The sequence below is a fragment of the Paenibacillus wynnii genome (assembly GCF_000757885.1).
In the GTDB taxonomy this organism is placed as follows: domain Bacteria; phylum Bacillota; class Bacilli; order Paenibacillales; family Paenibacillaceae; genus Paenibacillus_AQ; species Paenibacillus_AQ wynnii.
On record NZ_JQCR01000002.1, the window covers coordinates 517,474 to 575,144 of the forward strand.

41 protein-coding genes and 1 pseudogene (2 of these 42 only partly in view) are annotated in these 57,671 nt (G+C 41.7%); 10 read left to right on the forward strand and 32 right to left on the reverse strand.

Annotated features, from left to right (window positions below):
• The 9 genes and pseudogenes from PWYN_RS27835 to PWYN_RS05090 form a co-directional block, all read right to left on the reverse strand.
• Positions 1-6,042, reverse strand: the 5' portion of a protein-coding gene (locus PWYN_RS27835; RefSeq protein ID WP_052087763.1) for an endo-alpha-N-acetylgalactosaminidase family protein. Its footprint begins 402 nt before the window's first position; 6,042 of the gene's 6,444 nt are visible here — the first part of the coding sequence; it begins with the start codon at positions 6,040-6,042; its stop codon lies beyond the left edge, outside the window.
• A 123-nt stretch (positions 6,043-6,165) separates the two neighbouring features.
• Positions 6,166-6,498: pseudogene (locus tag PWYN_RS29105) on the reverse strand (hypothetical protein); the annotation flags it as partial.
• Positions 6,482-6,673: a hypothetical protein gene (locus PWYN_RS30265; RefSeq protein ID WP_338049191.1), complete on the reverse strand. Its 192-nt coding sequence runs from the start codon at positions 6,671-6,673 to the stop codon at positions 6,482-6,484. The gene PWYN_RS30265 and the pseudogene PWYN_RS29105, both read right to left, overlap by 17 nt.
• Positions 6,674-7,294: 621 nt before the next feature.
• Entirely contained in the window at positions 7,295-12,328 is a 5,034-nt protein-coding gene (locus PWYN_RS27840; RefSeq protein ID WP_052087764.1) for a glycoside hydrolase family 2, read from the reverse strand.
• Between the two features lie 539 nt (positions 12,329-12,867).
• The gene (locus PWYN_RS05070) at positions 12,868-14,484 is read right to left on the reverse strand and encodes a response regulator (RefSeq protein WP_036649130.1); all 1,617 of its coding nucleotides are present in this window, start codon (positions 14,482-14,484) and stop codon (positions 12,868-12,870) included.
• 30 nt (positions 14,485-14,514) lie between these two features.
• On the reverse strand, positions 14,515-16,275 hold the full coding sequence (locus PWYN_RS05075; protein ID WP_036649133.1) for a cache domain-containing sensor histidine kinase: 1,761 nt from the start codon (positions 16,273-16,275) through the stop codon (positions 14,515-14,517).
• Between the two features lie 896 nt (positions 16,276-17,171).
• Positions 17,172-17,810: an RNA polymerase sporulation sigma factor SigK gene (gene sigK, locus PWYN_RS05080; RefSeq protein ID WP_338049176.1), complete on the reverse strand. Its 639-nt coding sequence runs from the start codon at positions 17,808-17,810 to the stop codon at positions 17,172-17,174.
• A 54-nt stretch (positions 17,811-17,864) separates the two neighbouring features.
• Positions 17,865-19,571, reverse strand: coding sequence for a right-handed parallel beta-helix repeat-containing protein (locus PWYN_RS05085; RefSeq protein WP_052087765.1), 1,707 nt, complete (start codon positions 19,569-19,571; stop codon positions 17,865-17,867).
• 414 nt (positions 19,572-19,985) lie between these two features.
• The gene (locus PWYN_RS05090; protein WP_036649135.1) at positions 19,986-20,567 is read right to left on the reverse strand and encodes a TetR/AcrR family transcriptional regulator; all 582 of its coding nucleotides are present in this window, start codon (positions 20,565-20,567) and stop codon (positions 19,986-19,988) included.
• A 186-nt stretch (positions 20,568-20,753) separates the two neighbouring features.
• Here PWYN_RS05090 and PWYN_RS05095 point away from each other — a divergent pair, with 186 nt between their 5' ends.
• From PWYN_RS05095 to PWYN_RS30605, 3 genes are read left to right on the forward strand one after another with little or no spacing between them, the layout of a single operon-like run.
• Positions 20,754-21,596 (forward strand): NmrA/HSCARG family protein, encoded by an 843-nt coding sequence (locus tag PWYN_RS05095; protein WP_036649137.1) that lies wholly within the window; start codon positions 20,754-20,756, stop codon positions 21,594-21,596.
• 46 nt (positions 21,597-21,642) lie between these two features.
• Entirely contained in the window at positions 21,643-21,861 is a 219-nt protein-coding gene (locus PWYN_RS05100; RefSeq protein WP_036649139.1) for a hypothetical protein, read from the forward strand.
• A gap of 25 nt (positions 21,862-21,886) precedes the next feature.
• Entirely contained in the window at positions 21,887-21,970 is an 84-nt protein-coding gene (locus tag PWYN_RS30605) for a hypothetical protein (RefSeq protein ID WP_420805757.1), read from the forward strand.
• A 156-nt stretch (positions 21,971-22,126) separates the two neighbouring features.
• Here the strand turns inward: PWYN_RS30605 and PWYN_RS05105 are convergent, their stop codons facing one another.
• The 11 genes from PWYN_RS05105 to PWYN_RS05155 form a co-directional block, all read right to left on the reverse strand.
• The gene (locus PWYN_RS05105; protein ID WP_036649141.1) at positions 22,127-22,480 is read right to left on the reverse strand and encodes an ArsR/SmtB family transcription factor; all 354 of its coding nucleotides are present in this window, start codon (positions 22,478-22,480) and stop codon (positions 22,127-22,129) included.
• 49 nt (positions 22,481-22,529) lie between these two features.
• Positions 22,530-22,988, reverse strand: coding sequence for a YciI family protein (locus PWYN_RS05110; protein WP_036649143.1), 459 nt, complete (start codon positions 22,986-22,988; stop codon positions 22,530-22,532).
• A gap of 162 nt (positions 22,989-23,150) precedes the next feature.
• Positions 23,151-24,716 (reverse strand): methyl-accepting chemotaxis protein, encoded by a 1,566-nt coding sequence (locus PWYN_RS05115; RefSeq protein ID WP_036649145.1) that lies wholly within the window; start codon positions 24,714-24,716, stop codon positions 23,151-23,153.
• Between the two features lie 103 nt (positions 24,717-24,819).
• Entirely contained in the window at positions 24,820-27,237 is a 2,418-nt protein-coding gene (locus tag PWYN_RS05120; protein WP_052087766.1) for a glycoside hydrolase family 31 protein, read from the reverse strand.
• A 96-nt stretch (positions 27,238-27,333) separates the two neighbouring features.
• Positions 27,334-28,920 (reverse strand): extracellular solute-binding protein, encoded by a 1,587-nt coding sequence (locus PWYN_RS05125; RefSeq protein ID WP_420805758.1) that lies wholly within the window; start codon positions 28,918-28,920, stop codon positions 27,334-27,336.
• Between the two features lie 60 nt (positions 28,921-28,980).
• Positions 28,981-29,904 carry a carbohydrate ABC transporter permease gene (locus PWYN_RS05130; RefSeq protein WP_084146604.1) on the reverse strand — a complete coding sequence of 308 codons (924 nt, stop codon included), beginning with the start codon at positions 29,902-29,904 and terminating at the stop codon, positions 28,981-28,983.
• 21 nt (positions 29,905-29,925) lie between these two features.
• Positions 29,926-30,849 carry an ABC transporter permease gene (locus PWYN_RS05135; protein ID WP_036649151.1) on the reverse strand — a complete coding sequence of 308 codons (924 nt, stop codon included), beginning with the start codon at positions 30,847-30,849 and terminating at the stop codon, positions 29,926-29,928.
• A 284-nt stretch (positions 30,850-31,133) separates the two neighbouring features.
• Positions 31,134-32,417, reverse strand: coding sequence for an alpha-amylase family glycosyl hydrolase (locus tag PWYN_RS05140; RefSeq protein ID WP_036649152.1), 1,284 nt, complete (start codon positions 32,415-32,417; stop codon positions 31,134-31,136).
• A gap of 2 nt (positions 32,418-32,419) precedes the next feature.
• Positions 32,420-33,457, reverse strand: a complete 1,038-nt coding sequence (locus tag PWYN_RS05145) for a LacI family DNA-binding transcriptional regulator (protein ID WP_036649155.1) — start codon at positions 33,455-33,457, stop codon at positions 32,420-32,422.
• A gap of 10 nt (positions 33,458-33,467) precedes the next feature.
• Complete coding sequence (locus PWYN_RS30270) at positions 33,468-36,770, reverse strand: pullulanase-associated domain-containing protein (protein ID WP_052087767.1); 3,303 nt, start codon at positions 36,768-36,770, stop codon at positions 33,468-33,470.
• A 115-nt stretch (positions 36,771-36,885) separates the two neighbouring features.
• On the reverse strand, positions 36,886-38,490 hold the full coding sequence (locus PWYN_RS05155) for an extracellular solute-binding protein (protein ID WP_036649158.1): 1,605 nt from the start codon (positions 38,488-38,490) through the stop codon (positions 36,886-36,888).
• Positions 38,491-38,850: 360 nt separating this feature from the next.
• Here PWYN_RS05155 and PWYN_RS05160 point away from each other — a divergent pair, with 360 nt between their 5' ends.
• Positions 38,851-40,590, forward strand: a complete 1,740-nt coding sequence (locus PWYN_RS05160) for a sensor histidine kinase (RefSeq protein WP_036649161.1) — start codon at positions 38,851-38,853, stop codon at positions 40,588-40,590.
• A 14-nt stretch (positions 40,591-40,604) separates the two neighbouring features.
• Entirely contained in the window at positions 40,605-42,215 is a 1,611-nt protein-coding gene (locus PWYN_RS05165) for a response regulator transcription factor (RefSeq protein WP_036649164.1), read from the forward strand.
• A 316-nt stretch (positions 42,216-42,531) separates the two neighbouring features.
• Here the strand turns inward: PWYN_RS05165 and PWYN_RS05170 are convergent, their stop codons facing one another.
• From PWYN_RS05170 to PWYN_RS05180, 3 genes are all read right to left on the reverse strand, one after another.
• Positions 42,532-42,774, reverse strand: a complete 243-nt coding sequence (locus PWYN_RS05170; RefSeq protein WP_036649167.1) for a hypothetical protein — start codon at positions 42,772-42,774, stop codon at positions 42,532-42,534.
• Positions 42,767-43,003, reverse strand: coding sequence for a hypothetical protein (locus PWYN_RS05175; RefSeq protein WP_036649170.1), 237 nt, complete (start codon positions 43,001-43,003; stop codon positions 42,767-42,769). Before PWYN_RS05175 ends, PWYN_RS05170 begins: the two co-directional genes overlap by 8 nt.
• A gap of 219 nt (positions 43,004-43,222) precedes the next feature.
• On the reverse strand, positions 43,223-43,915 hold the full coding sequence (locus tag PWYN_RS05180) for an SDR family oxidoreductase (protein WP_036649173.1): 693 nt from the start codon (positions 43,913-43,915) through the stop codon (positions 43,223-43,225).
• Between the two features lie 120 nt (positions 43,916-44,035).
• Here PWYN_RS05180 and PWYN_RS05185 point away from each other — a divergent pair, with 120 nt between their 5' ends.
• Positions 44,036-44,638, forward strand: coding sequence for a TetR/AcrR family transcriptional regulator (locus PWYN_RS05185; RefSeq protein WP_036649175.1), 603 nt, complete (start codon positions 44,036-44,038; stop codon positions 44,636-44,638).
• A gap of 207 nt (positions 44,639-44,845) precedes the next feature.
• Here the strand turns inward: PWYN_RS05185 and PWYN_RS28570 are convergent, their stop codons facing one another.
• From PWYN_RS28570 to PWYN_RS05215, 7 genes are all read right to left on the reverse strand, one after another.
• On the reverse strand, positions 44,846-45,298 hold the full coding sequence (locus PWYN_RS28570; protein ID WP_084146606.1) for a methyl-accepting chemotaxis protein: 453 nt from the start codon (positions 45,296-45,298) through the stop codon (positions 44,846-44,848).
• A complete protein-coding gene (locus PWYN_RS27855; RefSeq protein WP_052087769.1) occupies positions 45,250-45,699 on the reverse strand; it encodes a hypothetical protein in 450 nt (149 codons plus the stop codon). Before PWYN_RS27855 ends, PWYN_RS28570 begins: the two co-directional genes overlap by 49 nt.
• Positions 45,700-45,746: 47 nt before the next feature.
• Positions 45,747-46,718 (reverse strand): acetyl-CoA carboxylase carboxyltransferase subunit alpha, encoded by a 972-nt coding sequence (locus PWYN_RS05195; RefSeq protein WP_036649176.1) that lies wholly within the window; start codon positions 46,716-46,718, stop codon positions 45,747-45,749.
• A gap of 44 nt (positions 46,719-46,762) precedes the next feature.
• Positions 46,763-47,608: an acetyl-CoA carboxylase, carboxyltransferase subunit beta gene (accD, locus tag PWYN_RS05200; RefSeq protein ID WP_240479752.1), complete on the reverse strand. Its 846-nt coding sequence runs from the start codon at positions 47,606-47,608 to the stop codon at positions 46,763-46,765.
• A 290-nt stretch (positions 47,609-47,898) separates the two neighbouring features.
• A complete protein-coding gene (locus PWYN_RS05205) occupies positions 47,899-48,837 on the reverse strand; it encodes a magnesium transporter CorA family protein (RefSeq protein ID WP_036649180.1) in 939 nt (312 codons plus the stop codon).
• Positions 48,838-48,877: 40 nt separating this feature from the next.
• Entirely contained in the window at positions 48,878-49,693 is an 816-nt protein-coding gene (locus PWYN_RS05210) for a ZIP family metal transporter (protein WP_036649182.1), read from the reverse strand.
• 173 nt (positions 49,694-49,866) lie between these two features.
• The gene (locus PWYN_RS05215) at positions 49,867-51,558 is read right to left on the reverse strand and encodes a CocE/NonD family hydrolase (RefSeq protein ID WP_036649184.1); all 1,692 of its coding nucleotides are present in this window, start codon (positions 51,556-51,558) and stop codon (positions 49,867-49,869) included.
• A gap of 292 nt (positions 51,559-51,850) precedes the next feature.
• Here PWYN_RS05215 and PWYN_RS05220 point away from each other — a divergent pair, with 292 nt between their 5' ends.
• The 3 genes from PWYN_RS05220 to PWYN_RS05230 all read left to right on the forward strand — a co-directional run bounded on the left by PWYN_RS05220 (position 51,851) and on the right by PWYN_RS05230 (position 54,381).
• Positions 51,851-52,468 (forward strand): TetR/AcrR family transcriptional regulator, encoded by a 618-nt coding sequence (locus tag PWYN_RS05220; RefSeq protein ID WP_036649186.1) that lies wholly within the window; start codon positions 51,851-51,853, stop codon positions 52,466-52,468.
• 186 nt (positions 52,469-52,654) lie between these two features.
• Entirely contained in the window at positions 52,655-53,932 is a 1,278-nt protein-coding gene (locus tag PWYN_RS05225) for a thiolase family protein (protein ID WP_205622735.1), read from the forward strand.
• A 17-nt stretch (positions 53,933-53,949) separates the two neighbouring features.
• Positions 53,950-54,381 (forward strand): Zn-ribbon domain-containing OB-fold protein, encoded by a 432-nt coding sequence (locus PWYN_RS05230; RefSeq protein ID WP_036649188.1) that lies wholly within the window; start codon positions 53,950-53,952, stop codon positions 54,379-54,381.
• Between the two features lie 163 nt (positions 54,382-54,544).
• On the opposite strand, the gene PWYN_RS05235 is transcribed toward PWYN_RS05230, so the two are convergent.
• Positions 54,545-55,459 (reverse strand): LysR family transcriptional regulator, encoded by a 915-nt coding sequence (locus PWYN_RS05235; protein ID WP_036649190.1) that lies wholly within the window; start codon positions 55,457-55,459, stop codon positions 54,545-54,547.
• A 119-nt stretch (positions 55,460-55,578) separates the two neighbouring features.
• Between PWYN_RS05235 and PWYN_RS05240 the strand changes: the two genes are divergently transcribed.
• Positions 55,579-56,865, forward strand: coding sequence for an MFS transporter (locus tag PWYN_RS05240; RefSeq protein ID WP_036649192.1), 1,287 nt, complete (start codon positions 55,579-55,581; stop codon positions 56,863-56,865).
• A 230-nt stretch (positions 56,866-57,095) separates the two neighbouring features.
• On the opposite strand, the gene PWYN_RS05245 is transcribed toward PWYN_RS05240, so the two are convergent.
• Positions 57,096-57,671, reverse strand: partial view of an ATP-binding cassette domain-containing protein gene (locus PWYN_RS05245; RefSeq protein WP_036649195.1) — the end only. It continues 1,008 nt past the right edge of the window; only the last 576 of its 1,584 coding nucleotides appear in the window; its start codon lies beyond the right edge, outside the window — the gene reads right to left on this strand; the stop codon is at positions 57,096-57,098.

Here is a 57,671-nt window from a genome sequence, read left to right on the forward strand (position 1 = left end):
TGAAAACTCACCACGTGTTACCGTACCATTCGGGCGGAAAGTTCCATCTTCATAGCCCGTTACAAAACCAAGTTCAACGGATTTTTCAATGGAAACCTTAGCCCAATGATCCGCAAGATCAGTAAGCTCTACTTTTGGAGGTTCAGGCTTCGTTGGTTTTACTGGATCTGCTGGTTTCGTTGGCTTAATATCATCTTCTGGTTTTGGTGTAGGCTTTGGATCTGGCGTCGGTGTCCAGCCACCACCCGAAGAGCTAGCTTCAGTCGTTACCGCTGCACTTGGACCATTCACGCTCCAGTTGTCTGCCGCATCGCCTGCTTCAACATTGAAAGTATACTTCGTGTCAGATGACAGGCCGCTGACGGCATAGCTCGTGATATTACCTGCTAATGTAACGAGTTCGCTTCCGTTCTTGTAGACTTTATAGCTTGTTACACCCGTATCATCCGCTGCTATTGTCCAAGAAAGTGTAAGGCTGGTTCTGCCAACATTTGAAGTCGTTAATGTTTTATCTTCTGACCATGTTGGTGCAGCTTTGTCTACTGGTGGTTCTTCCCCAGAAATTTTTGCAATATCGAATGTTTTTACTGCTGCTTGAAGCGCTTCGATCCCTGTTGTCACTTCTGCTTGTGTTGTTGCTGTTGCAACAATACCTTGCGCCGCTTTAATCGCTGCTTGTAATGCATCGACTGCCGCTTGCGGATATTGTCCTGGCTGATGACCAACTACTGCATTTTTAACTTTGACCTGAGCTGCTGTGATCGCTGCTTTCAGCTCTGTTGTAACCACTTCTGCTGGTTCTTCCCCAGGAATTTTTGCAACATTGAATGTTTTTACTGCTGCTTGAAGCGCTTCGATCCCTGTTGTCACTTCTGCTCGTGTTGTTGCTGTTGCAACAATACCTTGCGCCGCTTTAATCGCTGCTTGTAATGCATCGACTGCCGCTTGCGGATATTGTCCTGGCTGATCACCAACTACTGCTTTTTCAACTTTGACCTGAGCTGCTGCAATCGCTGCTTCTAGCTCTGTTGTATCCACTACTGGTGGTTCTTCCCCAGTAATCTTTGCATCATCGAATGCTTTTACCGCTGCTTGCAGTACTTCGATTGCTGCTGTCACTTCTGCTTGTGTTGTTGCTGTCCCAACAACATCCTGTGCTGCTTGAATAGCTGTTTTTAATGCATCTACTGCTGCTTGTGGATATTGTCCTGGCTGATTACCAACTACTGCTTTGTCAACTTTTACTTGAGCTGCTGCAATCGCTTCTTCTAGCGCTGTTGTATCCACTACAGTTGATTTAGCACCGTAAGCTTCAAACTCACGGAACCCTGCCCATGCTGGATTAATACCCAGAGCTGTCACTTTTATATATTTCACTTTTTTCGCTGTCCAAGTATCTTCTGTAACACTTTCTGTTACTGGAGTACCCCACTTATCCACTGTTTTGTTCCAGGTCTCTCCATCCGAAGAGACTTCTATTCTGTACTTCATCGTACCTGAAGCGGATTCCCAAGTCATCTTTGAACCCGTAACATCGTACTGTGCTCCCAGGTCAACCTTCCACCATTGTTCAGTGCTTGGATCGCTTATGCACCAACGCGTTGATGTTTGGCCGTCATTACCCATCGCTGCCGTATTGCTTGACTGCTGACTGCTTGCGGTTGCAGGTTTACCCAGTGCAATGTTCGGATCTTCATTGACTGTCATTTCTGCAACAGCTTTTTTATCCGTACCTTCAATCGTACCATTTACAGTAAATTGACCTTCTTTGTTAATCTGCTCATCCGTAATAAGATCCCACGTCACAGCTACAAAACGCTTTGAATTATCGCTCATCGTTACTTCGATCATGCTTGGTAAAAGCGGTTTTATGCCAATAAACGTACTCATTTTAATTGCAGGAATTTCAATGATTGCAGCCCCATGATTTGTAACGATAACAATCATCTGAGCTTTGATATTCGTACCTTCTACGGTACCCGTTACATTGAATGACCCAACACTTTTGTAGCGATCTTCAATAATTTCATCCCAAGTGACAGGTACATTGATAGCTGTACCCGTTGAGGTTACCATCTTAGCCGTTGCTGGCATCATAGGTGCAGTTCCTACTGTCGTGTAAACCGTCATCACTTTTGCATCTACGATATCTACTGCCCCACTAGCTGTTACTGTAACAGTAGCTGTAATAGCTGCAGCTTCAACGCCATTAATGTGTCCTATTACTTCAAATTTTCCTTCTTCAGCATATTTGGAAGGGGCAATGGCTGGCCATTGAACTGGCAAATCCGTTTCTGTGCCGTTGCTGAGTGTTGCCTTTACAGTTGCAGGCATTTCCGGATGCATGCCAACTGCAGTACTAACTTCAACGGTATTGGGTCCAGTTATGGATGGAGCTTCTTGAGCAACTCGCATTTCAGCTACACTCGCCCAACCATTAATACCTTCTAACGCTGTTAACTTAACATGAGTTATTGGCTTAGGATTATCAATATTTATAGACTTTGTATCTTTATTAACGTCCCAATCACCTACTGCTACCTTCTCAAAAACCACTCCATCGGCACTTGTATATAACTCATATTTCGTTATCATTCCATTTTGCTGGTTTTGTCTTGGCGTTACATCTACTCTGTTAACATTGTAAGCTTTACCTAAATCAAGCGTAATGGATTGTGGTAATGTATCACTTCCATCCCAAGCTGTGTGCCACAATGAACCTGTGTTTCCATCAAGAACATTTTCTGGTGCATCACTTGGTTCATAACCCGTTGCACTTGCAGTGATACCATCTACAGGTATAACAGATAAGTCGACAGGATTAATTTGTGGTGGTTCAATGATAGCATCATCCTTTGCTTCTTTAACCACAAGATCATCAAGGATAAAGTCTCCAGCTGTATCGCCAACCGTATTCCTTGTTCCAATCCAGAAATCTTCCGTGCTTGCTGTAAATTTAACAGTAAACGGTGTAGGAACGGTTGTCTGCGGTATAGGTACATTCATCAATTCCTTCGTACCATTACCAACAACGAAATTAATCTTCTTATCGAACTGGCTTTCGTATTTGAAAGATACTTCGTAAGTTGTTCCTTTATCAAATCGTAAAGTCTGCGGTAATGTTCTCATGATCAGACCGCTGCCGGTTTTATGGGACTTAATGGACCATTCGCCATTTAATACGTCATCGACTTCTTTTCCATTCCAACCTTTCTGGGTGTATGGAGCGTGTAATTCTGATAAATGCGTACGAGGATCACTTACTCCGTCAGCATCTGCTATGACAAATGGAGTCAACCCTTGGTCCACATGTTCAAAATCTTCTACTACGACTACCTCTGGAGATTGCGGTACAACTCTCTTGCTAGGTACGCAGCGAACATCGTCAAAGCTTACAATCGTTGTTCCTGGAGCTACTTTCAAGTATAATGTTGCAGTTCCCTGTCCTTCTGCTACATCAAAAACGACTCTCATTCTCTGCATATTTGTGCTGTGCTTGGAGTCAGCTGAGATATAATTTTTAAGTGGTGAACTTTCAGTATAGTTCGTGATGTCTGCCCCACCGAAATCTTTCACGCCAATCGTCGTTTTACGTTTTGCATTTCCTGCCGTGTTTAGATCAGTTGCATTTGTACTGTTTGGCGTATTTCCTACCTGAACATATATGGAAGCCGAGTAGGTTCCAGGGTTCAATCCTGATAACTTCGTCTCTAATACCGTCTCTTCCGTATTTTCTTTGACGACTAATTCATATTGTCCACGATGATTACGTTCTACTATTGCTGCTCCGCTTTTTACATCCCAGTTATCCAACGTTCCGCTGTTGAAGCTTGGATCCTTTGCAGGCAATGCAAATCCCCAATTCATATCTTCAGCAGTTACAGAAACATCATCTTTGTATACAACGTAAGCTTGTTTTGCTTCTGCATCAATCGTGATTTTGCCATCAACTACGCTTAATTCTTTTGCTTCTTGCTTACCCGTATCTGTTAATGTATACAACTTCACTGTTGATACATTGTTCCAGCTATTTGGAAGCTCCCAAGTCGTTGATCCGCCAACTTCATTGTAGTGGTACAGTTTCTCTTCAACTTTAGCCAATTCACTATCCGTCTTATCGGCATTTGGCGACCATGGCAACAAATATTTGAGGTTATTGAATTTTACATCATCATAAACATTACCGTTACTTGTTCCTTGTTGAATTGTTACATCTTCTTCAAGAAGCTTTTTACCATCTTTCGTGAAGGTTCTTTTTCCATCTTCTGTTCTCTGCGCAACAACATTTCCTTTAAATTCAACTTTTCCTACATTGTTTTTCACATCGTACTTCGTCATGGGGAAGCTTTGCAGATATTTCGTTGGCAGATTTGTTTTGAATACAATATCCATCATTTCATCATAATCTACTCTACCCTGCCATCCTTCCGCATCATTTGCCTCCGTACCGCCTAGGATTGGATGGCGAACGATCCACGTATCTTTCTGGTGATTTCTTACAAATCTAGCGATATCACTGCTATAGCCCTTGATGTTCTTTCCGCCGTAATCATAGTCAACCGACCAGTGATTCCAAACGGCTTCATCTTCTAATACATTTGGAAACTCCGTCATAAGCGCCCAGCCAGAAGAATTCACATCTCTTGCAAATCTTCTTCCGTTAAAGCCCTGCTCATACCATGCATCGGCATAAATAAAATCAAGTGTTGGCGCATCGTTCTTTAACATCTGTAAACGGTTCAGTCTGTTGCCAGAATAAACTTCTCTACGATATGTTGGGTCATCAAAGTCATAGGATGGATCAAGCCAGTCCCAGCCGGGTTTGTTAACATTTACTAATTGATCGTCGAAAGCCTTTGCTTCCGGGTGAGCACCTGTGCCGCTAATATGTACACCCATGAATGCATTATAGTTCTGCGCTTCTCTTACAAGCGTATCCATATCCTTCTGTCCGCCCTGACGTACACCGATATGTCCGCCGTAATCCGGATGTGCGGAGTCATGCCCTTCTGCTTGGTAACCCTTTAATTCCACCCACTGTCCAAGCCCATCCGTTGAGAGATAAATTCGCTTTGTCTCATCTAAGGTCTTTAAGAATGGGTTGGTAGCCTGGCTGCCAAAGTTCATCGGTATACGGTGAACAACAAGTTCGGACATGCGATCGCTGCCTACAGGATTGTTCATGATATCACGGAATGCAACAGCTGCATCCTGCCAATCCATTTTAGCATCCGCATTTGCATCCGCTGTAATTACGACCTTACTATGTGGTAATGATTCTGTTATGTTATCTGGCATATTATTTCCACGATATACCCATGAAGCACTCCACAAAGCCGTACGGGAGTAATCCGTTTTCTTGGTCGTCTGTTTCACAATACGGTGGTTGTCATTGTCTCCATCAGCATTTGTATCACCGAATGCATTCGACCAAACCCCTGCTGCCAGTTGATCATTGTTAATGAACGCGTACATATAGTTTCTTGGAGTAGTATCTACCGCAGGAGTTCCTGATACATCTTGGTACACATCGCCTTTTTTATAAACAGCGTTTTCCATTCTGGAACCGGCAAATTTGGCACCCGCTTCTGTACTTCTTACTGATACCAAGCTATGGTTCGGAATTTCAATGGTATGTATTCTTGCTGTACCATTTTCTTCTACCTTTGTTACTTCGAAATCAAGTGTATTTTTTACTACTGTCATTGTTAGATTAATGACTACATTCAGCTCATCAACAGTTAGCACATAGTAGGCTTTGTCTGCCTCTTCTGTGTACTTTACTTTCGGTACATAGTCTGTTCCGTTAATTCTTACTATGTTTAATGCATCTTCTGAACCATTCAACACCTTGTTATTTAACTCATATTTCACTACTCTTGGGAAATTCTGATCTAATTGAACTGACATTTCATTGGATGTTATGATCCCATCATTAGCTGCAGCATCCGCAATTCCTGAAAATGCAGGAATTGTAATGCTAATCATTTGTGCAGAGACTACCAAAATTGCTAGGTTTTTAAATACCTTTGACAGTGACATTTTTATCCTCCTTCGAGTTCAATCGATTACTTGCCAATTACTCTTAATTGATCTTTCGTGCAATTGCTATCGATCAGCATCACCTCCTTTGAGATGATCAACGTGAAACCGGTTACAAAATCACTAGTACCATCGCGCACTCCACAAAGCCGTACGAGAGTAATCCGTTTTCTTGGTCGTCTGTTTCACAATACGGTGATTGTCATTGTCTCCATCAGCATTTGTATCACCGAATGCATTCGACCAAACGCCTGCTGCCAGTTGATCATTGCTAATGAACGCGTACATATAGTTTTTTGGTGTACTATCTACCGTAGGAGTACCTGATACATCTTGATACACATCACCTTTTTTATAAACGGCGTTTTCCATTCTGGAACCGGCAAAATTGGCACCCGCTTCTGTACTTCTTACTGATACCAAGCTATGGTTCGGAATTTCAATGGTATGTATTCTTGCTGTACCATTTTCTCCCTACCTTTGTTACTTCGAAATCAAGTGTATTCTTTTTTACTGTCATTGTTAGATTTATGACTACATTCAGCTCATCAACAGTTAGCACATAGTAGGCTTTGTCTGCCTCTTCTGTGTACTTCACTCTCGGTACATAGTCTGTCCCGTTAATTCTTATTGTGTTTAGTACATCTTCTGGTCCATATAGAACTTTATTGTTGTACTCCTACTTGATTACCCTCGGGAAATTCTGGTCTAGCTGAACTGACATTATATTTGATTCAATGATTCCATCATTAGCTGCAGCATCCGCAATTCCTGAAAATGCAGGAATCGTAATGCTAATCATTTGTGCAGAGGCACCACAATGGCTAAGTTTTTAAATACCTTTGACAGTGACATTTTGTTACCTCCTTCAAGATTAGATCTATTACTTCCAAATAATTGCAATTAACCTTTAATGCATTAGCTATGAAGTCAGCATCACCTCCTATGAATTCACTTTCGGGGCGGAACCGCTTACAAATGTTATTAAATTCATGGAAATTGTTCATAGGAAGGAGCATTCCGATTACCAAGTGCTATCTGTTTGGCGTCCTCGAATGATTTATGTTTACATCTTACTCTCCCGCCATAGATAGGATAATGATGATAATTTTGATTTATTGATAAATTTTACGGTAAGCGTAAAAAAACCCCTCCAGCGCACTCGTAGCTCATGCTTTCAAAAAGCTGCATTCGCGTATGTGCTTGAAGGGGATTAATCTACTAAAATATAGTATAGCGACTCTTCTCTAACTTATTTAAGATGGCTTAACATTCCTAAAATCAATGTGATGGCCTCAGCTCTTGTTGTTGGACCGTTAGGATTGAATTTGCCATCCCCGTTCCCTTTAACAAGACCTGCTTCCACGGCTGCTGCAATATAGGGTCTAGCCCATACCGGAACCTGCTCCGCATCATTGAATGTCAGTTGTGCATTAGAATCCACTTCAAGACCTAGTGCACGAACAATAATGACTACTATTTCAGATCGTGTTATTTCATTATTCGCATGGAATGTGCCATCCTCGTATCCTGAAATGTAACCAGCTTTAGCAATGGCTTGAATGAATGGCTGAGCCCATACTGGTGTTTCATCTTTATCATCAAAACTAAACTCAGTATCAGTAGTCTCCAATTTCAGTGCTTTAGCTAACATCGCAGCAATCTCACCACGCGTTACAGTTCGATTAGGTCTAAAAGTCCCATCTTCATATCCTCTTACAAAACCTAGCTCTACAGACTTTTCAATTGAAGCTTTAACCCAATGGTCCGCAATGTCAGTAAACTCTACTTTTGGCACTACAGGCTTCGTAGGTTTAACTGGTTTCGTTGGTTCAATTGGCTTAGGCGTTGGTGTTGGCATAGGTTTAGGATCTGGTGATGGCGTCCATCCACTATCCGAAGAGTTAGCTTCTGTCGTTATCCTTACGCTTGGACCATCCACGCTCCAGTTTCCTGCTGCATCGCCTGCTTCGACTTTAAAGTTGTAGGTCGTGTCAGATCCTAAACCTGTAACGTTGTAGCTAATCATATCTCCTGCTAATATAGCCAGTACATTACCATTTTTATAAACCTTGTAGCTGGTTACAGCAGTATCATCACTAGCCGCTGTCCATGAAAGCTTAAGGCTAGTTTTACCAACATTTGAAGCTGATAGTTTAGCATCCGCTGACCATGTTGGTGCAGTTGTGTCTGTTGTTGTCGTTGCTTCCAAGTTAAAATCAAGTGTTGTTGTTTCATTTGCTATGACATCTGCACTTTTACTTTGCTCTGTATAGCCATACACACTAGCTGTTACAGTGTAGCCAGTTCCTACTGGCACATTGATAATTGCATAGATTCCTTCTGCTGACGTTGTTGCAGCGTATACCGCTTCACCTACCGTCAGACTTACTTTAACACCTTCTAGAAGAGCGTTTTCCCCCGTCGTCACTGTTCCTGCAATGGTTCCAGTCTTCGTTGGTACAGTTACGTCATGGATGAGCTTGGCATCTGCCCAGTCCACATGCGTATTATACCTAGATTCAGGATTTTCAGGATTATTATGCCATTCAGCAACAAGCTTAATCTGCTTGGCTCCTGTGATATCAAGATCAATAAATTCACAGTTGTCGTCTCGCATCTTGACAGGGCTTGTATAGATAAGCTCATCATCTTTAAATACTTTAAAGATTGCTTCTCCACCCATTTTAGGAGCTTTCTTGTCAATTCCTGCATAGGCTTGGAATCTTGTATACTTACGACCATCTACATTGTATACAACCTCTGAATTTGTATCAGATGATAATCCTTTCGTAAAGGTCTGGACTCCTGCTTCCGTGTTTAAGTCAAGGTTGGAGCCACCATGCTGTGGTTCATCCTTAAGTACAGCATTATAATCACTGTGTGCTGAAACCCATTCCAGATCACTTGCATAGTCAAAATTCTTAGGCTCTGGTTCTTCATAATCCTGTCCATATAATATCAGTTCCGCCATACCTATTCTGAACCCGCCGCCAGCAATGATGTCCTTGATCGTTACGCGAACATAATTGATATTGTCATACGGCTTAGCAAATGTCTCTGGTGTGAAATGCTGTCCACCTACATAGCGATTATCGAGTGCCTTTTGCCATGTGTGGCCATCCGTAGATACTTCTAAATCATACGTGTACCAGTTACTGTCCTTTTCCCAGAAAATACGGCTTCCAACAACGGATTGCGGTTTGTTGAATTTTACTGTAATGGACTGCGGAAGAGTTAATTCCTTGGATAACCAGCCTGTTCCTATCGTCGTTACGCCATCTCTAAGCTTACCCGTACCCCTGTCTGCTTCACTTTCCGAAGATGACGTGATAGATTCGATTTTCGCATCTGTAATTCTGTCACCGGGTTCTTCATTTTCTAAAGGTATGATCTTAAACTCATATAAAGATGCCCAATCTCCATTGGTTATACGATCAACAATGGTTAATCTTACATATCTCCCTTTTGTTTCTACGAGCTTTGTTTCTTCATGTCCATTCGGCGTGGTATTTAATGTATTATCAACAACCTTTTGCCAATTGTTCCCATCTTCGGATACTTCAATATCGTACTTATAAACATTTGTACTGCTCTCCCAAATCACCTGAAAACCAGCTATTGCGCTGCTTTTTTGTAAATCAACCTGTATCCACTGTGGTAAGGATCCTCCACTCGCACACCATCTTGTACCTTCGTCATCATCTACTGCATTTTTTGCAAAGTTACCTGATTGTTCAGAAGAACTTGTAACAGGTTTACCAATTGCAATATTTTTATAGGCCTGCTCTGTGGTTTCTAGTTTGTCAACTCCACCAACCCATGGTGTATGCTGTCCGTCAGGGACAAACTGACCTTTATAGGGTACTGTACTTACGATTTTGGATCCCTCATTTAATCCTTCTGCTGTAGCATGAATGTTTATACTTCCACTGACGTCTGTAGTTCTTACAAATGCGAAACCTATACCGCCTTCAACGCTCTGTTCTTCGACACCTATTCGTTCAATATTTTTGCCGACGAGTTCACCTTCACCTGTTACAGCAATTTGAATCTTACCCTCGTAGTTGGGTACGACAGTTCCATTTGCATCAACGACTTTGAAGTATACGGGTATTAAATCCGAACCATCTGCTACGGGCACTATTCCTCTGTCACGTACTTCGATTTCTATTCCAGCAGCTTGACCTGGTGTTCTCACTGTATGCGTTTTCACAACTTTCCCATCTAAAATCGCTTCTGCTCTAAGTTCTCCAGCCGCAAACTTATCTAATGTAAATGTAAATATCGGACTGCCGCCTTTTTTAGCGATGTTCGGAACAGATTTTAGAGCCTCTTCCCTTGTCAGTTCTTTCACCAATACGTTATTCTGATACAGCTTCACACTGTCGCTGTTACTGAATACGTTAATATTAAGGCTAGAGGTTGGAGAATATGTGCTTGCGATAAACACCATTGGACCAACAATAGAATTTCTAGCCGATTGCATGGACTGTAACCAGTAGTAATCATATTTTTCATATCGATCTATATCGACTGTTCCACTTCCCAATGTCTTCGTTGTTGATCCGCGTGCGTAGTCATTCCAGCTCCATAAGAAGTATCCACCTATTCTGTCATTTGCATCGAGGCCACCCCAGTCCGAGTAACCATCTCCATTTAAATATCTCTGACGCGTCAAAATCTGAGTCATCATCGCGTCTTCGCCTTCTTTTCTCAGCGCCTTGCTAGATTCTTCAAAATCACCCCATTCACGAGTAAAGAATGGCTTGTTTGGAACAAAATCAGTCCACTTGCTTGGGTCATCTTCCCAATTCGTATCCACGACTTTGTAGTTTACATCATAGAAAGATCCCTGAAGTCCATGGTCAGCCGCTGTATACATCTGGTTGCCAGGATATTCTGTATGAGCAATCGCAGTAACCTCTTTTGCCCATGCTGCTGAATAGCCCGTCTCATTCAGTGAAGTTTCCCATAGGATTACTGATGGTCTGTTTCTGTCACGTCTGATCATTTCCCGTGTATCTCTTAATGTTAGATCATAGAACTTTTGACTTTTGGTGAAGTTCTGCCAGCCGGGCTGACATTCAATAACTAATAACCCTAATTCATCAGCTGCATCTAAAAAGGCCGGATCATTGGGATAATGAGTCGCACGAACCGCATTAAAGCCATTTTCCTTGATTTGCATAGCATCACGATACTGCATCGAGTTAGGAGCTGCATCTCCGATGTTCTGATAGGCCTGATGACGGTTGGCTCCGCGTATATATAATCTTTCACCATTGATATAGAAACCATCTGCCTTGTACTCTATTGTTCTGATCCCTATCTTGGTCGTAACAGAATCAACCAAAGTTGACCCATTGTATACTTCACTAACTAATGAATAAAGATAAGGTGTATCTGGATGCCATAAATTTGGATTGGTTATCGTTAGATCCTGATTAAACTGTTTATCTCCACCTGCTGGTATACTTGCACCATCAGCATCACCCTGAGCAACGATATTTCCTTCCTTTTCCACAATCTTGCTTACAACCTTCGTATCTGCAGAAGTATTATTCTTGTTTACGACATGCGTTTTTACATTCACCTTGGCAGAAGTTTTGCTCACTTCAGGATAAGTCGCGAAAACTCCACCACTAGCTGTTTTGTCAGCCTGTAATGCATCTGAAATGTGTAAATTATTTGTAATTCTCATGGTTACATCTCTGTAAATACCACCGTAGTAATGGAAATCGAGATTGGCTACTGGCTTTCCTGGCGGTGTATCTGGACTATCATAGCTAGATACCTTTACGGCTAAAACATTGGTTTCACCAAACTTCACTTTATCTGTAATATCTACAGAAAATCCGACATAACCACCATTACGGGAATAAATTTTTTCACCATTTAAATAGATTTCACTGTCGGTCATGACCCCTTCAAAGTCAATATTAATTGTATTTCCTCTGTACATCTCGTAAACCGTAAAATAATGTCTGTACCAGCCTATTCCTTGATATACGGCTTGCCCACCATTCGCATGTTTCTTCTCCAATCTCATGGTGTGTGGAACGGTTATATTGGCAAATGCCTGATCATCAAAGTCAATAGCCTCTGAACCAGCTAAATCACCTCTGTAGAATCCCCAGTCGCTATTCATATTCAATACGGTTCTACCATTTGTATTCTCAGCTGTCTGAACCGTATTATCGCTCTGTGCATATACAGCTGTACTTGGGTATTCCATTCCTAATATAAACGAGAAAATTAGAAGCCATATCGTTAGTTTCTTCATAGTACACCTCTTTACAATATAATATAAACTAAAGGAAAATAGATGCTGTTGCAGCCTATGGCCTTCGAATTAGCGTCTTATATTGCTTCACCTCCAAATTAGAGTAGAACTATCACCGTCGGATAGGAGTACTGCGTATTTTCTCAATAAACTGAATATGTGGAGTTAGCTAAATTTGAAAATTATCGGGGTAAAATATACTGGGTCATCTCTACCATGATTGTAGAGGTGAGAACAATGGTCAATTATCATGACCGAAGGTCATTCGGTAGGAAAATAAATCCGTATTATCTATGTTTCTATCTTATCCACCCGCTACTTATCTGTTAATGATATTAATTCGGAATTCATGATAAATTTTCCGATTCGCATTATTTCATAGATATTCAGATTCGTGGCGGAAATCAACATCTAAGCATGAAAATGTCCATACATTTGCCTCCTCCTATCAGCCCCTTAGATTCTCTATTGTGTCAAGTAGAAACGGATACCATCCTTATAGACGGTATCCGTTTTCGAAATCATGATATAGTTTTAGGTTATTTAGAAACCGTTTTCATGAACTGATTTGGACTCACGCCAATCACCTTCTTAAAAACCCGGCTAAAGTGCTCCGTACTAGCATATCCTGTACGCTCTGCAATCTCATATATCTTTAGATAAGGCTCCTTCTTCATACTTTCCATTGCCTTTTCCATGCGTACTTTTGTTATAAATTCTTTAAAAGTCTCACCTACCGCCTTGGAGAACAATGTACTGAAATGACTTTCACTTAAATGCACGATTTCGCTTACTTTCCGAAGTGTAATATCCTCATCAGAATGCTCTATAATAAAAGCTTGGGCAATGGCTACAACCCGATTCATTTGCCCCGCCTTCTTATCCATCTCTTGAAGAAGCTGCTTAACCAAGCTAGAAATCCTGGCTTGCAAATGACCGGCGGAGTCAATCTGCCAAGCCATTCGATATACGTCCTCGATCTTATTCATTTCCTGGTTATTTACAAAGCCGTTATCATGCATGAACTTCACCAATATCATTAACAGTTCCATGTATCGGGCACGCAGTATCTCATTTCCCATAGAGGCAGAACGCTTAATCAATGCAAACATATTGTCTAGTTCTTGCAGGACGGTCTGCTCTTCACCCTCCTTCAATGCATCCAGCAAGGCTTTCTCCTTCCCGATCAAGGTCTCTCCCGACTGCTTCAAGAAATGCTTCGCATCCTCAGGGTAAATGATTCGATGCTTATTAATAACAAAGCGCAAATCAGCATATTTTCGAGCTTGAAGATAAAACGCCGGAATTTGCTTTAATTCTTCACACAGCTCACTTACTCCGATCGTGACTTGAATATTGATATATTCCTTCAATACAAATATGATTTGGTCCATGATCTGCGAAATACTCTGTCGAACATACATTAAACTACACGTTCGAAACGATAAGAGCACCACGTACTCATACGGATTAAAGCTAATCACTTCACCTGTTCCTACCTCTGTTAGAACCTGATCAATAGACTTTACAACGGAACTTACAAACTCCCCAATGGACGATCCATACCGCTCCTGCACCTCAGCAAAGCCCTCTACTCGAATCATGGAAACTGTAATGTTGTTCAATTCCAACCTCATGTTCAAATCCTCCAGAATAGAAGGTTCCGACTGAGGACTCACGCCAATTTCAAGCCATTCCCGGATGGTTTGCTGTTTCAACCGTACCCGTTCACCATTACGGATTTCTCTCGATTGTCTTGACATGGTCTGTTCAACTTCACAGTCGTGCTTGATCCGATTCAAGAGATCCAGTACAACATTCGGATCCATCTCCGATTTAAGAATGTAGTCATTTACTCCCCTCTTAAATGCCTTCCTTACAAATTCAAAATCATCATACGCACTTAAAATGACAACATGTGGAGAAGTCCCAATCAACTGATTAAGCTCATCAATAAGCTCTAAACCATCCATCACAGGCATCTTCAAATCCGTAATCACAATGTCAATCTCTCGATTTTCCTTGATATACTGAAGGGCTTGATAACCATTACTCGCTTCATAAACAATCCGAAATCCGTTCGATTCCCAGTCAATCAGGGTATTTAATGCCAATCTCATAATAGTCTCATCTTCTACGATCATTACATTCATCATACGGCTCGTCCTTTCGATGAAATATGAGGTTCATATCAGCGGAAGCAGAATAGTAACGATGGTACCTCCACCTAACTTACTATCAATCTCCAAACCGTACGGATGACCATAATTAAGCTCAATTCGTCTTAACACATTATTTACACCTAGCCCACTAAAATTGCCACGCTGGTATTTCTCACCCTGCTGCAGCAATCCCCTAACTTGCTCGTCTGTCATTCCTTTACTATAATCAGTGATGGTAAAACATACTCCAAGCTCATGCCGAATCGCCTTCACCTCAATAAGTTCGTTCATATTTTGTTGATCCAGTCCATGAAAAATGGCATTCTCAAGAATCGGTTGAAGCAGCATTTTGGGCATGCTGTAATTCAAAAGCGTATCATCAATATGAAACTGGATATTCAGCTTGCCTCCATAACGAACCTGCATAATATGAACGTATGACTCTAGAACTTTGATCTCCTGACCGATCCGGGCTAGCGAGTTTGGTTCACGAAATACATGAGTCAAAAGGGCAGATAGACTGTCGATAATTTTACGAATATTGTCTGTCTTTGCGATCATGGCCATAACGCGAACGGAATTCAAAGTATTCGATAAGAAGTGTGGATTAATTTGTGACTGTAAAGCTTCGATTTCTGCCTCACTACGCGCTCGTTCCTTATAATCACGTTCTTCAATAAGATCTCTGATCTGAGAAATCATGCGATTGAAGGAAAAGCTCAGTCGCTTAATCTCACCTCTTCCATCTGCCTTGACCTCAGTCAGAAAATCACCTTTCTCCACCTTTCTCATCGCTCTAATGAGATGCTGTAGCGGCCTAAGAATGTCTCGAAAAAACCAAAGTAGAAATAATATAAACAAAGCGAAACTACCAAAAATAAAAATTAGAGATATCTTTAAGAATTGATCTGCATCCCTCGTAACCATGCTCTCATCTAAAATATTGACGATACTCCAATCTGTCTTCTCAAACGAATACAGCTTAAGAAGCTTATTCTCACCGTTTATCTTAATAAAAGAGTAATCATCATCATGAGATTGCTTCTGTAACATCTTGGATAGTTTCTTCATAATTTCTGGATCTACTTTATCATGATTGTTCTGATTCACAATTCGATTACCGTTGCGATCAATAATAAATTGTTGAATTTCAGGATTCGAATGATTGAAATCAGGAATAGAGGCGTGGGTCGTCAAATAAATCATCTCAACCTCTAATTCCAAAGACCGTTCAGGATGAAGCAAAAGGGTAAACACGTCCTGTTTATCCGAAGTAATACCGTTCAGACTGTCAACAATGAATGTTGTTCCATTGCTGCTCCTTAGTGCCTCTTGATACCACGGCAGATTGCGAATAGAAGACTCGGAAATAGCCGGAGGGTTCTTGAAATAATAATAGCCTCCATCCTTAAAAGTAAAAATAACACTGACGATCTCATTGCTATAATTCGAGATAATATTTAAGTATGCATCGATCTCACGCGCAATTCGAATTTTTTCTACTGAAGTCGAGCTTCTGCTCCACTCTGAGACTGCATCTAATATCATATGGTCATTCACATTAGCGATTGTAGCAGTTGTAAGTGAGGCTCGTTTTAACTCAGCGTTCATATTGTTAGATGCTATATCCAGCTGTTGGTCAACCTGATACATCGACCTTTGGATTAATGATGCTGAATAATATTTATAAAATATTGTAATAAATAAGATAAATGGAACAATGATAATCAGGACAAAAACTCCAATAAAATACTTAGTAATCCCTATTTCTCTATGTCTGAACATGGAAACCCTCCATACATATATATGTAACTTATTATCGGGTCCAGTTAAGACAAAGAAGATCTATTCAATAGCGTACTAGAGCAGGCGATCTACTTTGTCAAATGAATCCTATTCCATCGAGGTAACTTATGACTCCATTATCTACCACAGGACATAACCTGACTACAGTTTACAGATCGAAAAGGCTAATCTTAATGATATTTCTTGTTATTACATGATGTTTTTTCTGCATTTACCCTAATCTCCTTTTACAATACCTAATATCAATAATAAATAAATTTACATATGGTTCCAATCAGCTACTAATTCTGTCAGCTCATGCTCCCCAAAAAATAAAGTCAGAAGAAGAACCGATCCGATTAATCCTAGTGCTAATCCGCCATTAGAAGCTTTGACGATTAAATCGTTCTATCTCCTTTCTTGGTTCTATTTCCATGTTCACCTCATTCACCTCATATTCGTCCGTTTGCTGGCGATGAGAGGATGGTTCAAAGGTTTATTTCCGTATTATTTGTACAACATTTCGAATCTTGTAAATATAAATCTAGCGAAAATTATAACTACTCCTTTTTTTTGCTAACGATCATCTTAGTGTTACCTATCTAGAGGCTTATTCTTACATACAAAACACATATTAAATCTAGGCATCATTTAAAATATTCTTCTGAACACCTTTTTATCTTTAATTCTCTGCTTTTTTCATGAATTATTAATAGCTGATTTAGAACTAAATTCGTTGAACGATATCTTCAGCTATAAAAAACTGTCTCTTAAAATAATTAAGTTACTTCTGATATGGATTAGCCCAACTACTTGATTAACAAAAAAGCAACTCCCTTGTTGGCAAGTCGCATTTAAAACACTCTATAGTGAATCTTGAGTTATTATCTAAAATCCTACCGCTTCACCTTATAAAACTCATGATACAGCTTCATGAGTGCTCTTTTCTCTATCCGCGACACATAACTCCGGCTTATCCCAAGCTCCTTCGCAATCTCCCGCTGCGTCCGCTCTTCCCCGCCGGTATCCAGCCCAAACCGTCCAACCACAACTTCCTTCTCCCGGTCATCCAGAATATCAAGATTCCGGTAGATTTTACTCTTCTCAATATTCAAATCCAATGTCAACAGCAGATCGTCCGCTCCCGAGCCCAAGATATCTATCAAAGTAATTTCATTTCCCTCTTTGTCCGTTCCAATAGGATCGTGCAGCGACACGTCCTTGCGGGTTTTCTTCAGTGAACGGAGGTGCATCAAGATCTCGTTCTCGATACAACGTGCAGCAAAAGTGGCCAGCTTCGTCCCTTTGTTGGGGCGGTAGCTTTCAATGGCCTTGATGAGTCCAATCGTTCCGATGGAGATTAAATCCTCCATGTCTTCGCCGGTGTTATCGAATTTCTTGAGGTTATGGACACGATACGAAGTAAAAAAAGTATACCAATCGTTCGAATCCGATTCGAATTGGTTTACTTTTTGATTTATCCCTCGTCTGTAATTGTCGATAAATTTTTGCACAAATTCAGGCAATACATTCAAAGATCTGTAAACTTATCTACACGATAAATAGGATTGAGAGTTCCCACCTCCAATTTACCAACCTGTATTGCCGGTACCCCTCCATACTTCAAAATTAGCGACTGCATCATTTCGTAATCCGCCCGAGGCTGCACCGGAAACGCTTACATACTCAAATAGTGTATTACCTCTTGCGTTTCCGGTAATCCAGATTCCATATCCTCCCGCTCCATCTACGGTATTATTTGAGATTTTGGTGTTATAAAGAACCTTTGGACCTTGTATAGAAATACCCGATTTAGTCGCATTCTTGATCGTATTATTAGTAACATTAATAGTTACTCCTGACATATCTAAGTCATATGCATTAATCCATAAAGCACCCGGTGCATAGCCCAAATAGTGTTCATTTGATCCACATCTGGTTAATGTATTTCCGCTAATTGTCAGCGTTCCCGTATAGGCAACAGGATTGAAATTTGAACTGATATAGATTCCTGCTCCTCCAGTCACCGTATCATAAATAAGATTGTTCGTTATGCTGTGGTTTGAACCACCATAGAGTGCAATTCCATTAGCCAGCCAAGGCAATTGAATGGTATTGGAATCAAATACATTAGCATTAGAATTTGCCCCTCCACTAGGAGACCAGGTTGCTAATGAATCATCCCCGGAATATCTAACGTGAGTATTGCTAACCGAAGAATTGGACGTGCCCGCGCAGAAATTCACTGCATCTGCCATGAGATTTCTGAAACGGCTTTTTGTAATAACAAGACCATTGGTATTGCCATCCATCCAAACTGCACATTTCTTATGTTCCACCCAAACACTTTCTATATGAGAACCCGTTCCACCTGAGCCACTAAAGGCATTATCTACAGAGGAATTATCATCTCTCGTAGTTGTAGTGCCCATTATAGCAAAATTATAAAATCTGCTGTTATTTCCAGTTAAATTAAAACCAGCTCTTGCCCCTACTAACTTTGAATACCACATTCCAGCACCACCGATGGTTACATTATTAACATCGATTACTGCGGAATTGATATTGAACTCTCCAGGCGGTATCCAAACGGTTTTACCTTGTGACTTTGCTGCATTGATACTGTTGACAATAGCAGTTCTGTCATCGGTTCCATCATTGGCCGTGGCACCATAGCTTGTTATAGAAAGTGAGTTCGCCGGTGCACTGAAAGCGCTAACTTTTTCTAAGTCAATTAAATCAATAAGATAATAGGGACCAGTGTCATCTGCGTTCTTTTGCAGTTTCACAGTAGCACCGGCGGGAATATCATTTGCTGTAAAAAAGCTTACCTCATCGAATATTTTGTGGCCATTACCATCTACCGGGTTATTCGTCCATGGGAAGCTACCATATACCCAAGCATATTTTGAAGTTAAGGTTACTTTTTGTGAATAAACTCCATTTATATAAAGACTAAGTGTACTTGTAGTTCCTCCGCCTGATGATGAATCCGGAATACTATATCTAATTACCAAGGTGTTTGCCGCCTCTGTAGAGGTCCACTGTACATATTTACCTGTTGCATCAAGTCGTACATATTTTCTTCCGGAAGCTTCAGATTCCCAGGATAGGTAATTTGTAGATGGTCCATACACATTTGCATTGGTAGCTCCATTTTCAGCCTCATATTCTTTATAGGGCAATGTTGCACCTGCAGCATAAGCCACATGAGTAAAATTGAAATTAAAAACAATAAGCGCTAATCCGATAGTACTAACCAGGAATTTTTTTATTAACTCAAATTTAATCTTCATAAATCACATTCCTTTCGAGTTAGCTAGTAATGAAAAGGCTTTCAAAATTGGTAATCAGATATTTCAATCTTATAGCATTACATCATTTACAGTATCACCTCCTTTTAGTGCCTCAAACAGCCGCCATCCATTGACAAGCCCACTTACTTTATTTTTTTATAATACAAAATGAAATATAAATGATATTTAGTTTTAAGGATAGCACTATACCGACATCTCTTTGTACTATACGGACCTTAAGGTTCGGAGCATATACGATCGGAGCGCAATCTACATTTTCAAAACCGAAAAAATCAAAAGAGCAGCGATTCTCCTATTATGGGAGGATCGCTGCTCTCTCTTTTTGGTGTTTTGCAAGGCTATACCAAGAATAAGTTTGGGAGAGTTTTTTGAATAAATGCTGAAAAGAGGATACTACCCAAGAAAGGTTGCACAAAGCTGTTCTAAAATCTCTTCAGGAGACAACCCACGCACTTCTCTTTGGAACAAGTACGCATCTGTCGTAAAAGCTCTAAGCAGCATATCAGCTTTAAACACAATGTTTCCTGAGTGCATCTCCTTGTAGAGGCTGATAAACAGCCGGTGCAACTCATCATACAGCGGGCTTGCCAGCAGGGATTTATTCTGCGACATGGAGTCCTCGACCCCTTTAAGAAGGTGGGCTTTATTTTCTTTAAACTGGATAAAAATTTTAAGAATTTCCTTCAACCTTTGATCTGCTGGCGCATGCTGCTGTTCTTCCAAAAAGGCTCCAATCTCAACAAAAAAAATATCGATACTGTTTTTGATCAAATCCAGACATAATTCACCCTTATTGCTGTAACGGCGATAAAGCGTAGCAGGGCCAATCCCGGTTTCCTTTGCAATTTGGTTCATGCTTACCTGTTCGACGCCATGTTGCTCAAATAGCTCGAGAGCAACTTTGAGAATTCGCTGACGATTTTCGGCTGCGTCCCGCCGTTCCGTTTTCACGAAGGCGTTTTGTTGTTCTTTCATGTATTTTCACTCCTAAAATTACTCACTTGACAAGCGGAGGGGTCTCCGTTTAATATAAATGAGAAGGTTCTCCATTTAATATTAACTGAATTGATTGGAGATAACAAGAACTACGTAACTTTGGTTTAAATACAAGCATACCTATTAAGTTTAATCCCGAAGGTTTATATAAGGGGGAGTTTATTAATGTCTAATCAAAACAAATTAATTTTAGTGTTCGGAGCAACAGGCAATCAAGGCGGTGCAGCTGTAGAAGAGCTGTTGGCTCAGGGATGGAAGGTTCGAGCTGTTTCACGTCGTTTGGATACTCCAGTTGTTCAGGAGCTGCAGAACAAAGGCGCGCAGGTCGTTCAGGCTAATTTAGATGACCGTCAATCCTTATTAGAGGCCATGGTGGGGGTCTATGGAGTTTATATGGTGCAACCTATTATTAATGATGACCCTGAAAAAGAACTGCAACAAGGAAAAAACGTTTTAGATATGGCTAAAAAAGCAGGAATTTTCCATTTTATATACAGTTCTGCCGGCGGTGTAGACCGAAACCGCGGTGGCGCTCACTTCGATATCATGTGGCAAATTGAGCAATATATTCGGGAAATGGACCTTCCTTATACAATGCTGCGCCCAGCTTTCTTTATGGAGAACTTTAAAAGAGTGGTACAGGTTCAGGATGCTCAATTGTTGATCCCGGAATTCATAAATGCAAATACCGCTTTTCAAATGATTTCATCCAAAGACATAGCGGCATTTGCCGTCATCGCCTTTAACCAGCCGGAGAATTTTACGCGGGAAGCCGTTGAAATCGCTGGAGATGAAATTTCCTTAACACAAGTAAAGCAGCTGTTCAGTCAATTATTTGATATTCCCACCAAAATCCTAGAAACGCCAAGAGGGCAATTCCCGGGCCGGGAATGGCTTGAACAGGTAGGCTACCAGGCTGACATTCATGCACTTCGGGAGATTCACCCCGGGTTGCTGGACTTAAAGAGCTGGGTCCGGATTTCAGACTGGAATCCACGGAATTGTTAATTTTTTTTTCAAGAAGGAAATCTGTATTCAGAAACGAGGTAGGATTATGAATTCAACTCAAGCTTCTTCTCCACCTGTAAACCGAACGGCTATCGTTACTGTTCTCATGTTGGGAACTTTTATTGCTATTTTAAATCAAACGCTATTATCCACGGCACTTCCTCATTTAATGAAGGATTTTGATCTAACCAGCACTACGGTTCAATGGTTGACCACCGCTTTTATGCTGGTGAACGTTAAACTTAAGCTCCTCTTCCCATGGTGAAGACGTATGGAGACTACGGGATTATATGGAGAAGTCAATCAAAGAGCAGGGTAAAGAACCTTATCCTTATTCCGTCTTGATCACAAATATCTGGTACACATATGAATAATCAGACAAATGTATAGTACCTCGATTGGGCTTCGTATTTCTCTCGAGCCAGCTCTTAATCCACTTACAGCAAAAATAATGCCTTGAAATCTCAAAGAAAAAGCCAGCGAAATGTCCTCTTTAGAAGACGATTCTTCTGGCTTTTAATAATCATTTCTTATTTCTCTATCCTTCTGCTTGGATCATGAAGCAATGCATCTATTTGATTTACCAGTTGCTTCAACTCACCGAGCTTACTTTCCTCAGGAGATAGATAGTAAAAATTTTTTGTGCCTTCCTCTCTCATACTGATTATTTTTTCCTCTTTAAGTATGCGAAGATGATGCGACACTGCCGGTCTTGACAAATGAGTTATTTTTGTTATTTCTCCAACGCGCATTCCAGGATAACAGTTCTCACTGAGAAGAGCCAGAATAACCTTTTGTCTGGTTTGATCTCCAATCGCTATCAAGCCATGACCGACTTTTTCGAATACTTCTCGTAATTGTTGGATTGCATCTTCACGATTCATATTCTTAACTCCTTCTTTATTCCTTTTGTACCCATAACCTCAGCAGAACTTAATCAAACCATTTGGTGACAAAGTCCTGCCCTTTGCCAAAGCTGAACTCCACGATGTTCGAGGTCTGGAAGCCGCATTCCACCATTGGGTCCTTTCTGACAAACTCCTCGGCCTCGGCAAGACTGTTTGCCTTAAACACGATCATGCCGCCCAGCTTATGTGCGGTAGGGCCAAAAAACAAAACGGTGCCATTGGCAAAAAAAGTCTCGAGATAGTCAAAATGTTGCTTGATCGCATCACCCAAACTTCGGATATTATCCGGGAGAGCCTTTATAAGGGCAGCCTCGTCCAACCCAAGCTGAGCCTGAATCGCGGGGAGCGCGTTCAGCAGGTCACTTGGAATAGCCCCCTGTACCCCGCCCGGAATCCCGCCTTTTGCCGCGATAGCTTGGATGAAGCCATTCACACCTGCTATGACTTCTTCCCGAAACGTCCCGTCAATCATAAAATATTTCATACTGTTTCCTCCTATTCACATCGTTACATCCCTATACTTTGTTCATTGGTTTAATTTATTCAACCATTAAAATATAAATTAAATTAATGTACCTGTCACCATTAGGAAAGAAAATCGAGACCAATGGACATCATCAACTATAGGGTCAACAAGGTCTCCAACTTAAGCTGCCATTAATTGCTTGAGCTTGTCTGAAAGCTCTCTAATTTCTTTCAATGATTCGTACATGATGGAAATCTGGGCCAGTTCTGTTTCCAACGTTGCCAGAATTTGCTCATTCGAAGCGGAATGCTGTTCTGAGATGCTCGACATATTCCCCATCTCTGCTTGCAAGTCAATGAAAGTACAAGAGAATTGCTGGATCAGTTCATTCTCAACTTTTAGCGATTCAAAGGTGGATTCAACAGATTGCTTCATGCTATCAAAATAATCCGATACTTGATTCAAAGTTTTATTACCTTGATCTACAGCCTGTTCTCCACGTTCAACGGTATTCACAGTTATTTGCGTCTTCTCAGTAATCCTAGTAATAATTTCACTTATATCTTTAGCAAGCGATTCGCTTTGCTCCGCAAGCTTCCTGACTTCTCCGGCTACAACTGCAAATCCTTTGCCATGCTCGCCTGCTCTAGCAGCTTCAATTGCCGCATTTAGCGCCAAGAGATTGGTCTGGTTCGCAATGATTCGAATCCCGCTCAATAAAGCAGTTATCCCGTTCATGCTCTCCTGAAGTTCATTTACTGTCTCCAGGGCTGTCGATATAGAGTTGTTTATCGTGCCCATTTGCTTTGACAATAGCTTGACTTGTTGGGATCCTTCAACCACTTCATTAAGTATAGAATTAGAATTATGGCTAATATCTAAGGATATATTCTCAGTAGTTTTCACATCATTTAAGGTAAGAGCCATCTTATCATTCATATTGGCGATACTTTCTGTCTGCTGTTGAGTGCCTATGGAGGTTTCTTGCATAGCGGTCATTGTTTCTTGGCTGGAGTGAACAAGCTTCTGAAGATTCTCGTCGAATAAAGAAATATTCTTATTCAATTTAGTGGACGACGTCTCTACATCTTCCATTGTTCCTTGAAGCTTCTGAAGCAGCATGCTTGCTTCCTGCTCCTTGGTCCTAGCGTTGATGATCATGTCGTTGCCCCACTTTACAATAAAATAGAGCGCCACATAAATCCCGTTCACAATGCACATTAGACTGAAGAAATAAGAAATAGCACGGTCAGGACCAATCAGAACGGAACCGTCGTTAATATACAACAGAATAAAGACAAGGTTAACAATAATTCCGGATGTAACCAGCAGCCTGTTCGAAAAGTACATAGCGGCTATTACGGTAGCGACGATAAATCCAAAGTTGGGAACATGATTGCTGGGATCACTGATTTTGTCACCAACCATGGCGAAGAAAATAATATTACTGTAGATCAATCCTCTGGCCTTGCTGGGAATAGGGAGAAAATATACAATAACCACAATCACGCATATGATCGCAGTTGGAACGAGCCCTTGTAAGAGTACTGAAACGCCAACCTTTTCGTTAGACGTAATATACAATATAAAAGTACTGATGATAATCACGAGACATGTCGCTAATATAATCATGCCGCTTAATCTGTCTGCTTTGCGTAAATCAAACTCTGAAGATGCTTTGTCTTTCACCATAGTAGTTATCTGTCCTCTCAAAGTAGCCTGTACCGCATATGTGTTAATACCCATACCAAAACCCCCTCCAATTTCACTCCATCCTCATGATACTGTGCGGATTTATTTGAGTGCCTATTTGAAGGGGGATACTATCATTTTTTGTTTCTAGCAGGATTTAAACTCTTGCTGTCAGTATTTCGCATAACGCTCCGTAGAGTGAAGGTTCTAAATCCATCGAAACAAGAGACGCAAGAGTAATGGTTGGATTCGCCATTTCCTTCACCATACGATAAATTTGTTCTTTCAATTGAAATAGCATCTGTGCGCGGTCCAAAAGGGCGAACACCTCTGCTTCCATCTTATTGACGGAAATACGAGCGTTGCTAAACGTCACGTTTAGGGATTCGCTCACTGCCAAATCCGAGGTGATGACCGTTAGTGTATGCGTAGTTTCGTCATACTCGGTTTCAACAGCGATTTCTAAATCTTCAGCGAACACCTTTACCTTCGTATCGGCAAACCCGACGAAGGATAGCTTCCATGACCGACGTTCCGGCACAACTTTTGTATTTCCCCGAGCAGGGGAAATTTTAAAGATTGAGGTCTCTCCCCATTCGAGCGTCATTTCGGTATCACACCACTGATCGTCCCGATCTTCGGCGGTGTCACCCTCATCCTCCCAGAGGTGAAAATGACCGTTCTCCCCGGCAAACACCCGGATCTCCATATGTGTAGGATTGTCCACCGAAGAGGTATATTCCGTGAGATCTGCCATTGGAACAATGGCTCCCGCTTTAGCCAATACCGGAATAGCCTCCATATTTCGGTAAAGAGAAAGTTTTCTGCCGCCGTCGTATACTCTTCCGTTAAAGAAATCAATCCATAATCCCTCAGGTAACCATGCCTTGAATTCCGCGACACCCGTCTTTGGGTTTACTGGCTGCGTAATCGGACAGGCAATCAGCTCCGTTCCGAAGTAATATTGATTCGGCACTTCGTAAGCTTCATGTTGTTCCGAGTTATGATAATACATCGGCTGGACCAGTGGAAGTGCTTCACGACTGGCTAAGCGGTTCATTGTATACAGATAAGGAAGTAAGCGGTGCCGTAGACGCAGACAGTCTTTCATCACATCCTCCGCAATCTTATTAAACCGCCAGGGCTCCTTGCTGTTGAAAGGACTTGCAGAGCTGTGTAGACGCAAGATCGGCGAAAATATACCGAACTGCACCCAACGCATCGCCAGTTCGTCGTCTAAATACCCCATCATATGACCACCGATATCATGGCTCCACCAGCCATAGCCCACGTTTGACGCGTTGGCAGTGAAATAGGGCTGGAAGTCTAGCGATTCCCATGTGACGATGGTATCACCGGAGAATCCTACGGGGTAACGGTGGCTTCCAAGACCAGCATAGCGGGAAAAGCTAAGCCGCCGGTTTCCCCTACGTCCACTATCTAAGTAATGGTAGTGGTTCAGCATCCAGAGTGGATCAAGACCCGGAATTTTGGTGATTCCTCCCTGCTGCCAATCGATCCACCAGAAATCCACACCTTCCTCCTCTAACGGATGATGTAGAAACTTGAAATATGCCTGTAAAAACTTTGGATCGGTAATGTCAAACTCTACAGCATCGCCTTTTTCCGGGTCCATTCCCATCTCCGCTGCAATTGCCAGGTATGGTTCTTCAAACGCCCGTACCCCGTCAGCAGGATGGACGTTAAGGGTTACACGCAGCCCTTTTTCATGCAACCACGCCAGAAATCTCTGCGGATCCGGGAACAAATCCCGATTCCATGAATAGCCTGTCCAGCCGCTGCCGTACTGCGGATCAATATCAACAAGATGCCAATCCATATCTATGACCGCCACTGAAAAAGGAATGTGCTCCTTTTCAAACCGCTCCATCAGCATCTTGTATTCTTCTTCAGAATACTGGTAATACCGGCTCCACCAATTGCCGAGCGCATAGCGGGGCAGCAGCGGCGTGCGGCCGCAAAGATGGTAGAAATCCTTCAGGCAGTTCAAGTAGTCATGAGCGTATCCGAAAAAATAAAGATCGGATCCTTCCTGCGTCCGCGGCTCAACCCGTCCGTCTTCCTCCAACAAAAGAGAGGCGGTGTCATTCACCAGTGTATACCCGAAACGTGACAGCAGCCCGTGCTCTATGGGAACGGCACCGTCCGCATTATCCAGTGTACGCGCTGTACCCCTCAAGTCTTGCGGCGTATCGCCATAATTCCAGACACTCATTAGGTGACCTGATTCGTTTCTCACGCGGATACTTAGACCATGCCGAGTGAATGGCTTCTTGTCATAAGTCAAGTGCAGACGATCCGTAATCAATTCAAGCTTGTTCCCATGATCGATCACACGGAAATCTGGAACCGAAAAATCACGGTTCAGCACGGTCTGTGTCGCCCTGTCTTCAAAGCAGCCATGCTCGTTGTATTCCATCCGGATGAGCTCCGGGGTTAGTACAGTGAAGCGATAGTAATCTCCCTGAATGATTGCTTCCTTATTGGCACACGGTTCGGATTGAACCTTTAAATAATTCGGTAATGGCTTCGACTCTTTAATCGTATTTTCCATTAATAAACCTCTTTTCATGTTGTAATTGTGTGGAATTGAAAAAGAATGTCACCCCACTGCAATATGCGCAGGGCGGCATTCTTTGGGATACAATAATTATTTTACATTCGTGTAACGACTGTAAGCATCGGTACGAATTTTTGTCAGCTTTTCAAGCCCCATATCATTCAATTGCTTCACATAGTCGTCCCATTCTTTATCGATTTCACCTAAAATCACAAATTTGGCACGCATTGTGTTCACATAACTGTCGATGTCCGTGGTCAAGGTCGGCAGTTCCTGGAATTCCTCTGCTGTGTACATTACGTTAGGAAAAGGCGTGGTTGCAAATTCGCTTCCCAGCTTATCGAGTTGCAACTTCAGTCCATCTCCATTCTTAGGATTCAGAACGATATTCTTCTCAAATGACGGACTCACATATTTCGGCCCGAAATCCCGAAGCGACTGTTCCCAGTACCAGGCATCTGCGCTGGTTCCTGCAGGTGGATCCATCAACGTGTAGGTACGATTGTCGTTTTTCTGAATAACGGTCCCCACTGCACCCCAGAAATTTTGAATGCTTGCTTCATTGGTGTAGAACTGGTCAGCCCAGCGAGCGGCAATTTCCGGATATTTACAGGAAGTGGTGATAAGTAATTCATTGCGTGCGAGATTCATACCCATCGGATTTCCGATGGTATACCGATTTCCATCCGGTCCGGCAATCGGTGGAATCGTCACATATTGATCACTCCATTTACCAAAAACTGCATCCGGGGTCCATTGGTACGAGAAACCCACGATTGGAGCATCCGGACTTTGAAACTTGGCCGTCCGCATCGTATCGTCTTGAGTAAACAACTCTTTATCAATCAGGCCTTCGGTATATAATTTATTCACCCATTTGAGGGCCTCTTTGTACTGATTCGAGACGGGGTAGAATACAGCTTTTCCGTCCTTGAGCACCATATAATTATTATTCAAGTCAGCGATCCCGAATGGACTGATTATATCGTTGCCTGTTTCGATATAAGGAATCTCATCTTGCTTCCCATTTCCGTTCGGATCTTGCTCTTTGAAAGCTGTAAGGACGTTGTAAAGATCATCAACCGTATCTGGAACTTCCAAATCCAATTTATCAAGCCATGTTTTATTTATCACAGGCTGGCGCGAGCTTTTCGGACGCGAAGGCAGCCTTGCGGGCAGAGAGTAAATTTCCCCGTCGGGAAAGGTGCTGATTTTTTTCATTTCAGGCGTTTCTTCCATAGCCGCTTTAAGGTTAGGCATATATTGTTCAATATAATCATCCAGAGGACGGAAATAGCTTAAGTTATTGACGATATCGGAATCACCGAAGGATTGATTACCAATGATGACATCCGGAATTGTACCACTTGCCAGCATAATGGCCTTCCGTTCGCTCCAGTCATTAGATGACATCACTTCCCATTCTATTTTGACATTCGTATTCTTTTCCAGATCCTTAAGCCACTGGTTCTGGGTAAAGGTGTCTCCCATACTTCCCCACCGGACAGTCAGCACCTTCAATGTCAAGGGCTCGTCCACAATCGGCAAACCTTCTTTGTTGTAATCCCCCGTCTCGCTTACGACGTTGGTCTTAGCCGTATTGTTTCCGCTACATGCTGCTGTAAGGCTTGCCAACAGTGCAGTTATTAGAAGAGTAATGGTTAGTTTTTTGTGCAAACCTTTTCTTTGCTGCTTCTCCACTTCTGATCCCCCACAATTTTCAGTGTAATAATCTTATTATTCCTTTACAGCGCCGATCATTACCCCTTGGTTAAAGTATTTCTGTACAAAAGGATATAAACACATGATTGGAACAGTTGCAACGATAATAACAGAATACCGCATCATATTGGCGAGACGCAAAGCAATCTGAGCAGCTTCACCAGTACCCATACCAGACTGCATCTGGTTGGTGATCAAAATATTGCGGAGGATTAATTGTAGAGGATACAAGTTTGGATCTTTCAAATAAATTAAGGCGTTAAAATATGAATTCCAGTAGCCGACGGCGATCCATAATCCCAGCACAGCGATAATCGCTTTCGACAGCGGCAGGACAACTTGAACAAAGTAACGAAGGTTGCCACAGCCATCAATCTGCGCCGCTTCCCACAAATCTCCGGGAATACTCGTCTGAAAAAAAGTTCGTGCGACGATGATATTAAAAACCCCTACAGAGAAAGGCAGCACCATAACCAGGAATGTGTCATACATATGAAAATCCCGGATCGTCAGAAAGGTCGGAATCAACCCGCCGTTAAAGAACATCGTAAAGATGAAAAACAGTGAAACATATTTCCGTCCTACAAGGTCCTTTCTTGACAGTGCATAGGCCGCCGAGATATTTACAACTAAGCCGATCGCAGTTCCCACCACCGTGTAAAGGACAGTGTTACGGTAACCAATCCATATATTTTCATGCCGCAATAATTCTTTGTAGCCGTCTAATGTGAACCCTTTAGGAAATAACCATACCTGGCCACCTGCTACGGCAGAAGGATCACTGAACGAAGCAATGACTATAAAATACAGTGGGTAAATCAGGATGACAAGAAAAATGACTGCAATTACGTACATTATGATTTCCATCACCGAGTCCGATGAACGGTTGTTTTTTATTTTCCCCATGCTCTCTTTAACCACTGGTTCCAATACTCCCATTTTATTTATCCCCCCTTCTTTCTACCACAAGCTGTTTTCGCTATATTTTTTAGAAATCTGATTGACCATAATTAATAAAATAAAGTTGATGATCGTGTTGAACAAGTTGATGGCTGAAGAAAAGCTGTACTGGCTGCTGAGCAGACCAATTTTGTATACATAAGTAGAAAGAATTTCACTTGAAGTACCATTCAGATCATTCTGCATCAAGTACACCTTCTCAAATCCAACTCCAAGCAGTCCGCCAACCCGTAATATAAGAAGAGTGATTGCTGTCGGCATAAGCATAGGAATATCAATAAATCGAACTTTATGCCAGCGGCTTGCCCCGTCTACGGTAGCTGCTTCGTATAAACTTGGGTCAACTGAAGAGAGCGCTGCGATAAAGATAATGCTATCCCAGCCGACATGCTGCCACACATCTGACCAGACATACACGCTGCTGAACAGCGAAGTGGAGCCCATCAGATCGGGAGCTTCTTTTCCAAACAGGCTGTACAGATTGCCGACCATTCCAGTGCTTGGAGACAACAAAATCATCATCAACCCCACCATAACCACCGTTGAAATAAAATGCGGCATGTAGGATACGGTTTGGAAAAACCTTCTAAACCGGTTGGGTCTCATCTGATTGACCATCAGCGCCAGTATAATTGGAATCGGAAAGGTAATCATACTGTACAAACTAATGATCATTGTATTTTTAATCGTTGATGAAAATTGATAGGAATTAAAGAATTTTTCGAAATACTTGAACCCTGCCCATGGGCTTTCGCCTATTCCTAAAGCCGGGCTGTAATCCTTGAATGCTATGAGCACCCCATACATTGGTATATACGCGAATAATAACGTAAGCACTACAGCTGGAAAAAGCAATGCATATAGTCCCCAATTTTGTTTAACTTGTCCGAATGTCCGTCCTGGATTATATTGACCGGATTTCATGACATCCCCCCTTAATATCTTTGAATTTCCCCCATTGGTTATACCATCTGTTGAACATCTTCAGTATAACGTCTCTGTTCCGCATCTATCGGACATTAAACATGGACTAATCGGACTTTTATACTGCACTTCTAAATCTATAAGAGAAATCTTTACCGCACGAACGGTAAACCACATGAGATTCAGACTTTAATTGACGTTTTCCGGACTTTCGATATGACTCTGAATACGACCCCATAGGAAAGAGCTCCCCCACCAATTTGCAGAGAAGCTCTTTTACGGTTTTATAATTCAATAATGATAGGCTCGGCTTTGCAGTGCAATTTACCTTGTGTGACTATGACCTCGCTGTCGTCAATCAGATTTAAATACACACCATCCGGAAGATCAGTCTCCACTTCTGCAGACTTTCCTTTCATACTGAATACACCTACTAGCTTTTGTTCACCCCATGTATAAGTTCCAACAATGATATCGTCCGTATCAGTGGCTCTCAGATGACAGGTGCCGTGAGCCAGGATATCTTTTTTCTTGATGGGATACAGAGCTTTAAAAAGCCAGGTTAAGTCTTTACCCGTACTCCAGTTGATCGTATTCTTGTTGAACAAATCAGGACAATTTTCATTTTCGAATTCCTGTCCAGCGTAGATCAAAGGTATTCCCTTTTGGAAATACATAAATGCGGTCCAATTGATAAGGTCTTTTTCATCTGAAAAAAGCTCTTTGGCCCGTGCACGGTCATGATTTTCAAGAAAGCGTAGTTTAACATAGTTGTGTGGATACATATATTCCTGGGCATTAATCTTATCAACATAGTAACTCGGCGTGATTCCTCCGGCCAGATAACCCATGAAATAGGGATAGATATCGTAATCGTAGCAGACATCGAACGCCTGCAGGATTTCAGCATCGGACAGACTAACCATCCCCCTTGAACGAAGATGCACAAGAAAATCCGGTTCTATGGATTCACTAAGCCACAAACAATCAGGATGAACTGAAGCAACCTCTTCGCGTGCGCGCAGCCAGAAATCCAGTGGCAGAAGCGGTGCTACGTCACAGCGAAAACCATCCACGATCTCTGCCCACATTTTAAGGGTTTCGATTTGATATTGCCATAGTTCGGCATTGTTATAGTCCAAATCTACTATGTCTCCCCAGTCACCTACCCGGTTTCCCCGTTTGCCTTCCGGAGTCTTGTAGAAATATTCAGGGTGATTCTCAACCAGCCATGAATCGGGTGATGTGTGGTTATATACGACATCAATGATACATTTCATGCCGTTATTGTGAATCTCTCCTACAAGACTTTTAAAGTCCTCCAATGTACCAAGCTCCGGATTGATCTCACGGAAGTTTTGGTTGGCGTAAGGGCTGCCTAATTCGCCTTTACGATCTTGGCTGCCGATTGGATGAATGGGCAGCAACCAAATGATATCTACACCCAAATTTCGAATGCGTTCCAGATCCTTTTCTACTGCCTTGAAAGTTCCCTCTTCGCTATGATTACGTACATAAATCGAATATATTACGTTGTTACGCAGCGTATTTACCGTTGACTTTGCCATTATTACACTCCTAAACGTTTTGGGATGGATGACTCTCGCACGATAAGCCGGTGCTCAATAATGAAACGGTTCGTATGTTGAGTTTCATTACTTGGGTTCTGAATTCTTTTTATTAATACTTGTGAAGCAGTATAGCCCAGTTGATAGATTCCGATGTCGATGCTGCTGATCGTTGGATTCGATAACTCCGTCAGCGTAGTATTGTTGAAGCTGATTATCGCCAAATCATCAGGCACCTTATATTTCAACTTGTTCAGTCCGCGAATTACACCAAACGCCACCAAGTCATCCACGACTAGAATCGCTGTCGGACGTTTGGGAAGATTCATCAGGAACGACATGGCGTGATAGCCGCTGTCCTGCATGACCTCTTCACCCAATATCCATTCGGGACGCCGTTCAAGACCGTTATCCTGAATAGCTTTCCGATAGCCTTCCAGCCTATCACATGAAAAGATTGCATTCGACGGACCTCTAACAAAACCGATTCGTTTGTGACCCATGGAGATTAAATGGTTCGTCGCATCGTAGGCTGCCTTTAAATTGTTGTTATCAACGGACAAAATTTCGTTATATTTGTCGCTTCGTCCGATTAAGACAAATGGGTAATTGTTTATCTTCAGAAAATCGACAACAGCGTCTTCTTTACGGGAGGAGAACAAAATCACTCCGTCGACACGCCTTCCTTTCAGAAGACGGGAGACCATCTCCACTTCTTCTTTCTCATTGGCTCCTAAGCTAATGAAAATATCGAAACCCGAAAGGTTAGCCTGTGTAGCAATTCCGCGAATCAATTCCATAAAGAACAGATTGGAGAAGCATTTCTCATCCTGCTTCGGCAAAAGAATGCAAATACTGCTTGTTGTCTTAGAGACAAGACTCTTCGCTATCATATTGGGGGTATATTTCATTTCATCCATGATTTTTTTGACCTTACGAGAGGTTTCCTCCCGGACATTCGGATGGCCCGACACTACCCGAGAAACCGTAGAGGAGGAGACTCCTGCTCTACGGGCTACTTTCTTCATGGTAACTTTCATGGAAGTCTTCTCAAATCCGTCCCAATAGGGTATAGACGACTTTCGCAGCTTCTGCGCGAGTAAGCAGCGAATCCGGGTCGAACTTATTAACTGATTTCCCTTTCAACAGACCTGATGAGGTGGCTTCCTTAACAGCTTCGGTCGCCCAGGTAGAAATGCTAGATTCATCTGAGTACCTGCTAACAGCTAGGGTTCCCGCATTGGTTCCTGTGCGAAGTTTATACGCACGGACCAGCATAACCGCCATTTCCTCTCTGGTGATACGATCATCCCATACGGTCTTGCCACCGCCTTTGCCAAGCACGATGCCTGCTTGTGCTGCGGTTGCCAAATCGGCCTCATATGACGTTGTTTCTTCAGCTTGATTTAACTGAAGCAGTCTAACCAGCATCACAGCGAACTCGCCACGCGTCACCGCTTTAGATGGTTCAAATTGATTAGAATCCATAACTACAATCTGCTTTGCTGACAAAGATCCGATCGCCGTGGAAGCCCAGTGAAGGTTGCTCACATCCGAATAGTCAACTTTATACTCCAGAACGCCATAACGACTGAAATGCTTCACTTCTGCAGATATTGTGCCGTTTGCCTGCTTGCTTCCCACATAGGTTAGACGGTGATCTTCTCCGATTCTATACACGCCAGTTATGTCAGCATTTGCTCCGGTATTCACGTTGAAACTAAGTGTTACCGGCTTCACGAACGTTGTCAGCGGCTTCACCTTTCCTTGATCGGTGATGACCGACAAGCTGAAATCATACATCAATCCGGCTTGACTGATGTGGGTGTTGGTCTTCTGTACACCAACTAACAACGCATCTGCAGCAGATTGTTCCACCACGGCCGCAGTGAGTTGAATTTGTCCGTTGGCGAACTCTGTCTCCTTCGCAGCTTCTTGGGCTTCCTTCAATACTTCAGCTGGAAGCTCCACTGTAACCTGATCAAATCCAATTTGAATACTCGCATTACCGGTAAGTTCTGCGGCATGAATTGGGAGAAATACCTGCTTCACGCCCTTGTTCACAGAAAGTTTAACCGATCCCTCGCCTGTAGGTTTCAGGTTGTCCTGGTCAAATATTGCAACCGATTCATTCTTCGGCTTCACCGGCCCGCTACCCTCAGAATTAGATGCAGGTGTTGGTGTTGGTGCTGGCGTTGGTGTTGGTGTTGGTGTTGGTGTTGGTGTTGGTGTTGGTGTTGGTGTTGGTTCTATATCAACGTCATTGCTTGTAAATATTTGATACCCCCAAGGTTCAAGTGTAACCTGGTGTTCCGGGGTGATATCCGTGCGTGAAAGGGCAAAATAATTGTGATAACTTCCTGCCAAGTCTCCCGCCTGCACCGTTGCTTGACGCTCCGTACCCGACAAATTCAGAATAACCATTACTTTGTTGCCATCCTTCTCCCGCTCAAAGGCGAGTACACTTTCATCATTCACAGTTAAATAATTGATTTCTCCGCCTGCGCTGCCGTTCCAGAGCGCAGGGTTATCTTTCTTAATTTGAACAAGCTGTTTGTATAACGTCTGGTTGGACAAATTGCTCCAGTCGATTTCGTCCTTCTCGAAGAATTCAAGCCGTTTGTTCAAATCTGCTTCCTGACCGGAGTAGATAAGTGGCATACCTGGTAAGGTAAAACTGAACGCAGCCAGCATATCCTCTGCATCGCCGAGCATTTCCGAGGTTGAACCTTCCCACGAATTGATATCGTGGTTAGTAATATAATTCATTGGATAAGCGCCCTTAGGATATTTCTGCATTTGATTATCTAGATATCTCTTTACATCGCTGCTATGGATCTCCCCTGTCGGTATTTCAGCTGTGATGTTATAGAACAAATCCCAGTTGTAGTTGGAGTTAAAGGCTTTCTCCAACAGCCCATGTTGGCTGTCGTCTTCAGCTAACATGTAGACTGGCTTGATGGCATCCAGCTCCTGTCGGGCTGCTTCCCAGAAATCCTGCGGAACGCCTGAGGCAAAGTCGGCGCGGTAGCCGTCAATATCCGCTTCCCTTACCCAATAAGCCATGGCATCAATCATCGCCGCACGCATGTTGGCATTGTCAAAATTCAATTCAGCGACATCATTCCAGCCATTGGGGGAGACAATGTTGCCATTGCTGTCCGTTACATACCAGCCCGGATTATCTATCCACTCATTGTCCCAGCCGGTATGGTTAGCCACCCAGTCCAGCATGACCTTGAAGCCCATTTCATGCGCAGTATCCACCAGATGCTTGAAGTCTTCCAACGTTCCGAATTCAGAATTGACCCCTTTATAGTCGCCAACAGCATAATACGAACCTAAAGAACCAATCCGGTTCTCATCTGAAATCGGGTGAATCGGCATCATCCACAGAATTTCCACCCCAAGCTCCTTAAGCCGTGGCAGATGCTCTTCGAAAGCCTTGAACGTACCTTCTTCCGTATACTGTCTGACATTTACTTCATAAATGGTAGAATCCTGGGACCATTCAGGAAAATTAGCTGTGCTTACGCGCTCAACAACATAGGGTGTAGTATAAACAGAAGGATTCCCTTCTTTTAGGTAGATCGTCTGATACTCATTTAGTTCAGAGAAGGTGCGTCCATCTCCGTCTTTATCACCCGTTGTGCGATTAACTACAATAAAACTGATCTTCTGCGCATTCTCGTTGAAAGCCACATCCACATAGGCGCCATGATTGTCGGTCTGACTATTGGAGAACGCTACCGCGCCTGTTGGCCACGTTCCTGTTGCTTCAGATGGGGTCGCCACATCATCCCACATCCACAGCCCCCAATCATCGTAATTCAAGTCAGCCCGTTCATAATAAATCCGGATCGAGTTATCAACCTGCTCATACGGTGCCGACAATGAGACGACGTCTGATCCTTCATTAATCCATACTTCCTTGAGTTGCGAGGAGATCAGGGTTACATTCTTCTGATCTGCTTCTTTTTCACCGGTAATCTTATTCACGACAATGAAGTAAATATTCACGGCATTTTCCTTGATCGGGATATCAACATATGCTCCATGGCTTGATAATTGATCGTCGCTGAAAGATGAAGCACCGACCGGCCAGATTCCTGCTTGTTCAGATGTAACGCTTACATCTCCCCATAGCCATAAGCCCATATCCCCATATTGATTGTCTGCCCGTTGATAGTGGACTCTCAGCGTGTGATCCGGAACTGGATTTGCTTCAGTTTGGACAGCATTCTCCACCACTTCTGCGCTAGCGGGTTGAACATACACGAGATTACCTGCTAAAAGTCCCAGCATAAGTACACTCAGTAACAGTAGCCTTAATGATCTCAATCGTCTTACCATTAGAACACTCTCCTTTGAGAAAATAGTGAAATTATAAGTCAGTCAGAATAGCAGCGTATAGAGAATGCTGCCCATAGTAAGTGTTCAGGGCAGCATCCTTTGGGAGACATCTAGATTATTTTACGCTTGTATATCGGCTGTACGCGTCAGTGCGAATCTTGATCAGTTTTTCAAGACCCATTTTATTCAGCTGGTTGACATAGTCGTCCCAACCTTTATCAATTCCGCCTTTAGTTATAAATTGCGCCCGCATTGTATTCACGTAACCGTCGATATCCGTGGTCAAAGTCGGCAGTTCCTGGAATTCCTCTGCTGTGTACATTACATTAGGGAAAGGTGTTGTTGCGAACTCGCTTCCCAGCTTATCGAGCTCCAACTTCAGTCCATCTCCGCTCTTAGGGCTTAGAACGATGCTCTTTTCAAATGACGGACTCACATATTTCGGCCCGAAATCCCGGAGCGACTGATCCCAGTACCAGGCATCTGCACTAGTTCCGTTAGGTGGATCCATCAACGTATACGTATTATTGTCATTCTTCTGGATAACAGTTCCTATCGCGCCCCAGAAATTCTGAATGCTTGCTTCATTGGTATAGAACTGGTCTGCCCAGCGGGCAGCGACCTCTGGATATTTGGAGGAAGTAGTAATCAGTAGTTCATTACGTGCGAGATTCATGCCAATCGGATTTCCGATGGTGTAACGATTGCCATCCGGTCCGGCAATCGGAGGAATCGTCACATATTGATCACTCCATTTGCCAAACACTGCGTCCGGGGTCCATTGGTACGAAAAGCCCACAATTGGCGCATCCGGATTTTGAAATTTGGCCGATCTCATAGTGTCATCTTGAGTGAACAGTTCTTTGTCCAGTAAGCCTTCGCTATACAATTTATTCTCCCATTCCAGAGCCTTTTTGTACTCCTCAGAAGTGGGGTAGAATACGGCATTTCCTTCTTTGATCACCATAAAGTTATTATTCAGGTCAGCGATCCCGAAGGGACTGATGATATCATTTCCTAGTTCGATATAAGGGATCTCGTCCTGTTTTCCGTTGCCATTCGGATCTTTTTCCTTAAAGGCTTTAAAGACGCTGTAAAGCTCATCAACGGTATCCGGGACTTCAAGTCCCAATTTATCAAGCCAGACTTTGTTAATTACAGGTTGACGCGAGCTTTTCGGACGCGATGGCAGCCTTGCGGGCAGAGAGTATATTTTGCCGTCAGGAAAGGTGCTGATTTTTTTCATTTCTGGCGTTTCCTGCATAGCCGCTTTAAGGTTAGGCATGTTTTGTTCAATATAATCATCCAGAGGGCGGAAATAGCTTAAATTATTGACAATATCGGAATCACCGAAGCTTTGATTACCAATAATAACATCAGGAAGTGTACCGCTTGCCAACAGAATGGATTTCTGTTCAGCCCAGTCATTGGATGACATCACTTGCCATTCGATTTTGACATTCGTATTCTTTTCGAGATCCTTAAGCCACTGGTTTTGGGTAAAGGTATCCCCCATGCTTCCCCAGCGGACGGTCAATACTTTCAATTTCACAGGCTCATTGACAATCGGTAAGCCCTCTTTGTTGTAACTGCTTGTCCCACTTTCTACATTGTTGGCGACATTGTTTCCGCCGCATCCGGCAATTCCGAATACCATTGCAGCACCCAGAAGACCCATAGCCCACTTCTTCGCTGTCATTTTATTACTGTGTTGAACCATTTCATAATCCCCCATTTCAATTTATACTTAAAAATTTGTTTTTGAATAATTCACTTCCCAGTTATTTGTTTGGGATCTGAACATCTCTAATGATAACTTCTTACTTCTTCGCATTCCGGACACTTTCGAGCCGTTATTCGGACCTCTGCATCCGCTTACATAAGAATGGATGGTCGAATTCACTTCTGGGCGGAAATAAATAACGCTATTCAGACTTTTAATCGCGGTTTCCGGACTTTGGTGCGAAATGACAGCAAATGCTTATGTTTTTTTCACGATGAAGTTTTATAATGAATTTGTTACCCATACAATCGCATTCATTTAATGGACGCGCATGAAAGGACGCAGCACTAAGGGCCTATGGAAAAAAAAGCAGCAAAAAACAAAGCGTATCCCCTTCGCCATTACGTTAAAATCATGATATTAATTTCATTTGTTGTACTCATTCTGGATTTGGTCATCAGCATCGTTTCCATTTCCATCGTCAACCGGCAGTCCACCAGATATTTAAAGGATACGGCCAGCTTGTACATCAACCGTATTAATCATGATTTCACCTACATTAATCACTATATGGGCTGGACACTTGCGAACGATGAAAACCTGCATAAAATGAATACTTTCGGTACCAACAGCATTGAGTTTATAAAATTGAATGAGAACCTGCACAAACGTTTTACCGAACTGCAAAAAAATTACGGACAAGAATATAACTTTTTTTACTATTTAAAGAATGAATCCTATTTTCTGAATTGTGCGCCGATCAGTGTATCCTATACGGATTACCAGGAGCTAAAAAAACAGATTATTACTTATATTGACGACAAAGAGATATATGAGAAGTTTTATTCCAAATGGACACCTATCCTTGTAAACAACAACTATTATGTTATCAACATTGTTCCATATTATAACCACTATCTAATCGGTCTGATCTCAGCGGATAACCTCATCCGCCCCCTGCGCCAAATTAATCTTGGGGCCAATGGTTTTGTTTCCCTGGTGGATGATGTTGGAACTAGTTTATCCAGTCCTGTATCGGGCAGCGGAAAGTTGTTACAGGAAAGTTCGGGCATCTCAAATCTTGTACAGCCCCGTACAACAGTCATCAACGAGTTTTCCAACACAACGTTCAGCACCAAAATGGTCATTAAATTTGGAGTATTTGAAAAAATCATGATTGCACAGTTACTAATTATGCTACTATTTTTCATGGTTACTTCAGCTTTATGCGCCGTTATGCTGTTTTTTAAAAGCAGGGTGCTTGGACCTATTCAAAGCTTCTCCGAAAATCTAGCGTCTATTAATGAAGACGGGCAAGTAGCAGATTTTAAAAGTAGTAAGATTATCGAGTTAGAACAGGCGAATGCACAGTTTAAAGACCTAGTTGAACAAATCAAAACTTTTAAAATCACTATGTACGAACAAGAGCTGGAGAAACAGAGAATACAGCTTGATTATATGAAACTGCAGATCAAGCCCCACTTTTTCTTGAACTGTCTAACAAGCATTTACAGCATGGCGCAAATTCAAATGTATAAAGAAATCGAAAATATGGCGATGTCTACCTCCAAGTATTTCCGCTATATTTTTCAAAACGGTGAGAATTTTGTCCATCTGGAGGATGAAATCGAACATGTCCGAACCTATCTCGAAATACAAAAACAACGCTATCAGGATGCATTTATTTATTGTATCGACCAAGAAGAAAATGTAGACAACGTGAAAATTCCACCGCTTGTCCTTCAAACTTTCGTGGAAAATTCAATTAAATATGCAATATCTAGAGATAGCGAAGTGCAGATCATGCTCACAGTAAAACGCTACCAGGACGAGGAGGAAAAAGTGACTGTTATTCATCTCTCTGATACCGGACCCGGTTTTCCACCCCCTGTATTGGAGAAACTTATAGCTGGACAACCTCTGGATCAAACCGAGGGAACACAAATTGGCATTATGAACACCATTAATAGGCTGGAATATCTCTATCATAAAAAAGCTACCGTCAGCTTCTCCAATTTGGAGGGAGGCGGCGCAAGTGTCATCTTATATCTTCCGGATCTTCCGGATCTTCCGGATCTTCCGAATACATCCATATGAATGGAGAGCTACCTATGAATATACTTCTTGTTGATGATGATTATTATGTAATAGCCGCATTACAAAAGAGAATAGACTGGAAATTTCTAAACATAGAAACTGTGTTTACGGCTAATAGTGTTGCTCAAGCACGTGAAATCATAGAAAAGCATTCTGTGCAAATACTCATCTCAGATATTGAAATGCCACAAGGAACTGGTCTGGAACTACTGGCATGGGTTCGGGAGAATAATTACAGTATTCAGACTATACTTCTTACCAATTATGCAGATTTCAACTATGCGCAGAAAGCTATTGAATTGCAAAGCTTTGAATATTTTCTCAAGCCAATCGAATTTGATAAGTTAACACTTATTATCCAGAAGGCTATCGTACGGGCAAAGGAGCAACAAAGTAACGAGAAAGCCATACAGGGAGGCTACTTTTGGCAAAAGAATCAAGCGAAAAATCTCGAGCATTTTTGGCGAAAGCTAGTTAGCGGAAGTACTTCATTCGCAATCAAACCAGCAGACATAGCTCATGCCATTGAGGAACAAAACCTGTCCTATCAAATGAACGATATCATTCAGCCTTTGCTATTCAATTTATTTCCCTATAATGGGAGCATGGGCAAAGAAGAAAAGGACCTTTTTGATTTTGCCCTCCTTAATGTACTGTATGAGTTGTTTCAGAATCCTTGGTTTTCAATCGAGAGCATTCTGGAATACAAAGATTACAACTGGATTGCTATATTAAAATGGAATCAGGGGCCGGACTCCCAAGTGCTTGAAGGTCTCTGTGCTTCATTTATTCAAAAGGCGAACCCTTATTTAAAATGCGACGTTTGTTGCAATATTGGCTTATACGGTAAATTAAATGATGTTGGAGATATATTAAAAAAATTAATCAATATGGATGAAGAGATTACGAAAAGCCGAAATCAAACCTTTCTGGTTGAGACCTACCTTCTACAAAATAAAACAGCCTATAATCCACCGGATCTGGTCCATTTGGAAGAGTTGCTCAACCAGAATAATCTTTCTGCTTTTCTTGAGGAAGCCACACAATATTTGAAAATGATGCTCAGCAATCGAACGCTTGATACCTCTGTTCTTAGCTTGTTCCGATTGGATATCGTGCAACTCATATATTCCTTTCTCAAAATGAAGGGAATCCAGGTGCATAAATTGTACACTGGCAGAACCAATGATCAATTATTAATGCATTCCTTGACTTCTATTGAGGATATGGAGGAATACCTTAAATATTTGGTAAATACCGCCATGAAATACCGCGATTTCGCCGCACAACCAAAATCCATTGTTGAGGAAATCAAACAATATATTCACGCACATTACGGGGATGACCTAACGCGGAATGATCTAGCGGAAATTGTCTATCTCAATCCTGATTACTTGGCGCGACTGTTCAAGAAAGAAACAGGGGTTTCCTTAGGCAGCTATGTTATACAAGTCCGGATCACGGCTGCAAAGTATTTATTGGAAACAACCAATAAATCTGTATATACCATTGCGAATAAGGTGGGATATAGCAACTACTCCTATTTTTCAAAGCTATTCAAGCAAGAAGTGGGCCTTCCTCCTAATGAATATAAAAAGGAGCAGCTATCCAATTCTTCTCTATAGGCTACAAAATCATAAAATAAAAACGGGCTGTCCCAAAAACCATGCAAATAGCAACTGGGACGGCCCTCTCTTTTGAGTAAGACTTAAGTTTTTGATGTAAGCGGAAACCGTTCTAAAATCTTCTCTAAAACATCAAAAAGAAACCTCTCTTTGGTAAAATGGAGTTACGACGAGCAGGCCACTACAGATCAAAAACGAAAACGAGCCAGTCTCCAATAACCCGGAGACTGCTCGTTTTTTAGCTTTTAGGCTTTGAAGATTTTTCAATCGTTCTCAGTGCTCTGCTCTAGGATTTCTCTTTAATGGCTTGCTGCTTTCAATCTTTACCTATGGCGTCTTCAAAGGAGCTTAATTTGCACATTTCCGAAAGCTTATGAGTACTGTTTACTACCTCTTCAGCCATCGCTGCAATCTCCTTTGTAGCTGCTGCCTGACTCTCTGAGGACAAGCTTGTTTTGCCAATCTGTTCGGTTATCGTCTTAATCGCAAGTTTCATTTCTTTGAGAGAGGCTTCAACTTTTTCGGCTGAAATCTGACTCATGTTAGACAATTTACTCATTTCTTGGGCAACCCCAAGCGTCGATAGCACCGCGACGCAACAGGAGATAGGCAACTATATATATAATAACGCTTCCAACATTAACTACAGCCATGATCGGGATATCATTGAAGATAAACATCACGATCCATATCGCATGAAAAATCATGGACGTTAATTTAAAAACGGGCATATCAAGTATTTCTTCGTTGTCATCAACTTTACCCAATTTACATCTTCCTATCCTCATCCTACAGTTTCTCCAAACTATAATGATGTTTAATATGCTTCGAGTATACCATATTCTATCATGAAGGCGGCTTATGATGTATATTGACCTATCGGAGTACATTCGTTAGCCATCAAGCGAGAAGTCGTCATCATCCTAACAAAAAAATAATGGTGCCTATAGGATATATTCCATAGGCACCATTATTTTTTGCTTCTTTATTGATGAGATAACACTCCATTACCAGGGGATTTCACCTTTACGGTCCGTAAAGGTTCCTGTCGGACCATCCTTACCAATGGTAGCCATTCTAACGATGGCATCTGTACCCTCTTCGACCGTTTGGAGTCCATGCCCGGTCAGGTCGGTCTTGGTTGGTCCCGGATCTACGGCGTTGACTCGAATGTCAGGCAGTCCTTTTGCATATTGCACCGTGAGCATGCTTACAGCAGCCTTAGAAGAACTATAAGCAAGCGCATTCACTCTCGATTCGATCTTATTGGGGTTCAATACCATTCCGAAAGATCCAAGCCCGCTGCCTACATTTACAATAACAGGCGCTTCTGACTTGCGCAGTAACGGAAGAAAAGCATGGGTCATGCGAACAATACCAAAGACGTTCGTCTCGTAAATTTGGCGAGTTTGGTCTGCAGTGACATCTTGAGGATCGGAAAACTGGCTCGCAATCCCTGCATTGTTGATAAGGACGTCCAGATATCCCTCTTTTGCCATGATTTCAGCGGCGGCGGCATTAACGGAGTCATCCTCGGATACATCCAGAAGAACAAACCGCGCACCAAGTTCATCTGCAGCTTTTTTGCCTAGTTCTTCGTTACGTGCGCCGATATAAACGGTATGGCCGAGTCCGATCAGCCGGCGGGCAGCTTCATATCCGAGCCCTTTGTTACCACCTGTTATTAAAGTAAGGGTCATTGGTTCAAATCTCCTTTACATTTCAATGTAAGAACACACTTACATATTAACATGCGCTATGTAAGATGTCTATTACATTAAAACTTATTATGCTGTACAATATACAGTGGAGGTGTTAATATGCCAACCCATGAGAGGGCATACCATCACGGTGATTTGAGAGAAACCCTGATCCGCACCGCTCTGGAGCTAATTTCTGAAGTCGGACTTGCCGGCTTTTCAGTTGCTAAGGTAGCTAGTAAAGCAGGGGTCTCCTCTGGAGCCCCCTACCGTCATTTTCCTGACCGGGACAGTCTGCTCACCGCAACCGGAATCGTTTTTCTTACAGAACTAACATCGATGATGCGTGCTGCTATTGACGCAGCAGGAAATGATCCGATTAACCGACTGGCTTTGACTGCCGGTGCTTATGTAAGGTATGCCGTTAAACACAATGTCGGGTTTGAATTATTTACTGCGATGAAAGGTGCGCATTTCACAGAATTTCATGAACAGAGCCGGGAAATGATTGATGTTCTTTTCTCGTTAGTTCAAGAAGCGGAGCCGCAAGCAACTTGGAGCGAGATCATCGAGTCAATGCAAGCGCATCTAGCAATAAGCCAAGGATTTGCTACTGTGTATAACCAGGGCATCTTCGCTCAGATGAAACATACACCGGAGGAAATTGCCGATCGAGCGACAACTGCCGCAAGATATTTGATTAAAGGTCGAATAATGCAGTGAAAGGCGAAGTTCGAAGGATTTGATTGATCTGGAGTAACCGTCAGGAGGCTGCTTGCAAGGTATTGGAATAAATGCTTAGTGTACCTCGGTGATAATAAAAAGTTAATATATAGGGGTGGATGATCACTCATCTGCCTCTTTAAACAAATATAAGATTCAATCGTTCTCAGTGCACTGATCTTGAATTCCTCTTAGAAAGTTTGCCTTTTAACCTTTACCTACGGCGTCTTCAAAGGAGCTTAATTTACACATTTCCGAGAGCTTATGAGTACTGTTTACTACCTCTTCTGCCATCGCTGCGATCTCCTCTGTAGTTGCTGCCTGACTCTCTGAGGACAAGCTTGTTTTGCCAATCTGTTCGGTTATCGTCTTAATCGCAAGTTTCATTTCTTTGAGCGAGGTTTCAACTTTTTCGGCTGATATCTGACTCATGTTAGACAATTTACTCATTTCTTGGGCGACAACATTAAAGCCTCTACCGACTTCGCCCGCTCTTGCCGCTTCAATCCGGGCGTTTAATGAAAGAAGATGTGACTGCGAGGCAACATTATTAATCGATTGAATGATTTCATCAATTTCTTGGATCTTAGTATTGCTCTCTTCACTGAAAACTAAGGTCTTGTTAATAAAACCAGATAAATCCTGGGTACTAGAAGCAATGTCTCCATACCCTCATTCAACTGAGACATCGAAGAGGATAAGGTAGACGCGACTTCTTGTATATTGTTCTCTAGCTCCAAGTTTTTGACCAGAATCACAATAGCAACAACCTCAGATTGCTCATCAAGAACAGGCGTTACGATACCTTTAGCAGGAACACCAAATGCATGAGGTGGAGTGATCGAAACGAAAGGCTTTTTCGTTCTTATTACTTTTTCAATTCCTTCGTTAAGATCAACCTTCATCCCAACTTCGAAACGGGTTTTTAATTTAATACCATTTACATTTGCCAACACATCCATTGTACGAACGTCGATAACTGCAACTGCAACGTCCTCCCCTAACATCTCTAAAAAACTGGGAAGTGTTTCAATAAAGGCATGAAGATTTTTGATTTGCAAACTAATCTACTCCTAGAGTGTGATGTTTTTGATGATAGAATCTCTACTCAACTGAGCTCTTCACTTACTTCTAAATATCTACCGATATGAAGTAACTTTTCTATTCGGGCATTTACCAAGTCATCAGGTGGAACTTCATTTACATGATTGAGATGTTTATTAATATATTGTTTAATGATATCTGCTTGGCTATCAATATCTTTATGTGCTCCACCTCTTGGCTCGGGAATTATCTCGTCAATTATTCCGTACTCCATTAGATCGTTAGAAGTTATTTTTAAAGCTTCAGTGACTTCTGACACCCGCCCTGCATCCTTCAATAATATTGACGCAGCAGCATTTGGAGATGCCACAGCATATACAGCGTTTTCCAGCATTAACAATTTATCTCCAACACCTAGGGCTAAAGCACCTCCGCTTCCTCCCTCCCCAATGACAATATTAATAATTGGTACCCTCAACTTCGACATTTCAAGAAGATTTATTGCTATTGCTCCAGATTGCCCCCGCTCTTCGGCAGCCATCCCAGGATAGGCGCCAGGCGTATCAATAAACGTAATTATAGGTCTTTTGAATTTTTCAGCCTGTTTCATTAACCTTAAAGCCTTGCGGTATCCTTCCGGATGGGGCATACCGAAATTTCGTTTTAAGTTATCTTTCATATCCTTACCTTTTTGATGACCAATTACAGTGACCGCTGTTCCATTAATTCTAGCCACCCCGCCAACAATAGCATTATCATCGCCAAATAATCGATCACCATGTAATTCAATGAATTTTTCAAATATTCTGTCAAAATATTCTAAAGTCGATGGTCTCAATGGATGTCTGGCAATTTGCAACCTTTGATAGCCCGATAAACTCTTGTATATCTCTTCTTCGACCTTGTTGTAGCGTTCTTCTAATCTTTGAACTGCTTCCCTTAAGTCATATTTTTTTTCTGCAGCAAATGATTTAAGATCAATAATCTGTCCTTTTAATTCTAATAATGGCCGTTCAAATGGCAGTTCATATGACATTATAAAAGCACCTCTTAGGATCTTGACTTTTGGATAAAATAAGATTATGTTATGCCGTTTGAATTTATATGCAAATCTATAATGTCTTTAATTGTATCTCTTAGATTTCTCCTATGAATTACACCATCTATTTGACCATGTTCGAGATAAAACTCAGCGGATTGGAAGTCCGGTGGAAGTTTTTGTTGGATTGTTTGCTCAATTACGATCCGCCCTGCAAATCCAAATGCAGCCCCTGTTTCAGCAAAGATATAATCACCTAACATCGCAAAACTAGCAGAAACACCGCCAAACGTTTGATCAGTAATAATTGAGATGTATAATCCCCCTGAGTCGCTAAACCGCCCAATTGCTGCGCTTGTTTTCGCCATTTGCATTAAACTAAAAATGCTCTCCTGCATTCGGGCTCCACCAGAGGTAGAAAAGATAATTAATGGAACTTTTAACTCCAGTGCTCTATTTACAGCTCTAACTATTTTTTCTCCTACTACTGAACCCATCGTGCCTGTAAAAAAGTCATAACTCAACAAAGCGATAATCACAAGGAAACTTCCAAGCTTGCCCTCACCTGTTATGATTGCGTCATTTAATCCGGAAGATTGTTTGGCTTTATCCAGTTTCTCCTTATACCCTACAAAATTAAGTGGATCATCGGAAGTCAAAGCTCCATCAAATTCTTCAAATATACCCTCATCCAAAAATAATGATATTCTTTCTCTGGCGGTTAAACGAAAATGATAGCTGCAGGAGCTACACACATTTAGATTCTTCTCCAATTCCTTTGTATAAAGGATAGAATTACATTTCGGGCACTTTTTCATTAAGCCGTTAGGAATAACATTTTCTCTTTTAATCTCTTGACGTTGTGGTACAACAGCAAATTTTTTTATTAGAAATAAAATCTCTGAATGAAATAATACTCACCTCACTAGTTGGGCTTCCTTTAATCATTGTTTCCATGTGTTCAAAACGCACTTTTCGGATCACAATCACCAGAATTTCGCCCTTCAGGAACGAAGTATAAAATAAGATTAAGTTCTGTTCAATAAACAGAAGGGGTGAATGTGTCGGTTACGGAACACCTTTAATAATTGTGTTGATAAAATATAAGAATTCAGACAAATAAAAAAGCAGACCGATTTATTTTTAAATCGACTGCCTTCTTAATTTATCTTAATAATTAGAACATCTTCTTTCTCCATAGTGTCAATCCGATCCAAATCACAAAAATTAATGCTATTACCAATGTAATAATCCATGAAAAGGGTTCATTAACAGCAATAGGTAAGGTAACATTCATGCCAAAGAAACTAAATACAAGTGTAGGCAAAGTTAAAAAAACTGTCATTAACGTAAGAGTTTTCATTGTTTTATTTAATTCATTAGATATTAGCGAAGAATATGACCCCGTGATACTGTCCAAAATTCTTGTATATAATTCCGTGGTCTCAATCCCTTGATTAATTTCAATTCTTACATCTTCTAGAAGATCTTTGTCATCTTCATACAACTTTACGGAGTTGGTACGAAATAGTCTCGTAATAACAACCGCATTAGCTTTTAATGAAGTAAGAAAATAAACTAAACTTTTTTCAATATCCATTAGATCATAAAGTTGCTTGCTAGTTAATGAATCACGCAAATGACTCTCTATTTTGAGACGTTGTTTGTTGAGCAGTTTTAATTTTTCTATATACTTAGTTGAAATTGACAATAATATCTCTAATGCAAAACGATTCTTCATCGAGGTGTTAACATTTTTCTTGATTATATTTTCTAAAGAGTTAATCGATTGGTTACAAACCGTAACAATGTAATCCTTACCTAAAATTATTCCAATAGGAATGGTAATATAAGAATCAAATTGATGGTTATTAACATCTATAGTTGGAAAATCATTAATTATTAATGTACAATTCGTATCTTCATCATATTGAATCCGAGCACTTTCTTCTAAATCTAACGGATCTTCTAAAAACTCAATTGGGATATTACAAAGCTGAGATACATATTGAAGCTCTTCCTTAGACGGTGCGGTCATATTTATCCAGCTACTCTTTTCGAAGTTTTCTCTTATTTCCAGAATTCCATTACGAGAGGATTTATAGATAATCAACATCTTAAATCACTCCTTTCTATTTTAAATCTGAATTCTTATGTTAATCCAATGCCACATCGAGAATCATCATTAATACAAAACCAACCATTAAACTCATAGAAGCCAGATCCTTATTTCCTTTTTCTTGTGAGCTTGGAATCACTTCTTCAGCTACAACAAATATCATTGCTCCAGCTGCAAAGCTCAATGCATAAGGTAATAATGGTTCAATAAATGCGACGGTAAATGCACCAATGACTGCGGCTATAGGTTCGACCATACCTGAAAATTGTCCGTAAAAAAAGCTTTTTCTGCGAGACATTCCTTCACCTCTTAAAGGCATTGAAACCGCCACACCTTCAGGAAAGTTTTGAATACCGATTCCGAGAGCAAGTGTTAAGGCACCTGCTAATGAAGCTTCCGTTCCCCCATTTGCAAGTGCACCGAAAGCAATCCCGACAGCTAACCCCTCTGGGATATTATGAAGGGTGATGGCAAGGACCAACAGTGTACTTCTTTTTCTTTCTTTAGGATAAAGCCCTTCCGCCTCTCTAAGAGGAGTATTCGGATGAAGATGAGGGATAATCTTATCAATTCCCCATAAAAATATCCCACCTAATAAAAATCCAGATGCTGCTGGAAACCAAGCTCCTATGGCATGGTACTCTGACATTTCGATTGCGGGTCCCAGCAAAGACCAATAACTGGCTGCAATCATTACACCTCCTGCAAACCCTAACATACTATCTAATAATCGCTGGTTTATTGTTTTGGTTGCGAAGACGATTGTAGCCCCTAACGCAGTCATTCCCCACGTAAATAAGGTGGCTATGAATGCTTGTGTAATAGGATTAAAATTTTGAAAAAAAGTAACCATAAGAAGGCATCCTTTCTATATAACCCTATTTTGATTAGAACTAAAATGTTTCTATCAGCAAACAGTTTAGTTCTAATCAAAAAAATAGTCAATTATTTAAGAGGCCCGACCCTAAGCCCAATAGTCCGGGCAATTTAGCCCGGACACCGGTCATCTAACTTTCTGTTGTTTCACTAATCTCTCTTGGGAATCACCGGTACCAAAAGGAAAGAATCATACACTCCACCGGCATAAACCGAATGAGTTCCTTTGTTCACTGTATCGTGGTGTCCATAACCCCTTGAGCCTGTCGGGTTGTCATCTATAATGATGTCGCTGCCTTTTAAGACCAGCACCAGACTTTCCCCACTATTGAGGAATATGCTTGAAGGCAATATTTCAATTTCTACCGGCACAATTTCGCCTTTGTTAAGCTTTAATAATCTCTTATGCTTAAGTACTGGCTGATAAGGAGTAGATCTCTCAGTATCCAACTCTCTATGGGAAATCCTCAGCCATCCGCTAGCCACCTGACCGTTTTCAATATGATTAAAGTCGGGCAGGAAGACTTCATTGCCGCGTCTGTCGTACTTCTTAATGCCGACAAAAATATCCATATCATCTGTGTCATCGGCCGAGACCCAAAGCTTGAGCTTCATATTTCCGGTAATCTCGATGTCTTTGTCAGCGGTAAATGTAAACCTTAAATCACTGTTTTCTGTCTGACCGGGCTCGGCATTATAGTTGAGTGTAGTTTCGTTCTGAACAGCGGTGTGCTGCAGGGACATTTTCTCGCCATTCAGATAATGTTTGGAATATAAGGTTTGGGAGATCGGCCATTCATTCGCGTTGGAAATGTGCCCCTTGTAAAATTTCTCCATAACCTCATAGCGTACCCGAGGCGTATCCATCCAATCATTCTCAATGCCTTTCAGGAAATAATCGAAGAACTCCTTCTGTTGTTCCAGCGATTCACGCAAATAGTAGGTTTCCCATTCCTTGCGGCCATGAACCAGCAGCCACTTGTCTTTGGATGAAGCCTGTTTAAATCCTTCAAAGGTGCCGCGGCAATGCAAGCCTTGGGTGGACCAGCTGGCGCAAACAAACATAGGGACCTTGATATCGGCCAATTTGACTTGTCTTTCCTCCCAGTGTTCATCGAGCAACGGATGCTCCTTTTGCGCTGCTACCATATCTTCTACATTATTATTGGGCCACCGGCCTTTCAATAACTTCTCGAAATCCGATGAGAAAACCGTTTCCGGTATTCCGCCGTGAAAGTACCATTCCCGGTACAGATCAGATGTACCTTCCCATGGGATGATCGCCTTCAGATGAGGTGGATTCATAGCAGCCACCCGCCATTGGGTCATGGCTAGATATGACACACCGTTTAGTCCTACATTGCCATCGCTCCACTCCTGAACGCCGGCCCATTCGATGACTTCATAATAATCTTGAGTTTCCGTTTCCGTCCAAGGATAGAGATCACCCTCCGAATTTGAACTCCCCCGCGCTGCGATTTTTACCAGTACATAATCGTTTGGCACCCAAAAACCGGGATCAGGTGACTCAAACGGCGTATAAAGAGATGTTACGATACTACCTAACGTCGGCCAAACTTGACGAAAAATATCATAGGGAGGTAAGCCATCTTTATTATATGGATCCATGCTCATTACTACCGGGAACTTCCCTGGCTTATCCGGACGAAATACATTGACGTAGATTGTGATCCCATCCCGCATTTTGATGGGAACATCCTTTTCCATGATCACCTCTTGATTTCCATATTGCGCAGTAGTCATTACTATTTTGTTCAAACCTGGTTTAGTATCATTGGGATGTGTCGGTTTTAGGTCAGGGCGACCCAGAAATTTATTCATTTATATTACTTCCTTCCATAAGAAATTATTTGTTGTAAGCTCTTTTAGCTTGAAATCAGTATTCCCAATTTTGAGCAAAATACGGTTTATGCCGAATTTTTTAATATTTTTCGTTAATATGTTGTCTGTACCGCCTCCTAAATGTTAAGGTATAATAACGAACAACCTGTTGTTTATTACATTTCAAAGTATAAAATAGGATTAGGATCTGCTCAATAATCAGAAATGCACAATGTGTCGTTAATGGAACACCTTTAAGCATTGTGTCGGTTAAAATTAAGGAGGGATTTGCTTGCGCAATATTAATGCTGATCTACGTGTCATTCGGACAAAAGAATCCATACGACATGCACTGGTAGAATTAATAAATGAAAAGGGTTTTGAAGCAATTACGGTTAAAGACTTAACAACTAGAGCGAAAATTAATAGAGGTACATTTTATGCACATTATCAAGACAAATTCGATTTAATGACTAAATGTGAGGAGGAAATTATGCTTGATTTGTCAAGGCTTACGAAACAAAGCTACCCAAGTGTTATTGCCGCACTTGAGACTGACTCTCAGACGTTAAATCCTTTTTCTTTCACCGTTTCATTATTTGAGTATTTAAATGTTAATAGCGGATTTATGAAGGCTGTGTTAGGTCCAAAAGGGGATTTATCTTTTCAAACTAGATGGAAGAAATTCATGTGGGACACACTCTATGGAAATAATCCAAACGCATTTATGAAGGAAGAGAATCTCCTAGTTCCAGGACAATATTTAGCTGCTTATATGGGAACTGCAATCATAGGGGTCATTCAACAATGGCTGGAAAGTAGCACGAAAGAGTCTCCTCTTGAAATGGCTCGTATTCTAACGATTATTTCGGTTAAGGGTCCCTTCTTTGCAGCTGGTTTAAAAAAATAATCACTTAAACAAAGCGCCGCCAGTACCTAATAAAGGGATGGCGGCGTTTTTTCAAAATATCATGTACGAGCTATACATTTAATGAATACGAAGCAGCCTATGCTATTTACATATACAAACAGACAATTTAACAGAACGTTGTGTATAAGCTATAGTCAATTCATAACAAAGAAAGGGGAAACAATTATGGAACAAAAACTTGCACGCTCCGTCTCAATTATTGGAACAAGCACTCTTCCTCAGAGATATTTTGATGATCCTATGTATGAAGGCCTTTCCATCTATGAACTTTGGGCTTGTGCCTGTCATCAGGCAATGGAGGACGCCGGAGTCAAGCCACGCGACATTGATAAAATTGTATATTCACAGATGGCCAATTATGTAACCGCTGGCAATGTGCTAGCCATGGTCGGCACTCTGGAGGAATGGATCGGTTTGGCTGGAAAGCCTATCATTCATATCGAACAAGCCTGCGCCAGCGGCTATATTGCTTTTATGGAAGCATGCAATGCTGTTGCATCAGGCAAATGTGACATTGTCCTGGTTGCAGGAATTGAAACCCCAAAACACTTCAATTCAAGAAATCAACCAGCACATATGATCCGTCCTATTGCTGAGTATGAAGAGTGGTGGTCTCCAGGTAGAGCGTTATTTGACACTACTTATTATCGTTTTGACGGTGTTAGCGATAACTTGCTTACTGATGAGCAAGCAAGACTCTATATGAAGAATTATGGCGTTTCTGAGGAAACCATTGATGACACATATAACGCTATGGCAGTCAATCTTCGTCGTAATGCTTCGCGGAATCCTCGTGCTGCTGAAAGACGTGAGTTTGCTGAAATCGCTAAAGAAAATGGCTTTGACGATGTTATGGAATATATGAGATCTGAGGAACACAATCGTAAGATCACCCGCTTTATTCGCAAGAGAGGCAGTGTTCTTCACAATGTAGCTGCTGGAGCTATAGTTGTATGTTCTTCTGATATCGCTAAGAAATTTAGTCAGAAACCGATTGAGGTTATTGACTTTGCGAGCTCATCTAATACACAGAGATTCCCTTACTGTTTCCATCAGATGAATGTCGATGTTCGTGATGCCCTTTACAAAGACGACATTGATCCTAATGAACTCGATTTAATGATAACTACAGTTATGACTTCGGGTGAGCAGCTCGATAGCGCTGAAGTATTTGGTTATCTGCCTGAAGGTAAGGGTTACCAGTATGAATTGGACGGCAGAACATGTTTCGATGGGGATAAGCCTATTAACCCGCACGGGGGCGACCTTAGCTTTGGTCATGCCTTTGGTGCTTCTGGCATCAATATGCTTAGCGAAGCTATTCTCCAAATGCGCGGCGAAGCTGGAGACTGTCAAGTCCAAAAAGATGTACGAAAATGCTTGGTACGCGGCATGGGTGGCGGTCACACCACTGTTGGTATCATCCTTGAGACTAAGGAGTAAGAAGGAGGAATTTAGATATGTTTAAACTGCGCCCAATATTGAAAACTTATTATGATGCACTTGAAGAAGGTAAGGTTCTGGGAATGAAGTGCCAGGAATGTGGAGATGTTGTATGGCGTCCCCTGCCTACCTGCCAGAAGTGCGGCAGCACCGATTTGGAATGGTTTGATATGGGTGATGAAGCCACAATTGATGAAATCATCTTTGAAAATACCAATCTGAAAGGCGATTATACCTTCGCAAAAGCTAATCAGAATTTCGTAAATAAAGAGCCTTACTGCATATGCGTTGGACACTTTGAAGGCGGAAACCTCTTTCATGCAGCATTATATGGTGTAAACGAAGATAATGTGGATGAAAAGATCAGCATGTTGCCTATTACCGCCAAAGTAGAGTTTATTCAAATGGATGGCGGCTTTAAATCTGTTGGATTCAGAATCAAAGATTAGTTAGGTTACCCCGTTAAGTTATATTCTCTCTGCTCATTAATGTGATATTTTTCACTACATTTTCCGAATGAATGTAAAAACTCCGCAACCGGAATATACAGTTTGGTTGTGTAACCAAGGGCTTGGAAGCCTTCCGTCTTCCAAGCCCCCCTTTTTTCTTGCTCTATTTTGTGCGTTCATTGAAACTCATTAATTCAGAAACAAATACCGGAATGATTGGATTTGTGTTCTCTCTTTTAAATGCAAATACGAAATCCAAATCGTTATCAATTCCTTCTATGTTCAATACCTTAATATCATAGGTTTCATCGGGACTATTTATTTTATTTGAAGAATGCAGAAAGGTGATACCTTTGCCTGAGCCCACTAAAAGCAATGCTTTTTCTGCATCATTAACGTAATAGGAAGCATTCGGTGAAAATCCATGTTTCATGCACAGACTGGTAGCATAATCTACTGTAAATGGGGAAACTTTACGCTCAAGCATTATAAAATTCTCATTCGCTAATTCCTTCATATCTATAGAGTCATATTTGGATAGACGGCAGTTCCGAGGAACTGCAATTTGCAGTTTATTCTCTTGAAGCTTTATACATTCGATATTCGGAATAGAATCAATGCAAGTATTTAGGACAAATACAACATCACATTTATCGAATAAAAGATGGTGTCTTAGTTCGGGCGGGCTGCCTTGTGAAAGCGAAAAATCAATGCGCGGATGTTTTTTTGTTACAGATTTCAGCGTATGCTGCATGAGCTTGGTATCAAGAAATCCTTGATATCCTATGCTCAGCAATCCCATTACGTTGCCATCATTATCATCTTCTTGCTTCACGATTTCCCGAATATTATCACATCTTTTTATGATTTCTGTTGCTTCATGCAAAAGGCGGCTGCCTGGCTCTGTCAAAGTCAACGAGTGCCTGCCACGCACAAAGAGTTGCACCCCTAATTCCACTTCAAGATCCAGTATCTGCCTGCTTAAAGTGGGTTGTGATACATATAGGTGCTCAGATGCTTTCGTAAAACTTGAATATTCCGCTACAGAAATAAAATATCTCAGACCCAGTAAATTCATGCGTGAATTCCCCTCTGTGTGAAAAAAACAAAATTAGACTCAGCAACTGAAATAGAATACCAAAAACCTTACATGGCTAGATTATATCTAATTTATTGGTTATAAGAAAGGGAGACAAGATGCAAACGACAAAAAAGAAAATCTATTACGGTTGGTTCGTAGTGCTTGCAGCTTTCATATGCACTCTCGCTTCAACCGGTCTGATGATTTACTCGTTCAGCTTATTTGTAGTACCGATGTCTAAGTCGCTGGATGTACCGAGGACTTCAATTGCTTTGGCTTCGTCAATCTTCACCATATGCATGGGCGTGGTCAGCGCCTACGTAGGCAGCCAGGTCACCAAGGGCAGGGTAAAGATGCTCATTCTCACAGGATTGATCTTGCTGGGGGGCGGAAATGCCCTAATCTCCTTCACGGACTCGCTCCCAGTGTTCTATGTATGTTATGCATTTATAGGCATCGGCAGCGCTTTGACAGGACCGGCAGTGACCAGTACCCTGGCGACAGCATGGTTCGATAAGCGCCGCGGCCTCGCGACAGGCATTATCAGCTGTGGTGCCAGCGTCTGTGCCATATTCGCACCATCCTTTCTCGCTGTCATCATGGACTCATCAGGGGTACGGACAGCTTATCTCGCTAACAGCGGGATCGTAATCGTCTTGCTTCTCATTGCGTTGCTGTTGGTGAAAACGAAGCCCCAGGACATCGGTCTTCTGCCTGATGGGCTAACCCAAGAGGAATTCGATAACTTACCTACCAAGAAACGCCCAACCCTCATTGGACTCACCCGCAGTCAGGCCATGAGAACTCCTGCCATGATTCTTGTTTGTATCGCATTTGCGGCGCTCGGCTTCGGACAGATCGGCGTCATGCAGAACGCGGCCGCTTATTTAAGCGACTTAACATTCAACACGCAAACTGTGGCATCGGCGCTCGGCTTCATCGGTCTATCAGGCGCCGTCAGCACAATCTTCTGCGGATGGTTGGCGGACCGTATCAATCCTAAGCTGGTATTCTGCCTTGGAAACACGCTGTTGCTTGTCGCTACCCTCATCCTCACCTACACTGAGCCGGATTCCGGGTACGGCTGGCTAGTCTCCTATGCCGTCCTGTTCGGCTTCGGCATGGGGATCTGGGCTTCTGCCGTTCCTCTCATCATTATAAAGCTGCTGGGTCCCATGAACTTCGGCGCTATCTGGGGAATTGCTTTCGCCATCCGGTCCATTTTTGGTGACACGGTTGGTGTCCCGACAATCTCGAGAATTGCTGAAACAGCGGGGTATAGGATAGCGTTCTGGGTCGCGATCATCCTCTTAGCCGTATCAGCAGTGCTCATCATTGTTGCCAAGAAGCCGAAGGTGTTTCTCGAGATGGAAGAAGCGGCTGGATTGGTGAATGTTCAGTAAGACTAGAAGATCATATAAAACGTTTTCATTTTATTCGAAGTTCTTGATAAAATATTTCCAAGTTTAAATGACAACTATTAATTTATTGTATTAACTCATCAGGAAAAATGTATTAATTTCGTTTTATTTATGTACTAATATTGGAAAAATACCAGTAACCCTCTTAATTAGAGATTTACTGGTATCTTACCTACTGGTGCTATTTTATAATTATTCCCCATTCTTCATAATCACTTTTTCTGGACAGATTCCTTCATTTCGCCAATGCTCATAGTTACAATTTCATCAAATTGTTCAAGATTATCAATCGACAAATTATGTGTAACCACTATGATGGTCTTATCCTTTAAAAGAAGGTCACGTTGCAATTTTGTAGAATTTTCTTTATCGATCGCTGAAAATGACTCATCAATTAGAATAATCTTCTTATTCATTGCAACCGTCCTTATCAGCTGAAGCATCTGCTTTTCGCCTCCGCTTAAATCTCTTGCATTTTTCTTTTTGGTGATGCTATTGATTTTATCGTTATTAAAATAATCCAATGCATTTTGTACGGACTGCTCCGCATAACTCCCAAATACAGTCGCATTATCTATAAATGTTGCATTGTAGGTATGTTCAAACTGATTGATACACGTCATAATTTTACAGGTATCAGCTCCCAGGATGGGTTTATCATCAATTAAAATTTCTCCACTATCGGGATTTACATACTGCATAAGAAGATTCAATATAGTGGACTTGCCCACTCCGCTTGGACCAACAATTGCATATTTTTTACCCTTCTTAAATTCATATGAGAAATT

What these genes read in the sequence shown, in the direction of transcription:
- PWYN_RS27840 (WP_052087764.1), bottom strand. Translation starts at nt 12,328, where the DNA reads ATGAAGAAACTAACGATATGGCTTCTAATTTTCTCGTTTATATTAGGA.
- PWYN_RS05070 (WP_036649130.1), bottom strand. Translation starts at nt 14,484, where the DNA reads ATGATGAATGTAATGATCGTAGAAGATGAGACTATTATGAGATTGGCA.
- PWYN_RS05075 (WP_036649133.1), bottom strand. Translation starts at nt 16,275, where the DNA reads ATGTTCAGACATAGAGAAATAGGGATTACTAAGTATTTTATTGGAGTT.
- PWYN_RS05085 (WP_052087765.1), bottom strand. Translation starts at nt 19,571, where the DNA reads ATGAAGATTAAATTTGAGTTAATAAAAAAATTCCTGGTTAGTACTATC.
- PWYN_RS05090 (WP_036649135.1), bottom strand. Translation starts at nt 20,567, where the DNA reads ATGAAAGAACAACAAAACGCCTTCGTGAAAACGGAACGGCGGGACGCA.
- PWYN_RS05095 (WP_036649137.1), top strand. Translation starts at nt 20,754, where the DNA reads ATGTCTAATCAAAACAAATTAATTTTAGTGTTCGGAGCAACAGGCAAT.
- PWYN_RS05100 (WP_036649139.1), top strand. Translation starts at nt 21,643, where the DNA reads ATGAATTCAACTCAAGCTTCTTCTCCACCTGTAAACCGAACGGCTATC.
- PWYN_RS30605 (WP_420805757.1), top strand. Translation starts at nt 21,887, where the DNA reads ATGGAGAAGTCAATCAAAGAGCAGGGTAAAGAACCTTATCCTTATTCC.
- PWYN_RS05105 (WP_036649141.1), bottom strand. Translation starts at nt 22,480, where the DNA reads ATGAATCGTGAAGATGCAATCCAACAATTACGAGAAGTATTCGAAAAA.
- PWYN_RS05110 (WP_036649143.1), bottom strand. Translation starts at nt 22,988, where the DNA reads ATGAAATATTTTATGATTGACGGGACGTTTCGGGAAGAAGTCATAGCA.
- PWYN_RS05115 (WP_036649145.1), bottom strand. Translation starts at nt 24,716, where the DNA reads ATGGGTATTAACACATATGCGGTACAGGCTACTTTGAGAGGACAGATA.
- PWYN_RS05120 (WP_052087766.1), bottom strand. Translation starts at nt 27,237, where the DNA reads ATGGAAAATACGATTAAAGAGTCGAAGCCATTACCGAATTATTTAAAG.
- PWYN_RS05130 (WP_084146604.1), bottom strand. Translation starts at nt 29,904, where the DNA reads ATGGGAGTATTGGAACCAGTGGTTAAAGAGAGCATGGGGAAAATAAAA.
- PWYN_RS05135 (WP_036649151.1), bottom strand. Translation starts at nt 30,849, where the DNA reads ATGAAATCCGGTCAATATAATCCAGGACGGACATTCGGACAAGTTAAA.
- PWYN_RS05140 (WP_036649152.1), bottom strand. Translation starts at nt 32,417, where the DNA reads ATGGCAAAGTCAACGGTAAATACGCTGCGTAACAACGTAATATATTCG.
- PWYN_RS05145 (WP_036649155.1), bottom strand. Translation starts at nt 33,457, where the DNA reads ATGAAAGTTACCATGAAGAAAGTAGCCCGTAGAGCAGGAGTCTCCTCC.
- PWYN_RS30270 (WP_052087767.1), bottom strand. Translation starts at nt 36,770, where the DNA reads ATGGTAAGACGATTGAGATCATTAAGGCTACTGTTACTGAGTGTACTT.
- PWYN_RS05155 (WP_036649158.1), bottom strand. Translation starts at nt 38,490, where the DNA reads ATGGTTCAACACAGTAATAAAATGACAGCGAAGAAGTGGGCTATGGGT.
- PWYN_RS05160 (WP_036649161.1), top strand. Translation starts at nt 38,851, where the DNA reads ATGGAAAAAAAAGCAGCAAAAAACAAAGCGTATCCCCTTCGCCATTAC.
- PWYN_RS05165 (WP_036649164.1), top strand. Translation starts at nt 40,605, where the DNA reads ATGAATATACTTCTTGTTGATGATGATTATTATGTAATAGCCGCATTA.
- PWYN_RS05170 (WP_036649167.1), bottom strand. Translation starts at nt 42,774, where the DNA reads ATGAGTAAATTGTCTAACATGAGTCAGATTTCAGCCGAAAAAGTTGAA.
- PWYN_RS05175 (WP_036649170.1), bottom strand. Translation starts at nt 43,003, where the DNA reads ATGAGGATAGGAAGATGTAAATTGGGTAAAGTTGATGACAACGAAGAA.
- PWYN_RS05180 (WP_036649173.1), bottom strand. Translation starts at nt 43,915, where the DNA reads ATGACCCTTACTTTAATAACAGGTGGTAACAAAGGGCTCGGATATGAA.
- PWYN_RS05185 (WP_036649175.1), top strand. Translation starts at nt 44,036, where the DNA reads ATGCCAACCCATGAGAGGGCATACCATCACGGTGATTTGAGAGAAACC.
- PWYN_RS05195 (WP_036649176.1), bottom strand. Translation starts at nt 46,718, where the DNA reads ATGTCATATGAACTGCCATTTGAACGGCCATTATTAGAATTAAAAGGA.
- PWYN_RS05205 (WP_036649180.1), bottom strand. Translation starts at nt 48,837, where the DNA reads ATGTTGATTATCTATAAATCCTCTCGTAATGGAATTCTGGAAATAAGA.
- PWYN_RS05210 (WP_036649182.1), bottom strand. Translation starts at nt 49,693, where the DNA reads ATGGTTACTTTTTTTCAAAATTTTAATCCTATTACACAAGCATTCATA.
- PWYN_RS05215 (WP_036649184.1), bottom strand. Translation starts at nt 51,558, where the DNA reads ATGAATAAATTTCTGGGTCGCCCTGACCTAAAACCGACACATCCCAAT.
- PWYN_RS05225 (WP_205622735.1), top strand. Translation starts at nt 52,655, where the DNA reads ATGGAACAAAAACTTGCACGCTCCGTCTCAATTATTGGAACAAGCACT.
- PWYN_RS05230 (WP_036649188.1), top strand. Translation starts at nt 53,950, where the DNA reads ATGTTTAAACTGCGCCCAATATTGAAAACTTATTATGATGCACTTGAA.
- PWYN_RS05235 (WP_036649190.1), bottom strand. Translation starts at nt 55,459, where the DNA reads ATGAATTTACTGGGTCTGAGATATTTTATTTCTGTAGCGGAATATTCA.
- PWYN_RS05240 (WP_036649192.1), top strand. Translation starts at nt 55,579, where the DNA reads ATGCAAACGACAAAAAAGAAAATCTATTACGGTTGGTTCGTAGTGCTT.